The organism is Mesorhizobium sp. B2-7-1 (genome assembly GCF_006440735.1).
Taxonomy (GTDB): domain Bacteria; phylum Pseudomonadota; class Alphaproteobacteria; order Rhizobiales; family Rhizobiaceae; genus Mesorhizobium.
On sequence record NZ_VFUA01000046.1, the window covers coordinates 1 to 46,415 of the forward strand.

43 protein-coding genes and 1 tRNA gene are annotated in these 46,415 nt (G+C 65.1%); 14 read left to right on the forward strand and 30 right to left on the reverse strand.

From position 1 onward, the window contains the following. Nucleotides 1-85: 85 nt before the first annotated feature. The 11 genes from FJ471_RS18065 to FJ471_RS18115 all read right to left on the reverse strand — a co-directional run bounded on the left by FJ471_RS18065 (nucleotide 86) and on the right by FJ471_RS18115 (nucleotide 12,219). Nucleotides 86-898 carry an enoyl-CoA hydratase family protein gene (locus tag FJ471_RS18065; protein WP_140805368.1) on the reverse strand — a complete coding sequence of 271 codons (813 nt, stop codon included), beginning with the start codon at nucleotides 896-898 and terminating at the stop codon, nucleotides 86-88. Continuing rightward, nucleotides 895-1,359, reverse strand: coding sequence for a MarR family transcriptional regulator (locus FJ471_RS18070; RefSeq protein WP_140805370.1), 465 nt, complete (start codon nucleotides 1,357-1,359; stop codon nucleotides 895-897). The genes FJ471_RS18065 and FJ471_RS18070 overlap by 4 nt, the downstream gene beginning before the upstream one ends. After that, nucleotides 1,353-2,126 (reverse strand): SDR family NAD(P)-dependent oxidoreductase, encoded by a 774-nt coding sequence (locus tag FJ471_RS18075; protein WP_140805372.1) that lies wholly within the window; start codon nucleotides 2,124-2,126, stop codon nucleotides 1,353-1,355. Before FJ471_RS18075 ends, FJ471_RS18070 begins: the two co-directional genes overlap by 7 nt. Next, a complete protein-coding gene (locus tag FJ471_RS18080; RefSeq protein ID WP_140805374.1) occupies nucleotides 2,123-4,417 on the reverse strand; it encodes a bifunctional salicylyl-CoA 5-hydroxylase/oxidoreductase in 2,295 nt (764 codons plus the stop codon). Before FJ471_RS18080 ends, FJ471_RS18075 begins: the two co-directional genes overlap by 4 nt. Before the next feature lie 134 nt (nucleotides 4,418-4,551). Further along, on the reverse strand, nucleotides 4,552-5,151 hold the full coding sequence (locus FJ471_RS18085) for a VOC family protein (protein ID WP_140805376.1): 600 nt from the start codon (nucleotides 5,149-5,151) through the stop codon (nucleotides 4,552-4,554). Nucleotides 5,152-5,232: 81 nt separating this feature from the next. Continuing rightward, on the reverse strand, nucleotides 5,233-6,057 hold the full coding sequence (locus FJ471_RS18090; RefSeq protein ID WP_140805378.1) for an ATP-binding cassette domain-containing protein: 825 nt from the start codon (nucleotides 6,055-6,057) through the stop codon (nucleotides 5,233-5,235). After that, nucleotides 6,050-6,940: an ABC transporter ATP-binding protein gene (locus tag FJ471_RS18095; protein ID WP_140805380.1), complete on the reverse strand. Its 891-nt coding sequence runs from the start codon at nucleotides 6,938-6,940 to the stop codon at nucleotides 6,050-6,052. The genes FJ471_RS18090 and FJ471_RS18095 overlap by 8 nt, the downstream gene beginning before the upstream one ends. After that, nucleotides 6,937-7,785 (reverse strand): ABC transporter permease, encoded by an 849-nt coding sequence (locus FJ471_RS18100; protein ID WP_140805382.1) that lies wholly within the window; start codon nucleotides 7,783-7,785, stop codon nucleotides 6,937-6,939. The genes FJ471_RS18095 and FJ471_RS18100 overlap by 4 nt, the downstream gene beginning before the upstream one ends. Continuing rightward, nucleotides 7,778-8,785, reverse strand: a complete 1,008-nt coding sequence (locus tag FJ471_RS18105) for an ABC transporter permease (RefSeq protein WP_140805384.1) — start codon at nucleotides 8,783-8,785, stop codon at nucleotides 7,778-7,780. Before FJ471_RS18105 ends, FJ471_RS18100 begins: the two co-directional genes overlap by 8 nt. 184 nt (nucleotides 8,786-8,969) lie before the next feature. Continuing rightward, nucleotides 8,970-10,496 (reverse strand): ABC transporter substrate-binding protein, encoded by a 1,527-nt coding sequence (locus FJ471_RS18110; protein ID WP_140805386.1) that lies wholly within the window; start codon nucleotides 10,494-10,496, stop codon nucleotides 8,970-8,972. A 148-nt stretch (nucleotides 10,497-10,644) separates the two neighbouring features. After that, nucleotides 10,645-12,219 carry an NAD(P)/FAD-dependent oxidoreductase gene (locus tag FJ471_RS18115; protein ID WP_140805388.1) on the reverse strand — a complete coding sequence of 525 codons (1,575 nt, stop codon included), beginning with the start codon at nucleotides 12,217-12,219 and terminating at the stop codon, nucleotides 10,645-10,647. A 124-nt stretch (nucleotides 12,220-12,343) separates the two neighbouring features. On the opposite strand from FJ471_RS18115, the gene FJ471_RS18120 reads away from it, so the two are divergent. The 5 genes from FJ471_RS18120 to FJ471_RS18140 are packed head-to-tail and all read left to right on the forward strand — an operon-like array spanning nucleotide 12,344 to nucleotide 18,973. Then, nucleotides 12,344-13,135 (forward strand): cyclase family protein, encoded by a 792-nt coding sequence (locus FJ471_RS18120; RefSeq protein WP_140805390.1) that lies wholly within the window; start codon nucleotides 12,344-12,346, stop codon nucleotides 13,133-13,135. 16 nt (nucleotides 13,136-13,151) lie between these two features. After that, entirely contained in the window at nucleotides 13,152-14,723 is a 1,572-nt protein-coding gene (locus FJ471_RS18125; protein ID WP_140805392.1) for an NAD(P)/FAD-dependent oxidoreductase, read from the forward strand. After that, nucleotides 14,723-15,205, forward strand: coding sequence for a MarR family transcriptional regulator (locus FJ471_RS18130; RefSeq protein WP_140805394.1), 483 nt, complete (start codon nucleotides 14,723-14,725; stop codon nucleotides 15,203-15,205). Before FJ471_RS18125 ends, FJ471_RS18130 begins: the two co-directional genes overlap by 1 nt. A 50-nt stretch (nucleotides 15,206-15,255) precedes the next feature. Further along, nucleotides 15,256-17,409 carry an indolepyruvate ferredoxin oxidoreductase subunit alpha gene (locus FJ471_RS18135; protein ID WP_140805396.1) on the forward strand — a complete coding sequence of 718 codons (2,154 nt, stop codon included), beginning with the start codon at nucleotides 15,256-15,258 and terminating at the stop codon, nucleotides 17,407-17,409. Further along, nucleotides 17,402-18,973 carry an indolepyruvate oxidoreductase subunit beta family protein gene (locus FJ471_RS18140; RefSeq protein WP_140805398.1) on the forward strand — a complete coding sequence of 524 codons (1,572 nt, stop codon included), beginning with the start codon at nucleotides 17,402-17,404 and terminating at the stop codon, nucleotides 18,971-18,973. The genes FJ471_RS18135 and FJ471_RS18140 overlap by 8 nt, the downstream gene beginning before the upstream one ends. Before the next feature lie 40 nt (nucleotides 18,974-19,013). On the opposite strand, the gene FJ471_RS18145 is transcribed toward FJ471_RS18140, so the two are convergent. Continuing rightward, nucleotides 19,014-19,460: a pyridoxamine 5'-phosphate oxidase family protein gene (locus FJ471_RS18145; protein ID WP_140805400.1), complete on the reverse strand. Its 447-nt coding sequence runs from the start codon at nucleotides 19,458-19,460 to the stop codon at nucleotides 19,014-19,016. 266 nt (nucleotides 19,461-19,726) lie between these two features. Here FJ471_RS18145 and FJ471_RS18150 point away from each other — a divergent pair, with 266 nt between their 5' ends. Beyond that, on the forward strand, nucleotides 19,727-19,996 hold the full coding sequence (locus FJ471_RS18150) for a hypothetical protein (RefSeq protein ID WP_140805402.1): 270 nt from the start codon (nucleotides 19,727-19,729) through the stop codon (nucleotides 19,994-19,996). Between the two features lie 337 nt (nucleotides 19,997-20,333). On the opposite strand, the gene FJ471_RS18155 is transcribed toward FJ471_RS18150, so the two are convergent. The 10 genes from FJ471_RS18155 to FJ471_RS18200 form a co-directional block, all read right to left on the reverse strand. Further along, nucleotides 20,334-21,572 carry a DUF1501 domain-containing protein gene (locus tag FJ471_RS18155; RefSeq protein ID WP_140805404.1) on the reverse strand — a complete coding sequence of 413 codons (1,239 nt, stop codon included), beginning with the start codon at nucleotides 21,570-21,572 and terminating at the stop codon, nucleotides 20,334-20,336. A gap of 36 nt (nucleotides 21,573-21,608) precedes the next feature. Further along, complete coding sequence (locus tag FJ471_RS18160; protein WP_246684758.1) at nucleotides 21,609-23,066, reverse strand: DUF1800 family protein; 1,458 nt, start codon at nucleotides 23,064-23,066, stop codon at nucleotides 21,609-21,611. A 100-nt stretch (nucleotides 23,067-23,166) separates the two neighbouring features. Then, on the reverse strand, nucleotides 23,167-23,454 hold the full coding sequence (locus tag FJ471_RS18165; protein WP_140805406.1) for a hypothetical protein: 288 nt from the start codon (nucleotides 23,452-23,454) through the stop codon (nucleotides 23,167-23,169). A gap of 105 nt (nucleotides 23,455-23,559) precedes the next feature. Continuing rightward, nucleotides 23,560-24,000 (reverse strand): periplasmic heavy metal sensor, encoded by a 441-nt coding sequence (locus FJ471_RS18170; RefSeq protein ID WP_140805408.1) that lies wholly within the window; start codon nucleotides 23,998-24,000, stop codon nucleotides 23,560-23,562. Further along, on the reverse strand, nucleotides 23,997-24,446 hold the full coding sequence (locus FJ471_RS18175) for a hypothetical protein (RefSeq protein ID WP_140805410.1): 450 nt from the start codon (nucleotides 24,444-24,446) through the stop codon (nucleotides 23,997-23,999). The genes FJ471_RS18170 and FJ471_RS18175 overlap by 4 nt, the downstream gene beginning before the upstream one ends. 74 nt (nucleotides 24,447-24,520) lie before the next feature. Next, the gene (locus FJ471_RS18180; RefSeq protein ID WP_140805446.1) at nucleotides 24,521-25,060 is read right to left on the reverse strand and encodes an RNA polymerase sigma factor; all 540 of its coding nucleotides are present in this window, start codon (nucleotides 25,058-25,060) and stop codon (nucleotides 24,521-24,523) included. A 45-nt stretch (nucleotides 25,061-25,105) separates the two neighbouring features. Beyond that, nucleotides 25,106-25,567: an acid-shock protein gene (locus tag FJ471_RS18185; protein WP_140805412.1), complete on the reverse strand. Its 462-nt coding sequence runs from the start codon at nucleotides 25,565-25,567 to the stop codon at nucleotides 25,106-25,108. A 155-nt stretch (nucleotides 25,568-25,722) separates the two neighbouring features. Continuing rightward, entirely contained in the window at nucleotides 25,723-25,911 is a 189-nt protein-coding gene (locus tag FJ471_RS18190; protein WP_140805413.1) for a YodC family protein, read from the reverse strand. Nucleotides 25,912-26,111: 200 nt separating this feature from the next. After that, complete coding sequence (locus tag FJ471_RS18195) at nucleotides 26,112-26,324, reverse strand: hypothetical protein (RefSeq protein WP_140805415.1); 213 nt, start codon at nucleotides 26,322-26,324, stop codon at nucleotides 26,112-26,114. Between the two features lie 356 nt (nucleotides 26,325-26,680). Next, nucleotides 26,681-26,756 (reverse strand) — tRNA-Thr (locus tag FJ471_RS18200). 336 nt (nucleotides 26,757-27,092) lie between these two features. Between FJ471_RS18200 and FJ471_RS18205 the strand changes: the two genes are divergently transcribed. Next, nucleotides 27,093-28,289, forward strand: coding sequence for a hypothetical protein (locus FJ471_RS18205; RefSeq protein ID WP_140805417.1), 1,197 nt, complete (start codon nucleotides 27,093-27,095; stop codon nucleotides 28,287-28,289). A gap of 26 nt (nucleotides 28,290-28,315) precedes the next feature. Here FJ471_RS18205 and FJ471_RS18210 read toward each other — a convergent pair whose 3' ends face one another. Then, nucleotides 28,316-29,914: a cisplatin damage response ATP-dependent DNA ligase gene (locus FJ471_RS18210; protein ID WP_140805419.1), complete on the reverse strand. Its 1,599-nt coding sequence runs from the start codon at nucleotides 29,912-29,914 to the stop codon at nucleotides 28,316-28,318. A 238-nt stretch (nucleotides 29,915-30,152) separates the two neighbouring features. Continuing rightward, entirely contained in the window at nucleotides 30,153-31,163 is a 1,011-nt protein-coding gene (locus FJ471_RS18220) for a ligase-associated DNA damage response exonuclease (protein ID WP_140805448.1), read from the reverse strand. Between the two features lie 109 nt (nucleotides 31,164-31,272). Here FJ471_RS18220 and FJ471_RS18225 point away from each other — a divergent pair, with 109 nt between their 5' ends. The 7 genes from FJ471_RS18225 (at nucleotide 31,273) to FJ471_RS18255 (ending at nucleotide 37,504) form a co-directional block, all read left to right on the forward strand. After that, nucleotides 31,273-32,217, forward strand: coding sequence for a methyltransferase domain-containing protein (locus FJ471_RS18225; protein ID WP_140805423.1), 945 nt, complete (start codon nucleotides 31,273-31,275; stop codon nucleotides 32,215-32,217). Nucleotides 32,218-32,339: 122 nt separating this feature from the next. Continuing rightward, on the forward strand, nucleotides 32,340-32,714 hold the full coding sequence (locus tag FJ471_RS18230; RefSeq protein ID WP_140805425.1) for a hypothetical protein: 375 nt from the start codon (nucleotides 32,340-32,342) through the stop codon (nucleotides 32,712-32,714). Between the two features lie 75 nt (nucleotides 32,715-32,789). Continuing rightward, the gene (locus tag FJ471_RS18235; protein ID WP_140805427.1) at nucleotides 32,790-33,317 is read left to right on the forward strand and encodes an AAA family ATPase; all 528 of its coding nucleotides are present in this window, start codon (nucleotides 32,790-32,792) and stop codon (nucleotides 33,315-33,317) included. Between the two features lie 268 nt (nucleotides 33,318-33,585). Further along, complete coding sequence (locus FJ471_RS18240; protein ID WP_140805429.1) at nucleotides 33,586-34,593, forward strand: substrate-binding domain-containing protein; 1,008 nt, start codon at nucleotides 33,586-33,588, stop codon at nucleotides 34,591-34,593. 15 nt (nucleotides 34,594-34,608) lie between these two features. Beyond that, nucleotides 34,609-35,586, forward strand: coding sequence for an ABC transporter permease (locus FJ471_RS18245; RefSeq protein ID WP_140805431.1), 978 nt, complete (start codon nucleotides 34,609-34,611; stop codon nucleotides 35,584-35,586). Continuing rightward, the gene (locus FJ471_RS18250; RefSeq protein ID WP_140805432.1) at nucleotides 35,583-36,368 is read left to right on the forward strand and encodes an ATP-binding cassette domain-containing protein; all 786 of its coding nucleotides are present in this window, start codon (nucleotides 35,583-35,585) and stop codon (nucleotides 36,366-36,368) included. The genes FJ471_RS18245 and FJ471_RS18250 overlap by 4 nt, the downstream gene beginning before the upstream one ends. A gap of 83 nt (nucleotides 36,369-36,451) precedes the next feature. Beyond that, on the forward strand, nucleotides 36,452-37,504 hold the full coding sequence (locus tag FJ471_RS18255) for an NAD(P)-dependent oxidoreductase (RefSeq protein ID WP_140805433.1): 1,053 nt from the start codon (nucleotides 36,452-36,454) through the stop codon (nucleotides 37,502-37,504). Between the two features lie 30 nt (nucleotides 37,505-37,534). Here FJ471_RS18255 and FJ471_RS18260 read toward each other — a convergent pair whose 3' ends face one another. From FJ471_RS18260 to FJ471_RS18285, 6 genes are read right to left on the reverse strand one after another with little or no spacing between them, the layout of a single operon-like run. Continuing rightward, nucleotides 37,535-38,476 carry a glyoxylate/hydroxypyruvate reductase A gene (locus FJ471_RS18260; RefSeq protein ID WP_140805434.1) on the reverse strand — a complete coding sequence of 314 codons (942 nt, stop codon included), beginning with the start codon at nucleotides 38,474-38,476 and terminating at the stop codon, nucleotides 37,535-37,537. A 40-nt stretch (nucleotides 38,477-38,516) separates the two neighbouring features. Beyond that, the gene (locus FJ471_RS18265; protein WP_140805435.1) at nucleotides 38,517-40,145 is read right to left on the reverse strand and encodes an ABC transporter ATP-binding protein; all 1,629 of its coding nucleotides are present in this window, start codon (nucleotides 40,143-40,145) and stop codon (nucleotides 38,517-38,519) included. After that, nucleotides 40,142-41,281 carry an ABC transporter permease gene (locus FJ471_RS18270; protein WP_140805436.1) on the reverse strand — a complete coding sequence of 380 codons (1,140 nt, stop codon included), beginning with the start codon at nucleotides 41,279-41,281 and terminating at the stop codon, nucleotides 40,142-40,144. The genes FJ471_RS18265 and FJ471_RS18270 overlap by 4 nt, the downstream gene beginning before the upstream one ends. Continuing rightward, nucleotides 41,281-42,375, reverse strand: a complete 1,095-nt coding sequence (locus tag FJ471_RS18275; protein WP_140805438.1) for a microcin C ABC transporter permease YejB — start codon at nucleotides 42,373-42,375, stop codon at nucleotides 41,281-41,283. The genes FJ471_RS18270 and FJ471_RS18275 overlap by 1 nt, the downstream gene beginning before the upstream one ends. 30 nt (nucleotides 42,376-42,405) lie before the next feature. Next, complete coding sequence (locus tag FJ471_RS18280; RefSeq protein WP_140805440.1) at nucleotides 42,406-44,283, reverse strand: extracellular solute-binding protein; 1,878 nt, start codon at nucleotides 44,281-44,283, stop codon at nucleotides 42,406-42,408. Continuing rightward, nucleotides 44,283-46,163 (reverse strand): extracellular solute-binding protein, encoded by a 1,881-nt coding sequence (locus tag FJ471_RS18285; protein WP_140805442.1) that lies wholly within the window; start codon nucleotides 46,161-46,163, stop codon nucleotides 44,283-44,285. Before FJ471_RS18285 ends, FJ471_RS18280 begins: the two co-directional genes overlap by 1 nt. Between the last annotated feature and the right edge of the window lie 252 nt (nucleotides 46,164-46,415).

A 46,415-nucleotide genomic window follows, 5' to 3' on the forward strand; every position in this document is an offset into this window, starting at 1 on the left:
GGCATGGCGGCAGTCCAATCTCCCCCCTTGCGGGGGAGATGGCCGGCAGGCCGGAGGGGGGTGCCTGGGCGAAAACCGATCATCCCTAGTTCCCCTCGAACACCGGCTTTTCCTTGGCCACGAACGCCTTGTACGCCCGCTCGAAATCGCCGGTCTGCATGCAGATCGCCTGGGCCTGCGCTTCCGCCTCGATCGCCTGGTCGAGGCCCATCGACCATTCCTGGTTGAGCTGCGTCTTGGTGATGCCATGCGCGAAGGTCGGACCGGAGACGATGCGCGCCGCCATGTCGAGCGCATCGGCTTCGAGCGCTGCCGCATCCACCAGCCGATTGTAGAACCCCCAGCGCTCGCCCTCCGCCGCGCTCATGGTGCGGCCGGTGTAGAGCAGCTCGGCCGCGCGGCCCTGGCCGATGATGCGCGGCAGGATCGCGCAGGCTCCCATGTCGCAGCCGGCGAGGCCGACGCGGGTGAACAGGAAAGCCGTCTTCGCCTCTGACGTCGCGATGCGGATGTCGGAACTCATGGCGATGATCGCGCCGGCGCCGACAGCCACGCCGTCGACCGCCGAAATGATCGGCTTGCCGCAATTGAGCATCGCCTTGACGAAGTCGCCGGTCATGCGCGTGAAGGCGAGCAACTGCTTCATGTCCATCTTGACCAGCGGCCCGATGATGTCGTGGACATCCCCGCCCGAGCAGAAATTGCCGCCATTGGGCAGGAACACCACGGCGTCGACATCCTCGGCATAGACGAGGTCGCGAAACGTGTCGCGCAACTCCGCATAGCTGTCGAAGGTCAGCGGGTTCTTGCGCTCCGGCCGGTCGAGCCGGATTTTCGCGACCCTGCGTTCGACCTCCCAGAGGAAATGCTTCGGCTTGAGCTTTGCCATGGCGCTCATTCGCGTCCCTCCCAATTGCTGCGGAACGATTTCAGCATGCCGGTCAGCCGCCTTGCTTCGTCCTCGCTGACAGTGCCGAGCAGCTCGCCGACCCAATTCTCATGCGCGGCGGCGATCGCGGCGAAAGATTTCGAACCTTCCGCGGTCAGCCGCACCATCGAGGTGCGGCGGTCGCCATTGCGGCGCGCGCGGGTGACGAGCCCTTCGGAAACCAGCCGGTCGACGATGCCGGTGACATTGCCGTTCGACACCAGCAGGAAGCGCGACAGGTCGCTCATCAGCATGCCTTCCGGCGAGCGGTAGAGCGCCGCCATCACGTCGAAGCGCGGCAGCGTGGTGTCGAATTCCTTCTTCAGCCGCTCGCGCAGCTCGGCCTCGATGGTGCGCGAGGCGCGCAGCAGGCGTATCCAGAGCCGCAGCCTCTCCTTGCCGGGGCCGGTGGAGGTCGGTCCCGCTACCATGTCTCGCCTCCCGAGACCGAGATCGCCTGTCCGGTGATCGATCGCGCGGCGTCGCTGCACAGCCAAAGCACCGCCGACGCGACCTCTTCGGGTTGGATGAACCGCCCCTGCGGATTCGTTGTTGCAAGACTTGCACGGGCGTCCTCCGCCGAGCGGCCGGTCTTCTCGACGATGCGCGCGATGGACTCTTCAAGCATGTCGGTTTCGACGAAGCCCGGGCAGACGGCGTTGACCGTCACGCCTGACTTGGCGGTTTCGGCGGCCAGCGCCCGCATCAGCCCGACGACGCCATGCTTGGCGGCGACGTAAGGCGCGACATAGGCATAGCCCTTCAGGCCGGCGGTGGAAGCGACGAAAACGATCCGACCTGTCTTCCGCGCCTGCATGCCGGCCAGCGCCGGCTTCACCGTCAGGAAGGCGCCGGTGAGGTTGACGTCGAGCGTGCGTTGCCAGTCGGCCAGCGCGGTCTTGTGCGCCGGCGCGCTGCCCGCCATGCCGGCATTGGCGATGACGATGTCGAACGGTCCGTGCGCGGCTTCCGCCCTCTCGTGGAGGGCCGCCATCTCGGTCTCGTTCGTAACATCCGCCGCAATGGGGAAGATCCGGTCGCTTTCCTTCGCGACCTCGGCCAGCGCCGCTTCGCGCCGTCCGCAGATGGTGACGGCCACGCCTGCTTCCGCGAGCGTCAGCGCGACGGCCTTGCCGACGCCGGAACCGCCGCCGGTGACCAGCGCGTGCTTGCCGGCGATTTCGCGCACGGCGCTCATACTTTGAGCCCGGCGGCGGCTTCGCGCTCGGCCAGCCGGTAGATCTGGTCGCGTCCCGGCAGATAGGGATCGGGCCATTTGACGCCGCGGTCGCCGAGCGTCACCGCCGCGTGCAGCGTCCAGTAGGGATCGGCAAGATGCGGCCTGGCCAGCGCCACCAGGTCGGCGCGGCCGGCCATCAGGATCGAGTTGGCGTGGTCGGGCTCGTAGATGTTGCCGACCGCCATCGTCGCCATGCCGACCTCATTGCGGATGCGGTCGGAGAACGGCGTCTGGAACATTCGGCCATAGACCGGCTTGGCCGCGATCGAGGTCTGTCCGGCGGAGACGTCGCAGAGATCGACGCCGGCCTCGCGCAGCAGCTTTGCGATCTCGACCGCGTCGGCCGGGGTCACACCCTCGATGCCGACCCAGTCATTGGCCGAGATGCGCATCGAGATCGGCTTTTCGGCCGGCCATACCGCGCGCACCGCGTGGAAAATCTCCAGCGGAAAGCGCATGCGGTTTTCCAGCGAGCCGCCATATTGGTCGGTGCGGCGGTTGGTCAGCGGCGTGATGAAGGCCGACAGCAGATAGCCGTGCGCGGCGTGGATCTCCAGCATGTCGAAGCCGCAGCGCTCGGCCATCTGAGCCGACGCGACGAACTGGTCGCGGACCATATCCATGTCGGCGCGGTCCATCGCCTTCGGCACCTGATTCTTCGGCGACCATGGCACGGCCGAAGGCGCCATCACCGGCCAGTTGCCGGAGATGAGCGGCACGTCCGTTCCCTCCCAGCCGACCCTGGTCGAGCCCTTGGCGCCGGAATGGCCGATCTGCGCGCAGATCTTGGCCTCGGTCTCGGCATGGACGAAATCGACCAGCCGCTTCCAGGCGACCTCATGCTCGGGCTTGTAGAAGCCGGGGCATCCGGGCGTGATGCGCCCCTCGGGGCTGACGCAGGTCATCTCGATATAAAGAAGCCCCGCGCCGCCCTTGGCGCGCTCGGCATAGTGGGAAAAATGCCAGTCGGTCGGGCAGCCGTCGACGGCCTTGTACTGCGCCATCGGCGAAACGACGATGCGGTTGGCTAAAGTCATGTCGCGCAGCTTGAACGGCGCGAACATCGGCGCGCGGCGCAACATGTTGCCGCCGGCGCCGGCCTTGCGCTGGAACCATTCCTCGGCCGCCGCCAGCCATTCGGCGTCGCGCAGGCGGAGATTCTCGTGGCTGATGCGCTGCGAACGGGTGAGCAGCGAATAGTTGAACTGAACTGGATCCAAACCCAGATATCGTTCGACTTCCTCGAACCATTCGAGCGAATTGCGCGCCGCCGATTGCAGCTTGAGCACCTCGGTGCGCCGCGCATCCTCATATTTGCGGAAGGCTGCTTCGAGGTCAGGCTCCGACTCGACATAGTCGGCCAGCGCCACCGCGCTCTCCAGCGCGAGCTTGGTGCCGGAGCCGATCGAGAAATGCGCCGAAGCCGCCGCATCGCCCATCAGCGCCAGGTTCTTGTACGACCAACGCTCGCACAGCACGCGCGGGAAATTGATCCAGGCCGAACCTCTGATGTGGTTGGCGTTGGTCATCAGCGCCTGGCCGCCGAGATGCTTGGCGAAGATGCGCTCGCAGACCGCGATCGATTCCTGCTGCGTCATCTGGCCGAAGCCGAAAGCGTTCCAGGTCTCTTCGCTGCACTCGACGATGAAGGTCGCTGTCTCGCTGTCGAACTGGTAGGCATGCGCCCACACCCAGCCATGCTCCGTCTTCTCGAAGATGAAGGTGAAGGCGTCGTCGAACTTCTGCGTGGTGCCCAGCCACACGAACTTGCATTTGCGGGTGTCGATGTCCGGCTTGAAGACATCGGCGAAGGCCGCACGCGACTTCGAGTTCAGCCCGTCGGCCGCGACCACCAGGTCATGCGTTTCCATGAAGGGTTTCGGGTCGGAAATATCGGTCTCGAACATCATCCTGATGCCGAGCTCGCGGGCGCGCCGCTGCAGCAGGACCAGGAGCCGCTTGCGGCCGATGCCGCAGAAGCCGTGGCCGGAAGAGACAGTGCGCACGCCGTCATGGATGACGGCGATGTCGTCCCAGTAGGCGAAATGCTTCTTGATCCAGACCGCGCTGACCGGATCGTTCCTGGTCAGGTTTTCCAGCGTCTCCGCCGACAGCACCACGCCCCAGCCGAACGTGTCGTCCGGTCGGTTGCGCTCATAGACCGTCACCTCATGCGCGGCGTCGCGCAGCTTCAGCGAGATGGCAAAGTAGAGTCCGGCCGGTCCGCCGCCGAGAACCGCAACCTTCATGTCTTGCGATCTCCTCTTCATCCGGAAGCGCCGGATGGGCCGGCGGTTCCGATTGCCAGTATCGCGCCGTCGAGCGATTATTTCAAGCTTGAAGTTTCATGATTGAACGACCGCCGTCGGCACGTTTGGTTTTTTCACTTGGTCGGATCCTTCGGACTCCACAGCACCGTCTCGGCGCCCTTTTCATAGGCCATCCCGTCCGGGTAGCTGATCGCCTCCAGCTGCAGCCCCCAGGGCGCCTGGAAATAGAGGATGGTCTGGCCGGCGGCCGGGCCTTCCTTCACCGGCAGCGGTCCCATCCGGGTCTTCACGCCCTTGGCCTCGAGGTAGGTCTTCGCGGCGGCGACGTCGTCGACGTAGAAGGCGATGTGGAAGCCGCCGATATCGCTGTTCTTCGGCGTCAGGTCCTTCTGGTCGGGCGCGGTGTATTTGAACAATTCGATGTTCGACCCATAGCCGCAGCGGACGATGGTTATCTCCTCGATCACCGCCTTCGGGTCGACGCCGAGCAGGTCCTGCATGAAGGTGCCCTTGTCGTCGGCGAACGGTCCGAACGCCATCGCCTTCTTGCAGCCGACGACATTGGTGAAGAAGTCGACGGCCTGCTTCATGTCGGGCACGGTGATGCCGGTATGGTCGTGCCCGCGCATGCCGGGGATCGAATCCGCCGAAGCAGCTCCCATTGCGCCGCACAAGGAGGCCGCGAAGACCGCTGCCTGGATTGCGTATTTCATGTCACCCTCCGTTGGCGCGCCGACTTGTCCTTGCGCATGCCCGAGGCCCGCTGATCGGCATGCGGATATCAAAAACTCACTTCATGCCGATGCCTTGGGCTGCAGCCAGTCCGGATCGATCTCCGGCAGCGGGATGGCGGTGAGCAGGTCGCGCGTGTAGGTTTCCTTCGGATTGTCGAACAGCGCGTCGGTGGCGCTGGCCTCGACGATCCTGCCTTCGCGCATGACGATGACCTGTTGGCAGAGCCGCCGGATCACCGAAAGGTCGTGGCTGATGAAGGCGACCGTCAGCCCCATCTCGGCCGCGAGCTTTTCGAGCAGCGTCAGGATCTGCGCCTGCGTCGAGACGTCGAGGCCCGAGACGATCTCGTCAGCCAGCACGAATTTCGGCGACAGCGCCAGCGCCCTTGCGATGCCGACGCGCTGGCGCTGGCCGCCCGAAAGCTCGTGGCGGTAACGGCTGGCGAAGCTCTGCGGCAGGCCGACGCGCTGGAGGGCTTCAGCGACGCGCGCCTTCAGCCGGTCGCCAAGCCCGTTCTGCCTCAACGGGGCTGCGATGATGTTGAAGATCGTATGCCTGGGATTGAGCGACGACATCGGGTCCTGGAAGATCATCTGCAGGTCGCGGCGCAGCGGTCTGAGCTCGGCTTCCGAAAGATGGCTGATGTCGCGTCCCTCGAAGCGGATTGCGCCGGCGCTCGGCTCGAGCAGCCTGACCAGCGCGCGCCCGAGCGTCGACTTGCCGGAGCCGGATTCGCCGACAATGCCGGTCACCGATCCCTTGGGCAGGTCGAAGTCGAGCCCTTTGAGGATTTCGGCCAGCGGCGCGCGGCCGATCAGCGGCTTGCGCGTCATGTCGGGCAGCGCCACCTTCAGCCCGCGCACGGAAAACAGCGGCTCAGCCATGGCCGGGCCTCCAGTCCTTGTCGGCGGCGGCGATTTCGGCTGCCAGCCCGGCAAGCACGCTCTCGTCCACCGGTTTCAGCGAGGCGTAGGGATCGGTGTAGCGCGGCGTCGCCGCGATCAGCGCCCGCGTGTAGGGATGCTGCGGCGCCGCGAAGAGCCGTGCGGTCTCTGCCTCCTCGACCACCTTGCCGGCATAGAGCACCGAGACCTTCTGGCTGATCTTGGCGACCACGCCGAGATCGTGGGTCACGAACAGGATCGCCGTGCCGTGGTCGCGCTGCAGTTGCGCGATCAGCCGCAGGATCTGCTTCTGCACTGTGACGTCCAGCGCCGTCGTCGGCTCGTCGGCGACGATAAGCCTCGGCTCCGCCGCGAAGGCCGCCGCGATCAGCACACGTTGGCGCATGCCGCCGCTGAGCTCATGCGGATAGCTTTTCAGCACGCGCTCGGGATCGCGGATCTGCACCTCGTCGAGCAACTGCCGGATGCGCGTGTCGGCCCTTTCGCCACTCCAGCCGAGAATGCGCACAAGCCGGTCGGTCATCTGCGCGCCGATCCGGCGCGACGGGTTGAGAGCGGTGAGCGGGTCCTGCGGGATCAGCGCCGTGCGCGCGCCGATCAATGTCCGCCGCGCCTTGGCATCGAGGTGGCCGAGATCCTCGCCTTCGACCAGCATATCGCCTTCGACGACGCGCACGCTTTTCGGCAGCACGCCGAGCACCGCCTTGCCGATCATCGTCTTGCCGGCGCCGCTTTCGCCGACCAGCGCGCGCACTTCGCCCGGCTGCACGGCAAGCGACACCGAGCGCAGCACGCGCTGGCCGTTGGGCAGCACGGCGCTCAAGCGGCGGATGTCGAGGCACGGCTCCATATTGGCGCTCATCGCAGCACCGGATCGAAGCGCGCCTTCAGCGCCTCGCCGAACTGGCTGAAGGAAAGCACGGTGAGGATCAGCGTGATCAGCGGGAACACCAGCACCCACCAGGCCTGATGGATCGACAGCCGGCCCTCGGCGATGATGCTGCCCCAGGTCGGGTCGTCGGTCGAGATCGACAGGTTGACGAAGGACAGGATCGCCTCGACGATGACGGCGATGCCCATCTCCAGCGACAGAAGCGCCACCACCGACGGCAGCACATTGGGCAGCACTTCGCGCAGCATGATGCCGATGCGGCCATAGCCGGCGATGCGCGCGCTCTCGACATAATCCATGCGCGCCTGGCTCATCGCCTCGGCGCGGATCACCCGGCAGAAGCGCGTCCAGTCGATGATCGCGATGGCGAGGATGACGGAGCTCAGGCCGGTGCCCAGCACCGCGACCAGAAGGATGGCGAACAGCACCGGCGGGAACGCCATCCAGATGTCGACGACGCGCGAGATGATGCGGTCGGCCCAGCCGCCGAAATAGCCGGCGATCAGCCCCAGCGCCGAGCCGAGAAGGCACGCCGACGTTGCCGCGGCAAAGGCGACGATAAAGGCGATGCGTCCGCCGAAGATCAGCCGCGACAGCAGATCGCGTCCGAGGCTGTCGGTGCCCAGCCAATAGCCGGGCTCGGCGCCGTCCAGCCAGAAAGGCGGCAGCCGCTCCAGCATCAGGTCCTGCGCCAGCGGGTCCTGCGGCGCGACCAATGGCGCGAAGATTGCCGCCAGCAGCGCCAGCACAAGCCAGCCGCCGGCCAGCCACAGCCGCGGGCCCAGGCCGCGTCGCGAGATGCGCGCCTCATCCATGGCGCAGCCTCGGATTGAGCAGCGCATACATCATGTCTACGGCAAGGTTGATCAGCACGAAAAGCAGCGCGAACACCAGCACGATGCCCTGGATCAGCGGCAGGTCACGGTTGATGACGGCGTCGATTGCCATGTTGCCGAGGCCCTCGTAGGAGAACAGCCGCTCGACGATGACGGTACCGCCGATGAGGAAGGTGAACTGCACGCCGACCAGCGTCAGCGTCGGCAGCGCCGCGTTCTTCAGCGCCTCGCGCAGGATGACCTGCGTTTCCGAAAAACCTTTCACACGGGCGAGCACCACATAGTCGAGGTCGAGCACTTCCTTCAGCGACTGTTTGAGCAACTGGGCGATGATCGCGGCCAGGGGCAGCGCCAGCGCGACGGCCGGCATCAGCATGTGTTTCAGCAGATCCCAGGTGAGGTCGAAGCGCAGCCTGAGGATGCTCTCGACCAGATAGAATTGGGTGACGAAGGGCAGGTCGAGCTGTGGCGATACCCGGCCGGAAATGTCGAAGACTGGCACCAGCACGCCGAACAGCAGGATCAGCACAAGGCCCCACAGGAAATCGGGGATGGAGAGCGTCGCGCCGCTGGCGATGTCTACGCCGGCTTCCACGGCCGTGCCGCGATTGCGCGCGCCGAGGATCGCCATGGGCACCCCGATCGCGATCGCCATCAGCAGCGCGAATGTCGCGAGCTCCAGCGTCGCCGGCAGCCGGTTGAAGACAAGGCCGAGCACGTCCTGGCGCAGCGAGATCGAGGTGCCGAAATTCCCATGCAGCACGCCGCCGAGCCAGATGAAGAATTGCTGCACGATGCTCTTGTCCAGTCCGTAGAGCGCGCGCAACCGCGCGATGTCGTCGTCGCTGGCGCCGGGCGGCAGCATCATGGCGATCGGGTCGCCGGGCGCCACGCGGATGACGACGAAGACGACGATGGCGACGCCGAAAAGCGTCACCAGCATCGTCAACAGACGAACGAGGAATCTCTGCAGCAGCATGCGCCCTAATCACTTTGAACGGACTCCCCCTCATCCGGCCCTTCGGGCCACCTTCTCCCCTGGGGGAGAAGAGGTCGCAGGCGGCTGAGCTGGTCTCTTCTCCCCACCGGGGAGAAGGTGGCCGCGAAGCGGCCGGATGAGGGGGCCCTGCCGGGCGAAGACCGGCAGGGCACAAGGCCGATGATCAGGCCGGGGTCATCAGCGCCGGCAGCAGCGCGCCGGAGATATGCTGAACGACATTGACCTTCTTCGAGTGCACGATCGGCTGCGCATACTGGATCAGCGGCAGCACATAGGCCTGTTCGGCGATGTACTTGTCGACCGCCTTCCAGCCGGCGATGCGCTTGGCCTCGTCCTTCTCGCCCCACAGCGGGCCGATCTTGGCGTCGAGGTCGTCCGTCTTCCAGGACGAGTGCGGCGAGGGTCCGAACATGGCGAAGCCCGTCGAGGTTGTCGGGTCGCCGATCGAATTGCCCCAGTTGTAGAAGGCGGCCGGCGCCAGCTTGTGCGCGGCCCTGAGCTCGTAGTGCTTGGCGATCTCGTAGACCTCGATCTCGGCCTCGATGCCGACCTTGCGCCACATGCCGACGATCGCCTGCACCATCTCGTAGTCCTTGGGCTTGAAGCCCTTGGTCGTCTGGATGGTGAACTTGGCCGGCTTCTTGGTCGAATAGCCGGAGGCGGCAAGCAGTTCCTTGGCCTTGTCCGGATTGTGCTCGACCTTGACCGACGGATCGAAGGCCGCGTATTCCGGCGTCTCCAGCGTATCGATCGGCTGGCCATAGCCGCGCAGCAGGCGCTTGACCAGCAGCTCTTTGTCCACCGCCATCACCGCCGCCTGGCGGACGTTCTTGTCCAGCATGGCGTCCTTGTTGTTGAAGAAGATCATGCCGATGTCGGAGACGTTCTTGATCGAGCCGGCCAGCCCGTCCTTGGCGATCAGCCGGTCATACTCCTCGTAAGGAATTTCGAGCGTCACCTGCGAGGAGCCGGATTCGATCTCGGCGACGCGGCTTGCCGCGTCGGTGACGAACTTGATCGTCACATTCTCGAAGGCCGGCTTCGTGCCCCAATAATTCGGATTGGCCTTGAGTCGCAGGAAGGCGTTGCGCTCGAACTTGTCGACCATATAAGGCCCGGTGCCGATCGGCGCCTTCTCGAAACCTTCGGCGCCGACCTTCTCGTAATAGGCCTTGGGCAGAATGTAGCCGGTCAGGAACGACATCCATTTGAAATAGACCGGGTCGAACTGCACGACGTCGCCGGTGATCTTGTTGCCGTCGATCTTGAAATCGTTGACGTTCTTCCAGACGAACTGGATCGGGTTGCCGGTCTTCTCGTCGCCGGCGCGGGTCAGCGACCACACGACGTCCTCAGGCGTGAAGGGCGAGCCGTCATGCCATTTCACACCCTCGCGCACCGTCATCGTCACCTTGGTGCGGTCGTCGTTCCAACCCCATTCGGTAAGCAGTCCAGGCGTGAAGGAGAGATCCGGCTTTTGCCCGATGATCTGGTCGAACACCGACTGATAGAGGCCCTGGATGGTCGGGTTGACGGCCGAGGGGCCGGTCGTCGGGTCCCAGGAGGGCAGGTTGACGTTGTAGGCGATGGTGAGCTCGTCCGCCGCCTTTGCCGCCCTCGGCAGGCCAAGCGTGGCAGCACCCAGCGCCGCAGCGCTGTATCCAAGCAAGTCACGTCTGTTGATGGTCATGGTCGTTCCCCTTGTTGATTGTCATTTGTCCGCGCGGCGTTTTTCATTCGGTGGTGGGCAACCGCGCCTTGTCCATCCCGGAATTCCAGCTCTTTGTTGGAGCATGATCTTTCTCCGAAAACCGGTTCCCACCTTTCGGGATCATGCTCTAATTCCCTCCCAGCTGTTGGGCGAGCATGTAGCCGGAGCCGGCGCCCGTGCCAGCGCCGGGCCATGTCGCGGCGCCGGTGAGGTAAAGGTTCGAGACCGGCGTGTTCCAGCGCGCGAAGCCGCGCGCCGGACGGAAGAGGAAATTCTGCGCCAGATGATGACTGCCGCAAATCTGGTCGCCGCCGACGAGGTTCGGGTTCTCGCGTTCGAGGTCGAGCGGCGACAACACCGCGCGGCCGAGGATTTTTTTGCGTAATCCCGGCGCATAGCTCTCGATGATGTCGAGCACCCGCTCGGCATAGGTGTCCTTGACGGCGTCCCAGTGAGCCGGCGCGATCTTGCCCGCGGCATCGCCGAGGATCTCGGCCGGCAGCATGCGCACCTGCACCCACAGCACATGCTTGCCTTGCGGCGCCCGCGACGGATCGACGGTTGTCGGCTGGCCGACGACCAGCACGGGCTGGTCGGGCAGCAGGCCCGCGATCGCCTGCTGGTAGACGCGCGACATGGCGTCGAGCGACGGCGCCAGATGCACATAGGCGAATTGGCGAAGCTCGGCGCCGGCGTTCCAGTCGGGCAGGTCGTCCATCGCCAGATGGATCATCATCGTGCCTGGCGCATGACGGAATTTCTTCATCGCCGTGTCGAAGCCGGCGTCGCCCGAGCCATTGGGCAGCAGCTTGCCCGGCAGCGCTTTCGGTGCGACGCCGGCAATGACGGCCCTGGTCGCGACATGGATTTCGCCGGATGCCAGCCTGACCCCGGTCGCCTTGCCGGCGGAAACCGTGATCTCGGCGATTTCCGCACCGGTCGTGATCTGACCGCCGGCTGCCGTCACCATGCCGGCCAGCGCGCGGATGATGGTGTCGGCGCCGCCTTTGCCCAGCACCATGCCGAAACTCTGGTTGGCCATCGATTCCAGATAGGGGAACACAGCACCCCCGGCGATGTCGGGCGAGAAGTCGAGATGCATGCCCCAGGCCGCGAGCGTCGTGCGCACATGCGGCGTTTCGAAATTTTCCTCGAGCCACGCGCGCGGCGACGACAGCAGCAATCGAGCCGTATCGAGCGCGCCGGCGATGCCCTTCTTGCGCCACAGGTTCCAGCCCGTGCCGGCCAGCGCCCTTGCGCTCATCGACGAACCCAGCAGGCGGAACAGGTGCTCGGCCTCGCCCGGAAAGGCGCCGACCAGCCGCCGCCATGTTGCGGCATCGGCGGCGGAGAAGGCGGCAAGCCGCGACGCAGTCTTTTCGAGGTCGTTGCTGACCCCGAACCATTTGCCGTCCGGGAAGGCGCTGGCGAAACAGTCGGTCACGGGCGCGAATTCCAACCCATGGCCTTTCAATTCATTTGCATATTTCCGGTGGAAGGCGGAGCCGGCGAAGAGGCTCAAATTCATCGCGCCGAAATCGTGCCGGAAGCCGGGGAGCGTGTATTCGGCCGTCCGCACCGCGCCGCCGATTGCCTCGCTGCGTTCGAAAACCGCTATTTTCCAGCCTTTGAGCGCCAAATGCGCGGCGCATGCCAGACTGTTGTGGCCCGCCCCGACAAAGATGGCGTCGAACTCGCTCACGCCCCCACCCCGAAAATGCTTTATGCTTAAAGATAATTGCAGATGCATATGTTTTCGTCTAGTAGGTATATTAAGGGCCGCAACGAGCCTTGATGATCACCGACACAAGAGGGAACGAAAGACCATGGACACGCAGAAACTCCTCGGCGAGGTCGCCGGCCAGCTGCTCTCGGGCGCCATCAAGGTGGTCGATCTGTCGGCGCCGCTCGGCCCCGATACGCCGTTGATCAAGCTGCCGCCGGAACTCGCCGTCGACACGCCGAAGGTCGAGATCCATCAGATTTCCAAATACGACAAGAACGGTCCGTGGTGGGCCTGGAACTGGCTGAAGCTCGGCGAGCATTCGGGCACGCATTTCGACGCGCCGCAGCACTGGATCACCGGCAAGGACTATCCGGACGGCGCCACCGACACCATTCCGGCACAGAATTTCGTCGGCCCGGTCAACGTCATCGACTGCTCAGTGGAGTCTGCCGCCGATCACGATTTCCTGCTCACCGTCGACCATATCAAGGCCTGGGAAGCAAAGCACGGCGCCATCAATCCCGGCGAGTGGGTGGTGATGCGCACCGACTGGTACAAGCGCAACGGCTCGGAAGCCGAATTCCTCAACGCCAACGAAACCGGCCCCCACACGCCCGGCCCGACGGCCGAGGCCATCCAGTTCCTGATCTCCAAGGACATCAAGGGCTGGGGCTCGGAGACGATCGGCACCGATGCCGGCAAGGCCGGCGGCATGGAGCCGCCATTCCCGGCGCATACGCTGATGCACAAGGCCAACCGCTACGGGCTGGCCAGCCTGTGCAATCTCGACCAGCTGCCGCCGAAGGGCGCGATCCTGATCGCCGCCCCGCTCAAGATCGAGCACGGCACCGGCAGCCCGATCCGAGCGCTGGCGCTGGTGCCTCGGGGTTAAAGCCAGGGCCACGACGATGAGCGACGTCGATCACATCATCGTCGGCAGCGGCATCAACGCCCTGGTATGCGCGGCGATGCTTGGCGCCAAGGGCGCCAAGGTGCTCGTGCTCGAGCGCAATGACCGCATCGGTGGCTGCATGCGCACCGAGGAGGCGACAGTGCCGGGCTTCGTCCATGACGTGATGGCCACGACCTTCGTGCTGTTCATCACCTCGCCGGCCTTTGCCGCGCTCGGCAAGGACCTTGCGCGGCATGGGTTGGAGTTCTGCCACACGGCGACGCCGACCGGCGTGCTACGACCGGACGGCAGCCATGCCGTGCTCACCACCGACCGCGCCGCCAACATCGCGGCGCTCAACCGGATCGCGCCCAGTGACGGCGATCACCATGGCGGCGATGTCGGCGGCATCGAGCGCAATGCCGGGCTGCTGTTCGGCCTGCTCGGCGGCGCGCTCTGGTCCTATCCGACGACGAAGCTCATCGCCGGCGAGGCCTGGCGGCGCGGCCCGCGCGAGCTCGCCGCCTTCATGGGCGAGGCGCTGGCGCCCGCGCGCGGCTGGCTGGAAACGACTTACAATTCCGACCTCGTCCGCGCGCTCTGGGCGCCCTGGGTGCTGCATGCCGGGCTCGGCCCGGAAGACGCCTTCTCCGGCCAGATCGCCAAGGTCATCGCCTTCGCGCTGGAGGCCGCCGGCGCGCCGATCGTCAAGGGCGGCGCCAGGAACCTGCTCGCCGCCTTCGAGGGCCTGATCAAGGAGCGCGGCGGCGAGATCCGCGTCAACGCCGATGTCGCCTCGGTCGTCCAGGCCGGCGGTCGCGCCACCGGCGTGCGTCTGGCCTCCTGTGAAACGCTGACGGCGGGGAAGAGCGTCATCTGCTCGGTCACGCCGACGCAGCTCTATGGCCGCCTGCTCGGCAAGAATGCGCCGGAGGTGGCAATAAAAGCCACGCAGTCCTATCGCTACGGCAAGGGCAACTTCCAGATCCACTATGCGCTGGACAAGCCGCCGGCCTGGCGCGGCGAGGGCCTCGACAAGGTGGCGCTGCTGCATCTGACGCCGGGGCTCGACGGCGTCTCGAAAGCCTGCAACGAGGCGGTGCGCGGCCTGCTGCCGGAAGTGCCGACCATCTGCGTCGGCCAGCCGCATGCGCTCGACCCGTCGCGCTGCCCCGATGGCAAGGCGATCCTCTGGCTGCAGCTGCCCGAGGCGCCGCGCTTGATCAAGGGCGATGCCGCCGGCAAGCTCGAGGCACCCGCCGACGGCCGCTGGAACGACGCGCTGCGCGAAGCCTATGCCGACCGCGTCGAGGCGATCCTCGCCAACCACATCGACGGTTTTCGCGAGAGCGTGGTCGCGCGTCGCGCCTATTCGCCGGCCGATCTGGAAGCGATGAACATCAACCTGGTCGGCGGCGATCCCTATGGCGGCTCGTCCGCCATCGACCAGTCTTTCCTGTGGCGGCCGTTCAAGGCGAGCCGCAACCACGAGACCGGCATCAAGGGCCTCTATCATATCGGCGCCTCGACCCATCCGGGCGCCGGCCTCGGCGGCGGCTCCGGCTTCCTGTTGGCGGGGAGGCTGTGATGGAACAGAAGCTCGCGGAAAGGCGCCAGCGCATCTCGACCCTCGGCCAGATCGGCCTGCAGCAATTCGCGCCCTATCTGATGAACCGCATCATGGGCCGCTACAACGCCACGCTGCGCGACGACTTCCGCAAGCAGGGCCTGACTATTCCGCAGGTGCGCACGCTCGCCGTGCTCTCGGTCACCGACGGCGTCACCGTCAACGATCTCTCGGTCTATACGGTGATCGAGCAATCGACCTTGAGCCGCACTCTCGACACGCTGGAAGGCCAGGGCCTGGTTCGGCGCGAGCAGGGCGTCACCGACAGCCGCTTCCGCCATGTGTTCCTGACCGATGACGGCCGCGCGCTGTTCACGCGCGCCTGGCCGGCCATGCACGACGCTTTCGAGGCGATGTTCGACGGTGTCGACGACGCTGAATATGCCGCGCTCATCGCGACGCTGCAGAAAATGCTGAACAACATCCGCAAGCACGAGATCTAAATGTACGCGCCGCCCCGGCGACGGGCGAGCGGCAACGGAAGGAGGCAGAGATGGCCGAACGGTCTTTTGCCAAGGAAGTCGAAAAGCTGAGGCTAGGCGCCGGCGAGGAATTCGCCGGCGAGGGCATCCTCGCCATCACCAAGGCGCTGCTGCAATGCGGTGTCGGCTATGTCGGCGGCTACCAGGGCGCGCCGATCAGCCATCTGATGGACGTTCTGGCCGACGCGCAGGACATCCTGGGCGAGCTCGGCGTGCATTTCGAGGCGAGCGCTTCGGAAGCGACTGCAACCGCGATGCTGGCGGCGTCCGTGCATTATCCGATCCGCGGGGCGGCCACCTTCAAGTCGACGGTCGGCACCAATGTCGCTTCCGACGCGCTCGCCAATCTGGCGTCCGGCGGCGTCACCGGCGGCGCGCTGATCATCGTTGGCGAGGACTATGGCGAGGGCTCCTCCATCATGCAGGAGCGCAGCCATGCCTTTGCCATGAAGAGCCAGGTCTGGCTCCTCGACCCGCGCCCGAACCTGCCTTCCATCGTCAAGGCGGTCGAGGACGGTTTCGAGCTGTCGGAGGTCTCGAACACGCCGGTCATGCTGCAGGTGCGTATCCGCTGCTGCCACGTTCACGGCCACTTCACCGCCAAGGACAACAAGCGCCCGCCTATGTCGGTCGCCGACGCGCTAGCCTCGCCGCGCCGCGACACCGGCCGCATCGTGCTGCCGCCCGCCTCCTTCCTGCATGAGAAGGAGAAGGTCGCCAAGCGCTGGCCGGCGGCGGTCGATTTCATCAAGAGCCGCAAGATCAACGAGATGTTCGGGCCGGACCACGGCTCGGTCGGCATCGTCATGCAGGGCGGCATGTACAATTCCGTCATCCGCGCGCTGCAGCGGCTTGGCCTTGCCGACACCTATGGCGACACCGACGTGCCGCTTTATGTGCTGAACGCCGTCTACCCGCTGGTGGACGATGAGTTCCTGTCCTTCTGCGAGGGCAAGCAGGCGGTGCTGGTCGTCGAGGAAGGCCAGCCCAACTATATCGAGCAGGCCTTTGCCGCGATGCTGCACAAGGCCGGGCGCGGCACCAAACTGGTCGGCAAGGAGCATCTGCCGATGGCCGGCGAATACACCGGGCAGGTGATGCTCGACGGCATCGGCTCGTTCCTGCGGGCGAACGCGCCGCATCTGCTGCCGGGCGAGGTGCGCGCGCCGAACAAAACGGGCGAGGGCGTCGACACCGCCGATCTCATCAATGTCGTGCCTGGACGTCCGCCGGGCTTCTGCATCGGCTGCCCCGAGCGGCCGATCTTCGCCGCGACGAAGCTGGTTGAGCAGGAGCTCGGCAAGCACCACATCGCCTCCGACATCGGCTGCCACCTGTTCTCGATCATGCCGCCCTTCGAGCTCGGCGCCACCACCATGGGCTACGGGCTGGGGCCAGCCTCGGCTTCGGCGTTCAATTCGCCGGAAGCCAAGCGTCGCTCGATCTCCTTCGTCGGCGACGGCGGCTTCTGGCACAACGGCCTGACCTCCTCGATCGGCAACGCCGTCTTCAACCGGAATGACGGCGTCATCGTCATCGTCGACAATTTCTACTCGGCCGCCACCGGCGGCCAGGACATCCTCTCCTCGCGCGCCAACAACCGCACCAAGTCGACCAAGCATCCGATCGACGAGGCGGTGAAGGGCATGGGCGTCAAATGGCTGCGCCACATCGACCGCACTTATGATGTCGGCAAGATGCAGGCCACTTTGCGCGAGGCGCTGACCACCGAGGAGAAGGGCCCGAAGGTCATCGTCGCCTCGTCCGAATGCATGCTCAACCGGCAGCGCCGCGAGAAGCCGCTGGTCGACAAGGCGATCAAGGGCGGCGAGCGCGTTGTGAAGCCGAAATTCGGCGTCGACGAGGACATCTGCACTGGCGACCACGCCTGCATGCGGCTGTCCGGCTGCCCGTCGCTGTCGGTGAAGTCGCTCGACGATCCGCTGCGCGACGATCCGGTCGCCGCGATCGATCAGAACTGCGTCGGCTGCGGCAATTGCGGCGAGGTGGCGGATGCCGCCGTGCTCTGCCCGTCCTTCTACCGCGCCGACGTCGTCCACAATCCCGGCCGCTGGGACCGTTTCCTGGAAAGCGCGCGCCGTGCCGTGATCGGCCTTCTGCAGCGCCGCCGCGAGAGCCGCCGTTTGATGTTCGCCGATGCTTGACCACAACGCAGCGCTGCGCCCGAAGGCGGGCGCTTCTGATGACGAGCGGGTGATAAAACTCGCCGTGCTCGCCGTCGGTGGTCAGGGCGGCGGCGTGCTTGCCGACTGGATCACCAACGTCGCCGAGCGCAACGGCTACATCGCGCAATCGACCTCCGTGGCCGGCGTCGCCCAGCGCACCGGCGCCACGATCTATTACATCGAGATGGCCCGCGACACCGGCCGGCTGCCGGTCTTCGCGCTGTCGCCTTCGCAAGGCGACGTCGACATATTGATCGCCGCCGAGCTGATGGAAGCCGGTCGCGCCATCATCCGCGGCTTCGTCACGCCCGAGCGCACCACGCTGATCACCTCTTCGCACCGCATCGCCGCCGTCTCGGAAAAGATCGAGCCGGGCGACGGCCGCGCCTCGTCGGAAAAGGTGCATGCGACGGCGCAGGCTGCCTCAAAGCGCTTCATCGCCTTCGACATGGAAAAGATCGCCGCCGAGAACGGCACCATGATCTCGGCCAGCCTGCTCGGCGCGCTGGCCGGCTCCGACGCGCTGCCCTTCACCCGCGAAAGCTACGAGCAGGCGATCGGCGCCGGCGGCCGTGGTGTGAAAGCCAGCCTCGCCGCCTTCGGCGCAGCCTGCGATCGCGCGCGCGGGACTGCGGCCGCGCCGGCTGACGATAAGTCAGCGAAGCCTGCCGCTGCCGAACCCAAGTCGACGGCGAAGGTCAGCGGACCGGAAACCCTCCTTAAGGGCTGGCAGGCCCTTGCCGTCCGCGTCGCGGCGCTGCCGGAACCGCTGCGCGACATGGCCGAACGCGGGCTGAAGAAGGTGGTCGATTACCAGGACATCGCCTATGGCGGCGAATATCTCGACCGGCTGGACAGAGCGGTGGCGCTCGACAATGCGGAGCGCGGCTACGCGCTGTCGATCGCCGCCGCAAAGCACCTGGCCAACGCGATGTGCTACGACGACATGATCCGCGTCGCCGATTTGAAGACACGCTCGACGCGAGACAAGCGCGTGCGCAAGGAGGTCGGCGTCAAGCAAGGCTCGGTCCTGCAGGTCACCGAATATTTCCATCCGCGCATCGAGGAATTCTGCGGCACGCTGCCGGCGGGGCTCGGGAGCTACATCGAGAGCCGGCCAAAACTCGCCGCCTTCCTCGACCGCCGTATCAATCGCGGCCGCCACATCCGCACCGACAGTTTCACCGGCTTCGCCATGCTCTGGTTCATCGGCGGCCTGCGCCGCTGGCGCCGCGCTCTGCTGCGCCACAGGATAGAGGCCGAGCATCTGCGGCGCTGGTACGAACTGGCGCTCAGCCACGCGCGCCAGGACTACGCTTTGGCCACCGAGATCCTGAACTGCCGCCGGCTGATCAAGGGCTACAGCGACACCCATGCCCGCGCCCAATCGAAATTCGACCGCGTGCTGTCGGCGCTGTCGATGCTCAAAGGCCGCGACGATGCCGCCGACTGGATCCGCCGCCTGCGCGAGGCGGCGCTGAAGGACGAAAAGGGCGACATGCTGGACGGCGCGCTGAAGACGATAGCGACGCTCGGCGCATAGCCCGGCTCCGCAGATGCTCGAGTTGCTCCCGCGGACTTGGCTATTCCGTTGCTTCCCGTCCCGAGACCTGCTCGACAAGGATCCGGAGAAAGACATGCGGCAGGCTGTCCGCCAGGGGAGGCGTGACGGGCTTGAGCGCGCCGGGCTCCCACCAGTCGGTGTGCTTGCTCAGCACTGCCCATGCACGGTCGCGCTGCACCTTGTGGCCGACACGGTCCGGCAATTCTTCATAGCGGCCCTCGACGATCACGCTCCGCCAGCCGCGCCCTTGGGTATGTTCCTGCACCTGGGCGCACACCAGGGGATTCTCCCGCATCCAGTCGACCTTCTTGCCCAGCAGCGAGAAGGCGTAGAGGTGGCTGTCGGCATAGGCGTAGTTGAAGGGCACGACATAGGGTTGCCCGTCCTTCGCGCAGGCCAGATGTCCGGTCCGGTTGGCCGCCAGCATTTTCGTGCATTCCAGGGTGGAGAGCGTGCGGATCATCATCGTTATGATCTCCTGTTTCAGCCGGCCTTCGGCCTCGCGAATTTCTGTCGATCGGTTCCTGCCGACACTAGTGCGGGGCGCGTCCCGCCTCATTGATATGGATCAATTCGCCATGAGGAATTAAGGGCTTGCCATACCGTGCCAAGCCGCGCCGCTCGAAGCTGTGCGGCGAACCGATTTAACGAAGATGTGATCGGCGCCCCTCCGACGGAATTCGGTCCTGCCCTCCGTTTCACGGAGGTAGGGATGAATTACGGAGACAACGCATGTTCACGAAATACTTTCTGCCTATCGCCCTGGCCGCAGGTACATTGGTGCTGTCCGGCGCCGGCTCTGAGGCCATGCCGCTCGTCAAGCCGGGTGCCGCACCGCTGCCGGTCGAGAGCGTCGGCTGGCGCTGCGGTCCCGGCTGGCACATGAACCGCTGGGGCAGATGCGTGCCGAACGGCCGGGTGATCATCCGCCCGATGCATGTGCGCCATTGGCACCCCGGCTTCTGGTATCACGGCCGCTGGCACCCCGGTTTCTGGAGCTGATGCTCCGTCGAGGGGATCGATGCCCGCGCCGGCAACGGCGCGGGCTTTTCTGCTGAGTTTCCCGCGAGGGTTCATTTCGTTGAGCTTCGCGGAACGTTCGTGATTGGCCGAAGCCCCTCGGCTTCGTCATCCACGGGCGCAGCGGACGCGGAGACCCGAGGATCCATTCCGTTACCTAATCGTAGAGTCCCGCGGAGCAGAATTCTGCACCGCGGCGACGCCTCAACGTCACGGAATGGATTCTAGGGTCTGCGCGCGTCGCTTCGCTCCTTGCTCCGCCCTGGAATGACGAATGACAGCCGACGCCGCACCTGTCCCCGATGGGCAAACTCAGGACTCACGCCACCAGATCCCGCATCGGCTTCACCGCGGCAGACTCCGGAAACACCTTGTCGCCGAGCACCGCCGCCGACAGCCCGAACTGGTCGGCCAACAGCCCCTTCAGCACCGCGCGCACATCGCTGGTCGGCGCGAGATCTCGGCTTTCGTAGAGCTGCGCCGGCTTCAGTCCCGGCCAGTCGGCGATGACGCGGCCGCCCTTGATCGCGCCGCCGGCCAGAAGCACCACCGTGCCGGTGCCGTGGTCGGTGCCGACCGTGCCGTTGATGCGCGCCGTGCGGCCGAACTCGGTGATGGCGACGACCGCAGTGTCCTTCCAGCGCTCGCCCAGCCCCTTCTCGAATTCCTCGAAGGCGCCGTCGAGGCCGCCGAGCAGATTGGCGAGCCGGCCGGTGGCGCCGCCTTCGTTGACATGCGTGTCCCAGCCGTCGAAGGCCAAAGCTGCAATGCGCGGCCCGTCATCGGCCGCCATCAGCCGCGCCGCGCCCTGCGCCGACTGCCGCATGCCGGCGGCGTTGTCGAGGCCGCCCTTGAGCTTCATCGTCTTGCCGTCGAGCGCGTCGCCCGTCGCCATGCGGTCGGCGTCGAGGCCTTTCTGCAGTGCCGCCGCCAGCACCGGATCGCGATGGTTGTAGAGATCGAGCACACGCTCGGCGAGCGCGTCGCCGGGCGTCGGCAAGGCCTGTGGCGCCCAGCCGAGCACGGGCGCTGCGCCGCGGATCACCAGCGGCGTCGAGGGCCCGATCGCCAGCCCGCCGGCCTTCGCGATCCTGTCGCCCGCCGGCAGGCTGGCCAAAGCCCGGTTGAGCCAGCCGGTGGTCGCGTTGCCGGGACCGGGCAGGCCGCTTTCCAGCACGTCCTGGCCGTCGAAATGCGAGCGGTCGCGGTAGCCGGTCGCGGCCGCGTGCACCACGGCTGCCTGCCTCGCCTTGAACAGGCGGGCAAACACCGGCATTGCCGGGTTGACGGCAAAGAAACCGTCGAGCGGCAATGCCGGGTTGGCGCCTGAGAGCGAAAGCGCGATGTCGCCATGCAGGCCGGCATAGTCGGGGTCGCCGACCGGTCCGACCGTCGACAGCCCGTCCAGGGCGCCGCGCAGCACGATGACGATCAGGCGCGGGTCGCGATTGTCGGCCGCGCGGGCAAAGCGCGGCAGATAGGCCCAGGCGAACAGCGCGCCTCCGGTCATCAGCACCGCGCGGCGGGACAGGTTGGGGGTTTCGCAAAGCAGGCTCATGGCCGCATCTCCATTGCTAGATCACCGTCGCCGGAATTACCGGCGCTGGAATTCGGGCGCCATCAGCAGCAGCGCCAGGCCCTGCTGCTTGGACTCCGCCCGCGAAATCGCCTGCCGTGTCTCGGCCGAGACGGACGGGCCGATCAGCGAGGCCAGCGCGTCGTCGGGATCGTCGATGTCGTCCGCTTGCTTCGCGGCCTGCCAGGCGATGTCCAGCCGCGTCTTGAGGCCCTCGGCGGAAGCCCATGCATCCGTCCGGTCGGAAAAGCCGTTCGGCCCCGGCGGCTGCCATAGCGGTTCGCCAAGCACGCTCAGCCAGCGAAGCGACCGTTGCGGTTCGTTGCCGGCGGTAGCGCCGACCGCCCGCCGCAGCGCGAGGACATAGTCCAAGGGCGAGCGCAGCTTCGTGAGCGGCGTCGACCAGGCTTCAGGCATGTCGATCAGCGTCAAGGCGATCGAGCGCAGGTCGCCGTCGGTCTTGGTGAAGACCGTGGCCAGGCGGGCGACAGCCGCCGGCGGCGGATCGTCCGCGATGAAATGGCGCGCAAGCTTGGTGGCGATATGCTGCGCGGTGGCCGGATGGCGGGCAATGTCGTTGAGCGCGGCTTCGGCCTGACCCATGCCGCCGCCGGGATAGGTCTTGCCGAGCAGCACGGCCTGGCCCGGCTGATGCGCATTGGCGTTGAAGACGAAGCTTCCTGGCTCGCCCAGCCGCCCCTCGCGTCCGGCCATCGTCCAGCCGGTCAGCATGCCGGCGAAGCTGGTGACGTCGGCTTGGGCATAGCCGCTGCCGACGCCCAGCGTGTGCAGTTCCAGGATCTCGCGGGCGAGGTTCTCGTTGAGGCCGCGGCCGCGCCGCTTGCCGGCTCTGGAATCGGGGCCGATGGACTGCTGGTTGTCGAGATAGAACAGCATGGCCGGATGGTGCTCGACGGCCAAAAGCATATCGGCGAAGCGGCCGAGCACGAAGGGGCGGATCGCCTCGCGCTCGAAGGCGCCGGCGCAGGCCCGCACGACAGGCGCCTTGGCGACGGAAACGCAGAAATGGTTCGACCAGAAGCCGACCAGCCGTTCCACGAAGCCCGGCGTCGCGGCGAGCGCCTTGTCGAAACGGGCCTGCGCTTCGTCGCGGTAGATATCGGCCTCGACACGCGGCACGGCGGGTTTGGCTTTCGTCCCGGCCGGGCCGGCCGGGTCTTCCGCGGCTGTCGGCTGCATCGCTGCCGCCGCCTTCTCGTCCCGCGCCGCCTTGCGCTCCATGGCCGCCGTCATGCTGGCCTGGATCGCCGCAGTGCTGTCCAGCAATCCGGCATTCTTCGGTTCGTCGGCGGAAATGAGCGCGATGTCCTGCTGCTTGAGCTCGGCCTTGAGGCAGCCGCGCGGATCGGCGGCGATCTTGCCGAGCTCGTCGCCTGGTTTTGCGCCAAGGCCGAAGCGATGGAGCGTCACCAGCGTGGGATCTGGCGACACGAACTTTGAAACCGGTGCGGCCAATGAAGCCTCCGTTCCGAACCGACGCCTCGGCCGGCATGTTGCATGGATCGGGAAGGGCGCTCACGACGCCGGCCGCAGCACCGGCGTCATGAGCGGGCCGTCACCAGCGGCGCCAGTGGTGCCAGCGATGGTAAGGATGCCAGACCGGGCCGACATAGACGCGCGGTCCGCCCCAGTAATAATAGCCGGGATAGACCACGCGGCGATTGGGGACGCAGCGGCCCCAGTAATTGGGATGCCAGCCCGGACCGCAGCCCCAGGCGACGTGCTCTATCATTGCCGGCGCGGGCGCAACCGGTGCGATCGGCATCGCCGAGGCGGCGCTTGCGGCGGCCGTTCCGCCGATGGCGAGCGCGGCCGCGAGCGAATATTTCGTCAGACTATTCATGGGATACTCCCGAAAGTTTCGAGGTTGAAGAGAACCTGCCGGCATCGATGGCAGGCCTGTCCCTCTTTTCCTTGAACGGGGCGTGTCCGCTCGTTCCGTCGCCGCCTATGGCGACTTTTTTGCCGGCGGCTGCTTGCCGGCGCGCCGCAACAGCGCATCCGCGAGCAGTTGACGATCTTCCGGCGAGCTCGACGCGGCGAACTCGATGATGCGTTGCTCGAGCCGGGTGCGCACGGTGACGTCAGCATTGCGCGCGCGCTCGAGCGCGGCGGCAAGCGCGTTGCTGTCGAGGGTGGGCTGCTGCAGCAGGTTCGCCGCCTCGCGCCGCGCGGCCTGTCCGTCGAGGATCACGTCGCGGGACTCGCGGCGCACCTCGCGCAGCGCCTGGCGGAAGATCTTGCGGTCGGCGGCGGGCAGCCGACCACCCGCCGATTCCAGCGAAAAGCCCGGATTGGATTTGCCGATCAGCCAGCCGGCTCCGCCGGCCACCGCGCCGATCAGAAAAACATTCAGCACCAGCGATGCCGCGACGAGACGGGGGTTCATAGGTCCTCCTCGGCCTGGTCGGCGTCGGGACCGGCATCGCCGAACGACGTCGCATTGGCGTCCATCACATAGTGGTCGGAGGGAGCGTTCGGGGCAACGACGGTCACCAGCGCCAGCCCGGCCACGGCGCCGGCCAGGCCGACACCCGCAAGCCCGAAGCCCAGCCACCAGAACCGGCGGCGGCGCTCCTGCCTGACCTCGGTCGCGGCCCGGGCGACGATCGCGCGATGCAGCGCCGGGCTGGGTGTTTCGACGCGATGCCGGTCGAGCATGGCATCGAGCCATTCTGCGCGCCTCAGGATGGCGCGGCCCTCGTCGGTATCGGCAAACAGCATCGCGGTCGCCTGCTCGGCCGCTGGCCAGCGATGCAACGCACCGCCATAGGCATCCGCCAGCGCGGCGAAGCGCCCGGCATCCATCGGCCCTTCCAAAGGTTTCTCAGCCATGTCTGTCCCCCTTCCACCATTTTGACGTGGCCCCCCACGCCGCAGTCCTGGGAATTCGCAATCCGTTCGGGGTCTCAGTCATCGCCATCTCCCGCGAGCATGGCCTGCAACGAACGACGACCCCGCGCGAGCAGGCTTTCCAGCGCATCGACGCTGACCTGCATGGCGCCGGCGGCCTCGATGTTGGACAGCTCCTGATAATACACCAGCACGATCGCCTCGCGCTGGCGCGGCGCGATGCGCAGCAAGGCCTGGCCGACCCTGCGCTCTTCGTCGCCCGGCATTGCATCGGGAAGCGGCGCTTCATCGGCCACCTCCGGCAGCTCGTCCATCGTCCATTCGCGCCGGCGTCGCAGCCGGTCGTAGCAGAGGTTGAGCGCGACGCGGTGGATCCAGGTGTCGAAGCGCGCGTGCCCCTGGCGCCAGCCCGAGGCGTGGCGCCAGATGCGCACGAAAGTCTCCTGGGCGACGTCCTCGGCCTCCGCCGCGTCGCCGAGCATCCTTGCGGCCAGGGCCAGGATGCGCGGCAGCTTGCGCGCCACCATCGCCTGCACGGCGGCGGGGTCGCCGGCGCCGATGCGGCGCACCAGTTCCTCGTCCGGATCGGCGCCCATCAACAGGGGCGCTCGCGACTATCATTATGCGCCATAACCTCTTGGTCATTGCTCCTGATTGGGAGCGGATTTGTGGCCCGGCCTCTCGTCGGCGCCGAGCACGCCGTCGCCGTTCTTGTCGAGCTTGGCGAAGCGCTTGGCGAGGAAGGCGTCGAGCTCGCCCTTGTCGACGAAGCCGTCCTTGTTGGCGTCCATGCGCGCGAAGGATTTGGCCGGATCGCCCTTGGCCTTGCGCGCTGTCTGGAAAGCGGTCCACTCGGCCAGGCTGACCTTGCCGTCATTATCGGTGTCGGCCCGCATGAACGCCTTTTCCCGGCGCGCCTCGAACTTTTCCAGGGTGAGGCCGGACTTTGCGAGGTCAGACTTGGTGAGGTCGGACTTGGCCGCAACAGGAGCCGAGCTGCTCGGCGCCGCCTGGGCTGGCGCGGGGGTCGGCGTCGTCGTCTGGGCGACCGCGGCCGCGGTCTGCAAACCAAGGGCAACGACGAATATCGTGTGGCGGATCATGCTCTCGTCTCCGGTTGGGCGCGGCCATTGGCGGCCGCGCTTCAGCCGTTAAACGCAAGGCAGAGCAAAATCCGTCGGTCCTTTTCCGCCGGGCAAAGTTCCCCGGAATCCGGCCCGGCCGGACCGGATCGTCCCCGAAGGACGGAAAGCGACGGCTATCTCGGCTGGTCGACAGCCACCAGCTGGTCCGGCTTGAAGCCGGCATGCTGCGGGGTCCAGACGTCGCCTTCGCGGTTGAACCAGTGGCACAGATACATGCCGGACGCCGCGCCGTCGCTGATTGTCATTTCCGGGCCTCCGGATTTCAGCCTGACGACGTCTCCGGTCTTGAAACTGTTGGGCATTTCGACCTCCCATGCTGACAAAGGGAGTTTCCCACCAACATCGATTCCCGACAATGGCCGAGATGCGCATGTGAAGTGGTGCAGGGCGGGAAGGCGTGGAAAACGGGTGCCGCTTGCGTGACACGCCGGATAACACTGAAGGCGTGGCCTGATCATGCCGAGGCTTTGGGGCCGAAGCAGCGGCCCGATCGCTCCCGGGTTCAATCGGTGTCGCGCCGGGGAGCAGGCGGCTGCACCGATCGACCGTCGTCTCCGGCCGGGCGGACTGTCATGGACTTTTCATCGGGCCACAACGCCTGTGCCTTCATCACCGCTGCCAAGAGATCATCTGCTTCAACGCTTCCGATTTCAGTCAGACGCGGGCTGTTGACTCCCGCTTCGAAATCGACGTGATAGACCGTCCAGCTCCTCATTGCATTTCCGGCAATTCGCGTCTCTGCACGGGCAGGCGGATGGAAGCCCGGCTCGCTTTTTGTGGTTAGGATTTTGAGGTCCGCAAGCCGGGCATGCACCGACCGATGGGCGGGGGGCTTGGGGTTATCAGCCGGCGCGATCGCGAGACTGTCTGATTGCCCGCTAGCCCACAATCGACCGAGGTCCATCCTGCCGGACGCATTGGTCCGAAAGGATAAAAGATATAGCCCCTTATTCCGTAAGGGAAGATTGGCCCGGCGGTGATCCTTTATCACCTGCCCCATTGCCGATGATTTGCGGGCAAGCCGCCCAAGCGCTCGGCCTTGAGCAATGGTCTGGTTCTCGTGGAGAAATTTGGTGCCGCTTGCGTGACTCGAACACGCGACCCCATCATTACGAATGATGTGCTCTACCAACTGAGCTAAAGCGGCCCGGGAAGCGTCAGGCTTCCAGAATGGGCTGGGTGATAGACTCAACCGCTCGCTAATTCAAGATGGGCAGCGGTGAATTCCGGCCTCGCCGGCGGCAATTCCGATCTACGGTTACCGCGCATCGGGCGCGTGTACGGCCCACGGCGGTATGCGGGCCGGCCGTCCTTTGCACCGGGCTGGCCGGAGCGGCCGCGCCGGCGGTGACGAAAAATGTTGATTCTTCAACAAAAAATGCCGAAATGGCTTTGGCCGGCAAGGCAGCCGCTCGCGTTGATCGATTGGTCGTCCGCGGCTGACGATCAGACAACCGTGAGCGAACGCGCAGAGGGAGCTCGCTTGGACCCCATCGAGAAAGCGATCCGCAATGCCTTCGAGAAAGGCAATGCCGAGGACCGGGCGTTCCGCGAGAAGGTCTATCGATCGGCCTTTGCAGCGCTCGACCGCGTCCTGCAGGCCAATCCGAACGTCACGGTCGAGGCCGCCATCAGCCGCCGCAAGGCGGTCCAGGCCAAGATCGCCGAGATCGAATCGGAGTTCCTGCAGGCCGTCCCCGATGTGACGCTGCCGCCGGAAAACGTCGCGCCGGCCGGCAACGGCGTGCCGGATCCCCGCGTCGAAGCGCCGGCCGTATCGGCCGCGCCATCGGTCGATGCGCCATTGCCGCCGTCGCAAACCGCGCCGTCGCCCTCGATCACCGTCGACGGCCCGGTTCAGCCCGATGCTTCGGACCAGCCGCGTTCGCGCGTGCTGCCGCGCGTGCCCGACATCATGCCGGACGAGACGGCGCTTCCCGATGCGCCGTCGCTCGATGATTCGCCGGGTTCACCGGTCGGCAACGGCGCCCAGGTCGCGCCCGACCGCGACGAGCGCCGGATCAGGGGCCGGCGCCTGCCGCTGACCGCGATCTTCGTCGTCGCGACATTGCTCGCGGCCGCCGGCATCGGCCTCTATTTCGCCAAGCAGACCGGTGTCTTCAAGACGGCGGCCGAGCTCAACACCGGCCCGCCGGAACCGACGCCGACGCTGGATGACGAGGATTCCTCGCAGCCGGCCGAGCCCGGCTCGCCGCAGAAGCCGGGCGAGGCGGACCAGTCGAAGAACTGGATCAACGTCTTCTCGCCCGCCGACCCGACCCATGTCAGCGCGCCGTCCGACGCCGCCGCCTCGGTCATGAAGGACGATACCGGCCAGTTCCTGCGCATACGCTCGGGCGCGTCGGGCTCGGCCATCGCCTTCGATGTGGGCCAGGGCGTGCTGGAGAAGCTTGCCGGCAAACATGCCATGTTCGACATCGTCGCCCGCTCGGAAGAGGGCAAGGAAACGCAGATTTCGGTCGACTGCAATTTCGCCGATCTCGGCGATTGCGGCCGCAAGCGCTACGCGGTCGGCCACGAGCGCAACGAATATCTGTTCGACGTGCAGTTTCCGGACAAGCATCCGGGCGCCGCCGGCACCATCGCCGTCAACTCCGACTTCGACCAGAAGGGCAAGTCCGTCGATATCTACGAGATACGCGTTTCGATCGCGGAGTGATCGCACCGCCGGAGGCGGGTTGTCAGCTAATCAAGCAGCGCCTGCAGCGTCTCGATGCGGTCGGCTTCCGCGGCCGGCTTGTCCCAGCGCAGCCGCGAGATGCGGGGAAAGCGCATCGCCACGCCCGATTTATGGCGGGTCGAGCGGTTGAGGCCTTCGAACGCCACCTCCAGCACCAGGCCGTTCCTGCGATCGGCGCGCACCGAGCGCACCGGCCCGAAACGCTCGATCGTGTTGTCGCGCACATATTTGTCGATCTCTCTCAACTCCTCGTCGGTGAAGCCGAAATAGGCCTTGCCGACGGGGACCAGCTCTTCCGAACCCTCAGGCCCGGACCAGACGCCGAATGTGTAGTCGGAATAGAAGCTGGAGCGCTTGCCGTGGCCGCGCTGCGCATACATCAGCACCGCGTCGATGGTGTGCGGATCGCGCTTCCATTTGAACCATGGGCCTTTCGGCCGGCCGGCGAGATAGGGCGAATTCCAGCGCTTCAGCATCACCCCTTCGATGATCGGATGCGGCGGCGCCTGGCGCAGCCGCTCCAGCGTCTTCCACTCGGAGAACGCGACAAAAGGCGAGAGGTCGAAGCGGCTTGGGTCGAGGGTCTCGACGAAGGTCTGGAGCCGCTTGCGGCGCTCGGCGAAGGGCAGCGCGCGCAGATCCTCGCCGTCGATCTGCAGCGCGTCGTAGCAGCGCATGAAGGCCGGATATTGCTGCTGGATCTTCGGCGAGACGCTCTTGCGGTTGAGCCGCTGCTGCAGGTCCGAAAACGTGCCCGTCGCCTCACGCGGGTCGCCGACCAAAAGCTCGCCGTCGAGCGCCGCCTCGAAATTCATCGCCGCGGCGAGGTCCGGGAAGGCGCCGGACACGTCGTCGCCGGTGCGCGAATAGAGCCTGCGGACGCCACCTTCGCACACCGCTTGCACGCGGATGCCGTCCCACTTCCATTCCGCCGCGTAATCGGCCGGGTCGAGCTTTTCGAGATCGCCGTCGTCGACGGCGTTGGAAAGCATCACCGGCCGGAACAGCGCAAGTGCGGCACTCCTCGGCTTCTCCGCCCGGCCTTCCAGCCAGGCGAACAACTCGGTGTAAGGCGGCGCCAGCCCGTGCCACAGCTCCTCGATCTCGGCGACGTCGACCTGGCCGAGGTAGGCCAGCGCCTGCTTGGCGAGCCGCGCCGACACGCCGATGCGCAAGCCGCCGGTGACCAGCTTGATGATGGCGAAGCGCGCCGAGATGCTGGCGTCATCGAGCAGCCGCGCCAGCACCTTGGGCCCGTCGGAGCGGCTCGCCGCCTGCAGCCTGCCGACCACCTCGCCCAACGTCGGCACGTGATTGGGAATATGTCCTTGGGGCTGCGGCCAGACCAGCGACACGGTTTCGGCGAGGTCGCCGACATAGTCGTAGGAATAGCCGAACAGCACCGGGTCCATGCGCTCGACCACCAGCGCGCGCAGCATCGCCGGCTTCACCGCCGCGATGTTGAGATCGCCGGTGATGGCCGCCAGCGCCAGCCCGCGATCGGGGTCCTCGACGCTGCGGAAATAGTCGGTCAGCAGTGTCAGCTTGCCGTTGCGCGACGGCGTCAGCACGAGGCGGTCCAGGAGTTCGGCGAAACGGTTCATGGCTGGGTGCGCCTGGGCAATAGCGAAGGCCGGCGCGAGGCCCCCCTCTCTGGCCTGCCGGCCATCTCCCCCTCAAGGGGGGAGATTGGCAGCTTCAGTGCCGGCGCATCTCCCGCGACGGTGGAGATTGGCGAAAGCCGGTGCGACATCCGATCTCCCCCCTTGAGGGGGAGATGGCCGGCAGGCCAGAGAGGGGGGCCATAGAACTCGACGGTGGCGATTGGCGAACGGTATTGCATCAATCGCCCTCGTCCTCATACCCCACCAGATGCAGCGGCCGCGCGGCAATCCCCTCCAGCTCGCACCAGCGCACCAGCGCCTCCTCGCGGCCGTGCGTGACCCAGATTTCCTCCGCGCCGGTTTCCTTGATCGTGATGATCAGCTCGTCCCAGTCGGCGTGGTCGGAAATGATCAGCGGCAGCTCGACGCCGCCTTGCTTGGCGCGCTGGCGGATGCGCATCCAGCCCGAGGCGAAGCAGGAGATCGGGTCGGGAAAACGCCGCGCCCAGCGGTCGGCGAAGGCCGAGGGCGGCCCGACCACGATCGCACCGGCGAAATCGGCCTTGGCTCCGCTTTCCACAGTCCCAGGCTCCAGCCGGCCGAGCTCGATGCCCTGGCTCTGATAGTATTCGCTGAGCTTGGTCAGAGCGCCATGGATATAGATCGGCCTGTCGTAGCCGGCATCGCGCAGCAGCCGCATCACGCGCTGCGCCTTGCCGAGCGCATAGGCGCCGATCAGATGCGAGCGTTCGGGAAATTGCGCCGCCGATTTGAGCACGCGGGCGATCTCCTCATGATCCGGCGGATGGCGGAACACCGGCAGGCCGAAAGTCGCCTCGGTGATGAAGACATCGCACCGGACAGGCTCGAACGGCAGACAGGTGGCGTCCTTCTGGCGCTTGTAGTCGCCGGAAGCGACGATGCGCATGCCCCGATGCTCGACACAGATCTGCGCCGAGCCCAGCACATGCCCGGCCGGGTGGAAGGTGACGGCGACACCGTTGATGTCGAGCGTTTCGCCAAGCGCGGCCGCCTGCGTCGTTCCGGCGAAATCCTCGCCATAGCGCAGTCCCATGATATCGAGCGTCTCTTGCGTCGCAAGCACCGACTGGTGGCCGGATCGCGCATGGTCGGAATGGCCGTGCGTGATCAGCGCCCGCTCGACGGGCCGCACCGGATCGATGAAGAAATCGCCGGGCGGGCAATAAAGGCCTTCCGGCCGGGATTTGAGCAGGTCGCTGGCGCGCATGGCTTTGAACATAGTGGCTAAATTTGCCGCGGGAAGCCTGTTGCAAGAGACTGCTGACTCATCCTAAACCCGCCCGCCGGCCCGCCTCGCCGGTGGGATCCTTCAAGAGATGAAACCGCTCCAGGCCTCGTCGGGCGATTTGAACGCCGACCGTCGCGCCGATTTCGCCGAGACGCTGCTCGCCTCGGGTGAGCCCGCGCAGGCGGCGGAGCTTTTGCTCGGCGCGCTGGAGCTGGCGCCGCGATGGGCCGTGGGCTGGTTTCGCCTCGGCGAGATGCAGGAAGCGGCCGGCCTGCTCGACCAGGCCGCCAGAGCCTGGGCCACCGCGCTGAAGCTGGATCCCGCGGACCGCCTCGGCGCCGCGCTCAAGCTTCAACTGATCGGCAGGGCGCCCGCCGCGGCGGCGCCGCCCAGCGCCTTTGTCGAGACCTTGTTCGACCACTACGCCGACAGTTTCGAGGACTCGCTTGTCAAGAAGCTTGGCTACGGGCTGCCGGATTTTCTCGGGCACGCCGTCGGCAAGGCAAGGCCCGGCCGGTTTCGGCTGGCCTTGGATCTTGGCTGCGGCACCGGCCTGATGGGCGAAAGGCTGCGCCCTTTCGTCGACAGGCTGGAGGGCTACGACATCTCGGCGGCCATGCTGAGAAAGGCGAAGGCCAAGGGTATCTACGACCGGTTGGTCAAGGCCGACCTTCAGCATTTCTCCTACATCGGAGACAGAGCCGACCTCGTGGTCGCGGCCGACGTGTTCATCTATCTGGGCGCCCTCGAACATATCGTCGGCGCGGTGGCCGGGATGCTCGCCGAGGACGGCCTATTCACGTTCTCGCTCGAGACGCTTGCCGGCGGCGGCGATTTCGCCCTTTTGCCGTCACGGCGTTACGCTCATTCCGAGGCCTATGCGCGGCGCGTGCTTTGCGCCAATGGGCTTGCGGTCCTGTCGCTGGAAAGCATGGTCATCCGGCACGATCGGCGCGATCCGGTCGAGGGCCTGGCGATCGTGGCCGGCCACCGCGCCGCAGCTGCCGAGGCAAGGATTCCGTCAGCCGCATGAGCCGGACCTTGCTGCGAAAAAGCCTGAATGGCATGGTCGGGGTAGCGCGGGGCGGTGACCCAAGTGTTTTGCGCAATTCCGAACGGAAAGCCCTTTCCCGGAGTTACCCCAAGGAGGGATCCATGCGCTGGACCATGGTTGTGGTGGCGTCCTGCCTGACGGTCGCCGGCTGCGTCGGCGGCACGTCGATGGCCGAGCGCCAGGACGAGGATGTCCAATCCTCATTGCAATATGACGACGTGCCTTGCGACCAATTGCTGGCGCAGCGCAATCAGCTGGCGCAGCAGAACAATCTGCCGGTCACGGCCAAGCCCGGCTTCTCCAATCCGGCGATGGGCTTCGGCCCGTTCATGCCGGACACGCGCTCCAAGGCCTCGCGCGACAGCAACAAGGCGAGCGGCGAGATCGACGCCATGAACCGTTCGATCGACCGTCGCGACTGCGGCAAGCCGAAGAAGAAGGAGACGTTCGGGCTGCCCGGCTCGAAACCTTCCTGAGTATCCGACATTCGGTATTCCGTTTGACGCTCGGCCGGATCGCCGCGCGTTTGATCGCGCTTGAAAGACCAACCGATGAATCTCTCGGATATCGGCGACCGCATCTGTATCCTGGGACCGTCCAACAGCGGCAAGTCCACCCTCGCCAACGCGATCGCGCGCAAGCGCGGCCTTGAAGCCGTTCACCTCGATCAGCTCTTTCACCGGCCCAACACGGATTGGGAGCAGCGTCCAAGGGACGAATTCATTGCCCTGCACGATATAGCCATCGCCGGCGAGCGCTGGGTGATGGACGGAAATTACTCGGTTTGCATGCCGCAGCGTCTCCGGCGGGCGACAGGCCTGATCCTGCTGGATATCTCCACGGCTTCGAGTCTTCTGCGCTATTTCAGGCGAACGCTGTTCGAAAAGGACAGGCTCGGCGCTCTGCAAGGCGGGCGCGACAGCGTCAAATGGGACATGATCCACCACATCGCCGTGGTCCAGCCGCGAAACCGCAAGAAATACCGGGCGATGTTCGAAGAGTTCGATCTGCCGAAGCTGCAGCTGTCTTCGCTGCGGGCGATCAAGCAGTGCTTCCGAGACTGGGACCTGGCGAGATAAGGCCAGCTGACAACCCGCCTCGCGGTCGCCCGGACAGTCGAACTATCCACCGCGCTCGAAGCCAGCCATCCGACAGCGCACGACCGGCGCCAGACAGTTGGTGCCGTTTGATGCGATCTGATGGAGTTGCTGATTGTTGGCGGCGGGGCGGCCTCTATCTTGATCTCCGGAAGGAATATGCGCCGTTCAAGAAGCGCGCGCTTCCACGCTTTTGTGCCGGTCCGGACGGACCCAGCACAGCGGACCGTCACAATGGGAGGAATAGGACATGTCGGTCAAAGTCTCGATGCAAAGCCTGCTTGTAGGGTCAATGCTGTCGCTGACGCTTGTCGGTCAGGCATGGGCGGCCGACCTGCCGGGCAAGAACCTGAAGATCGCCGTTGTGCTCAAGACGCTTGCCAATCCTTATTGGCTGGCCACGCAACAAGGCATCGAGGCAAAGGCAAAGGAGATCGACGCCGCCGTCACGGTTCAGGCTGGCACCGATGAATCGGCCATCGATGAACAGACCAACATGGTCCAGACGATGGTCGGCCAGGATTTCAATTGCTTTATCGTGGCGCCGATCAGCAACAGCAACCTGATCCAACCTCTTGTGACGGCGGCCAAGAAGAACATCCCGATCGTCGCCGGTGACGCGTTCGACGCCGACGCGCTCGCCGCCGCCGGTGTCAAGCTGGCGACCTATGTCACCGTGCGCCATACCGACGCCGGCAAGGCCGTGGCCGAGGAAATGGTCAAGCGCCTCGGCGGCACCGGAAAGGTTGCGCTGATCGGCGGTCTGGCGGGTCATCCGGCCAGCATCCAGAGGCTGGAAGGATTTCGCTCCGGTGCCGGCGGCCTCGAAATCGTCCAGGAGCAGGCGGCCGATTGGGATCGCGAGAAGGCCTTGAACGCCGCCGATGCGATCCTTCGCGCCCACCCCGATCTGAAAGGTTTCTATGCCGCCAACGACGGCATGGCCTTGGGCGTCCAGCAGGCCGTCAACAATGCGGGCCTGGCCGGCAAGGTGCTGGTGTTCGGCACGGACGCCATCGACGACGCGCTCAATTCCATCGAAGCGGGACAGATGACTGGCACCGCGGCGCAGTTCCCCTACCTGATGGGCCAGATCGAGGTCGAAGCCTGCCTTGCGGCCTCGCAGGGCGCTGCAATCGACGCGACCACCGTTGCGCCGCAAGCGTTGATCACGTCCGAGAACATTGCCGCCGCCAAGGCCTCTTCGCCGCAACCATGGTTCGAATACTCCAGCCCGATTGCCAAGCTGATCAAGTAGGCCGGGTACGTGAGCTTGCAAGCACAAACAGAGACGGCCGGCCGGCCGGCGGTGAGCAGCATCGGGCGGGCTCTCAGGTCGAGCGGCGTGCTCGATTGGGCGATCGTCTTGGCGCTGCTGGTGCTCATGGCGGTCGGAGCCTTGGCTTCGCCGCTGTTCCTGACAGCTGGAAACGTCACCTCGATCCTCGTCGCCTGTTCGATTCTGGTCGTGGTGGCGATCGGCCAGACTTTCGTCATCATCACCGCCGGCATCGACCTTTCGGTCGGATCGCTGGTGCAGATATCCTGTGTGATGATCGGCATCTCGGTCACCCAGAAATGGGGCGTGCCGATCGGGATCGTCATGGCTCTCGTCACCAGCATGGTGTTCGGTATCATCAGCGGCGTCGTCATTTCGAAGGGCAAGATCAGCGATTTCATAGCGACGCTGGGGATGCTCAGCATCGCATCGGGCTGTGCGCTGGTGCTTTCGAATGGTCGGCCCGTTGGCGTTATTTCGCCGTTGCTGACCGGGTTGGCCAGCGGCAGCATAGGGCCGGTTCCCAACATAACGCTGCTCGCGGCCGCTGTCGCCGCCATTGCCCACCTGCTTCTGTTTCATACGCAACTGGGCACGCATCTGTTCGCGGTAGGCGGCAACCACGAAGGCAGCCGTAATCTCGGCCTCAAGGTCGCGAGGATCAAGATCACGGCTTTCGCCATCAGCGGCTTGCTCGCCGGCATCGCCGGCGTCATGCTCACCGCGCGCATCGGATCGGCCGAGCCCGCTATCGGCAGTTCGTATCTGCTGAACTCGATAGCGGCATCGGTGCTGGGTGGAACGAGTCTCTTCGGCGGCCGTGGCACGATCATCGGTCCGGTGGTGGGCGCCCTCGTCCTGACCGCGCTCTTGAACCTGATGACCCTGCTTGGCGTCGGCGTTTTCTACCAGCCGATCGTCACAGGCATGGTCGTCATCTTGTTCGCCATCGCTTACCGGTTCCAAAAATGACGATCGAACCTGCTTCGGATCATGGCGCGGCCGTAGCTCCGGTGGAGCGCAAGATGCTGGAAGTGCGGAATGTCCACAAGCATTTCGGCTCGGTCGTCGCGCTCGACGGCGTCAGCATTTCCGTCGAGGAAGGCAAGGTCGCTGCTATCGTAGGCGACAACGGCGCAGGAAAATCGACCCTGGTCAAGATACTGACCGGAGTACATCAACCGACCTCCGGCGAGATATTCTTCGATGGCCAGCCGACGCTGCTGCGTAGTCCGGACGATGCAAGGCGGGCCGGTGTCGAGACGCTGTTCCAGGATTTGGCGCTCGTCGACGACCTGACGATCTGGCAGAATCTCTTCCTCGGCCGCGAACTTACCTGGGGTGGGCCGCTGCGGATCACTCGCAAGCGCGCCATGGCCGCTCAGGCGAGGACCATGCTGGCCGGCCTGCAGATCAACATACCGACCATCAACGCTCGCGTGCGTCAACTGTCCGGCGGCCAGCGTCAGGCTGTCGCGATCAGCCGTGCGGTAGGCTGGAACGCCAAGCTCACCATCATGGACGAGCCGACAGCCGCGCTTGGCGTGCGGGAACGGCTCGAAGTCGAGAGCCTTATCGACCGCCTGCGGCAACAGGGACGGACGTTCCTTCTGATCAGCCACAATTTCGATCAGGTGATGCGGCTGTCGAACGAAATATGGATCATGCGCAACGGCCACGTCGTTGGTCATCGCCGCACGAGCGAGACCTCGGGCGAGGAACTGGTGGCGTTGATCACCGGGGCAAAGTCGTGAGCCGCTGGCGGCAGGGTGCGCGCCAGCGCGGGATGGTGCGCGAAGATCGCGTCAACTGTTGAATTCCAAGGGAGGATATCGACATGAACAAACCCGTTGCGGTGCTTGATCCACAATGGCGGCAGCTTGACGAATTGTTCACGCGGGCCGATCTGGAGCGGCTCGGCGGGCTCTGCGATCTTGTTTGGGCAAAGAACGAGCCCATGCCGGGTCATGTCTTGGATGAAAACCTTGCCGACATGACGTTCTATCTTTCTGCCTTGCCGACGCTCGATGCGGCTCAGATCAAGCGCGCGGCCAAACTCAAGGCAGTGATAGAGCTTTATGGCGCCTTTCCCGACACCATTGATTACGGCGCCTGCTTCGATCGCGGCATCGAAGTACTGGCAACCGGTCCGGGTATGCGTGGCTCAGTCGCCGAGATGGCGGTGGCCATGGCGCTCTCCGGAGCGCGAGGGCTGGTGGAAGAACACGAGCTGTTTCGCACCGGCGGCGAGCACTGGCTCAATGACAATCCGGCAACCGACTTCACCCTGTTCGAACAGACGATCGGGTTCGTCGGCTTCGGCGCCATTGCCAAGGAATGCAGCCGGCTCCTGGCGCCGTTCTCGCCAAAGATCTCCGCCTATGACCCCTGGCTCGACCCCTCGGTCGCCAAGCAATTTGGCGTCAGGCTCGTGTCTCTGGAAGAGGTCGCAAGCAGCAGTCGCGTGCTGTTCGTGACGGCGGCGCCGACCAGGACCAACAAGGGTCTCGTCGACGCGGCGACCATCGCCAGGCTTCAGCGCAACGCATTGCTCGTCCTTGTCAGTCGCGCGCACCTCATCGATTTCGATGCCCTGGTCGAGGCGGTACGGGCAAGGCGTATCCGCGCCGCGATAGATGTGTTCCCGGTTGAGCCGCTGGCGGCGGATCATCCCTTGCGCGGCATGCCCAACGTCATCCTTTCGCCGCATCGCGCCGCGGCTGTGTCTGGCGGCCGGCAACTCATGGGCCGCCTGATCGTTGAAGACATTGCGCGGATGGTCGACGGCAAACCGCCGGCCGACCTTCAGCGCGCCCGCCGGGAGCATGTGATGGACCTGGCGGGTGTGCAGCACTCGAAGAAGCTGGAAAGCATGGCGCTGGACCGCTGACGTCTGGAGCGGTGCACCGTTTGGGGTGGTTCAATAACCCGCTTCGCGGTCGACCAGGTTTTCGAGCTTTTCGCCGCGCTCGAAGGCGGCCATCTGGCGCAGCATGATCGGCACAAGATGGGCGGGATCCGACGTCGCCGCCGCATGCGGCGTGACGAACACTTTCGGATGGCTCCACAACGGGCTGGTCTTCGGCAGCGGCTCGACTTCGAACACGTCGAGGCTCGCTTCCTTCAGCGTGCCGTCGTCCAGCGCGCGCACGATGTCGGCGTCCTTTTGCAGGCGTCCGCGACCGGCATTGATCAGCACGGCGCCACCGAGGCCGTTGCGCCGGCGCAATTCCTTGAGCAGCCCGTAATTGACGATGCCGCGGGTTTGCGGCGTCAGCGGCAAGAGCACGACCAGGATGTCGGTGGCGTTGAGGAACGGGATCAGCCCCGCCTCGCCGCAATAGGTCGAAACGCCCTGCATCGGCCGCTCGCTACGCGACCAGCCGTTGACGGCGAAGCCGAGCGACAACAGCGCCGAAGCCGCGGCGCGGCCAAGACTGCCAAGCCCCATGATGCCGACGGAGATGTCCCCGGCCACCCGTTGCGGCGGCTCGTGCCAGATCTTCTTTTGCTGCTGGCCCCGGTAAAGCGAGGCCTGGCGATGGTGGTCGAGCACGCGCCAGACGACATATTCGACCATGTGCTGGGTGAGATTGTCGGCGACGATCTTGGCGATCGGCACGTCGGGCAGGCCGGGATCGGCAAAGACATGGTCGACGCCGGCGCCGATCGAAAAAATGGCACGCAGATTGGGCAGCGACTTGAGAAGGTTGGGCTTCTGCTTCCACACCACCGCATAGGTGATCGACGGATCGTTGGCGCCGTTCGGCTCCAGCACGACCTCGCGCTCGGCCGAGAGCAATTCATGCCAGCGCTGCGGGTGGATGCCCGTGAGGGCAAGCAGGATTTTGCCTTTTTCCATTCTCGGATTTTTCTTCCCTGTTTTGCCAGTGCGGTTGCTGTTACTCACTGACCACGCCGGTCGGTGCGGTCTCGATCTTGAAGGCCGCCGCCATCAGCGCCCGCGTATAGTCGGTTTGCGGGCTGCTGAAAATCTGCTCGGAAGGTCCCGCCTCGACGATCTGGCCATTGCGCATGACGATGACGTCATTGGCAAGGGCACGGACGACTTTGAGGTCGTGGCTGATGAAGAGGTAGGCGAGATTGTGCTTGGCCTGCAGGCCGCGCAAGAGGTCGACCACCTGCGCCTGCACGCTCATGTCCAGCGCCGAGGTCGGCTCGTCGAGCATGACGAAGCGCGGATTGAGCACCATGGCGCGGGCGATGGCGACGCGCTGGCGCTGGCCTCCGGAAAACTCGTGCGGGTAGCGGTGGCGCGTTTCGGGGTCGAGGCCGACCTCCTTCAGCACGGCGACCACCTTGTCGTCGCGCTCGTCGGCCGAGAGCTTCGGCTCGTGGATCTTCAGCCCTTCCTCGATGATCTCGGAGACCGACAGGCGCGGGCTGAGCGATCCGAACGGATCCTGGAACACGATCTGCAATTCGCGCCGCAGCGGCCGCATGGCGCTGAAGGAGAGCTGGTTGATGTCGCGTCCGTTGAAATTGATCGTGCCGGTCGAGGAGATCATCCGGGCGAGCGCCAGCCCGAGCGTCGTCTTGCCCGAGCCGGATTCGCCGACGACGCCGAGCGTCTGGCCGGCGCGCACGGTGACGTCGATGCCGTCGACCGCCTTCACGTGGTCGACGGTCTTGCGGAAGAAGCCGCGTTTGATCGGGAACCAGACCTTGATGTCCTTGCCGGTCATGACGGATTTGGCGCCCGGGTCGGCGGTGGGCGGCTTGCCCTTCGGTTCGGCTGCCAGCAGATGCTTGGTGTAGTCGTGCCGCGGGTTGGCGAATATCTCTTTGGTCGGGCCGCTCTCGACGATCTTGCCCTTGGTCATGACGCAGACGCGGTCGGCGATCCTGCGCACGATGCCGAGATCATGCGTGATGAACAGCAGCGACATGCCCTTGCGGCTTTTCAGCTTGGCGAGCAGCTCGAGGATCTGCGCCTGCACGGTGACGTCGAGAGCGGTCGTCGGCTCGTCGGCGATCAGAAGCTCCGGCTCGTTGGCCAGCGCCATGGCGATCATGACGCGCTGGCGCTGGCCGCCGGAGAGCTGGTGCGGATAGGCGTCGAGGCGCTTTTGCGGATCGCGGATGCCGACTTCGTTGAGCAGCTCCAGCGTGCGCGCGCGGGCCGGAGCATCGCGCATGCCCTGGTGCAGTTGCAACACCTCGACGATCTGCTGCTCGATCGTGTGCAGCGGGTTGAGCGAGGTCATCGGCTCCTGGAAGATCATGGTGATCTTGTTGCCGCGCACGCCGCGCAAAGCCTTCTCGTTCATGGCGAGCAGGTCGGCGCCGCCGAACAGGATTTTGCCCGAGGGGTGGCTGGCGGCGGGATAGGGCAGGAGCTTCAGCACCGACAGCGCCGATACCGATTTGCCGGAGCCGGATTCGCCAACCAGGGCAACCGTCTCGCCCTTGGCGATGTCGAATGAGACATGGTCGACGGCGATCGATTGCTTGCCGCCCTGCGCGAAGGCGACGCTCAGATCTTGGACGGACAGCAGGGCTTCGCTCATTTGAACGTCTTGCGCGGATCGAAGGCGTCGCGTGTCGCCTCGCCGATGAAGACCAGCAGGGACAGCATCAGCGAAATCACGATGAAGCCGGAAATGCCGAGCCACGGGGCGTTGAGGTTGCGCTGCGCCTGTTTCAGCAGTTCGCCGAGCGAGGCCGAGCCGGGCGGCAGGCCGAAGCCGAGATAGTCGAGTGAGGTCAGCGTCGAGATCGAGCCTGAGAGCAGGAAGGGCAGGAAGGTCAGCGTCGCCACCATGGCGTTCGGCAACAGGTGCCGGAACATGATGGTGAGGTTGGGCACGCCGAGCGCCCGCGCCGCGTTGACATATTCGAAGTTGCGGGCGCGCAGGAACTCGGCCCGCACCACGCCGACCAGCGCCACCCAGGAGAACAGCAGCATCAGGCCGAGCAGGATGAAGAAGCCGGGCGGCAGGATGGCCGAGACGATAAGCAGGAGGTAGAGCACCGGGATCGCCGACCAGATTTCGATGAAGCGCTGGAAGAGCAGGTCGGTCCAACCGCCGAAATAGCCTTGCACCGCGCCGGCCGCGACGCCGATCAGCGATGAGCCGAGCGTCAGGATCAGGCCGAACAGAACCGAGATGCGGAAGCCGTAGAGCACGCGCGCCAGCACATCGCGCGCCTGGTCGTCCGTGCCCAGCCAGTTCCAGTTGCCGATGGCGCAGTTCTCGTCGGCCTCACCCTTCGGATACTGGCTGCAACGCTTGCTCTTGTCGTAAAGCCAGGATGGTTTTGCCGGCGCCGGTTCCGGAATGGCGTTGTTGACCGTCTGGTAGGAATAACGGACCGGCGGCCAGATCATCCAGCCATTGGAGTTGATCTCGTCCTGGATCACGGGATCGCGATAGTCGGTGACGGCATAAAAGCCGCCGAACTTCTCCTCCGGATAGGCGACCAGGACCGGAAACAGGATCTCGCCCTTGTATGAGGCGATGATCGGCTTGTCGTTGGCGATCAGCTCGGAAAACAGCGACAGCACGAACAGCAGCAGGAAGATCCAGAGCGACCAGTAACCGCGCCGGTTGGCCTTGAAATTCTGCAACCGCCTCTGGTTGAGCGGCGACAGAAATGGCCTGCGGGGCCGCGCCGGCGCGCTTTCGATCGCGGCCTCGGCCATCAGATGTCTCTCCGCTCGAAGTCGATGCGCGGATCGACCCAGGTGTAGATGAGGTCGGACAGAAGGCCGACGAACAGCCCAAGCAGCGAGAAGATGTAGAGCGTGGCGAACACCACCGGATAGTCGCGGTCGATCACCGACTTGAAGCCGAGCAGGCCGAGGCCGTCGAGCGAGAAGATGTTCTCGATCAGCAGCGAGCCGGTGAAGAAGGCCGAGATGAAGGCGCCGGGAAAACCGGCGATCACGATCAGCATGGCGTTGCGGAAGACGTGACCGTACAGCACCTTGCGCTCCGACAGGCCCTTGGCGCGCGCCGTCACGACATATTGCTTGCGAATTTCCTCGAGGAACGAGTTCTTGGTCAGCAGGGTGGTCGTCGCGAAAGCCGAGAGCACGAGCGCCGTCAGCGGCAGCGTCATGTGCCAGACATAGTCGGCGATCTTGCCCGGCCAGGACAGTTGGTCCCAATTGTCCGAAACGATGCCGCGCAGCGGAAACCAGTCCCAGAACGAACCGCCCGCGAACAGCACCATGAGCATGATGCCGAACAGGAAGCCGGGAATGGCATAGCCGACGATGACGACGCCGCTGGTCCATACGTCGAAGGTCGAGCCATCCTTCACCGCCTTGCGGATGCCGAGCGGGATCGAGATCAGGTAGGACAGAAGCGTGATCCACAGGCCGATGGAGATGGAAACGGGCATCTTCTCCAGGATCAGGTTCAGCACCGAGATATCGCGGAAATAGCTGTCGCCGAAATCGAAGCGGCTATAGTTCCACAGCATCATGCCGAAGCGTTCGAGCGGCGGCTTGTCGAAGCCGAACTGCTTTTCCAGCTTCTTGATGAACTCGGGATCGAGTCCCTGCGCGCCGCGATATTTCGAGCCGACATCGCCGGCAACGTCGAAATTGCTGCCGCCGGCGTCGCCGCCGCCGCTGCCGAGACGATCGTTGCCGCCCTGGTTGGTCAGCCTGGCGATCACCTGCTCGACCGGACCGCCAGGCGCGAACTGAATGACCGCGAAGGAAATCGCCATGATGCCGAACAGCGTCGGGATCATGAGAAGAATGCGGCGCAGAATATAGGCGCCCATCAGGCAGCCGGTCCCGCGCGAACGTTCATGTCAGGCTTTGCCAATCTTTGCCGCCTTGCCCTTGTCGACCCACCACAGCGCTTCGACCGGAAAGCCGAAATCGGGTTTCTGCTCGGGAAAGCCGAACATGTCCCAATAGGCGCTTCGGTGATTCGCCAGATACCAACTTGGAATCCAATCGCGCCCCGCGCGCAAGGCCCGGTCCAACGCGCGCATGGCGGTGGTCAGGCTTTCGCGGTCCTTGGCGGCGCCGACGGCGTCGATCAGCGCATCGACGGCCGGGCTGGCAATGCCCGACAGGTTGCGAGAGCCCGATATGGCGGCACTGCGCGAGTGGAAGAAAATCTCGAGGTCGTCGCGGGTCGGCGTGGCGCTGAAATTGAAGGCGGCCGAGAGCAGGTCGAAATCGAACGTCGATTGCCTGAGCTGATATTGGGCTGAATCCACCAGGCGGATCGAGGCATCGATGCCGATGGCCTTCATGTTGGCGACCCAGGGCGAATAGACCTGCACGAAGGTCTCGTCGTCGACCAGGAATTCGGCGGTCAGCCGCCCGCCCTTGTCATTGACCACGAAATCGCCGGAGCGTTTCCAGCCGGCCTCACCGAGCAATTTCAGTGCCGCGCTCAGTTGCTTGCGGTCTCGTCCGGACCCGTCCGACGGCGGTTGCGTCACTGCTTCGCCGAAGGTCTCCGGCGGCAGCTTGTCGCGCAGCGGTTCCAGCAGCGCCAGCTCCTGCGGCGTTGGCATGCCCTCAGCCCTGAAGTCGGATTTTTCGAAGCAGGACTGCGAGCGCTCATAGGAACCATAGAAGAAGTTGCGACGCGTCCATTCGAAATCGAAGCAGAGCGCGATCGCTTGCCGCACGCGCGGATCCTTGAATTGCTCACGCCGCTGGTTGACTGCGGTGGCCTGCATGGAAGGCGTGGTTTCGGCCGGGAACTCATGCTTGATCACTTTGCCGGCGGTGAAGGCCGGAAAGTCGTAGGCCGTTGCCCAGACGCGCGAGGTGAATTCCTCGCGGTAGAGGATCTCGCCCTTCTTGAAGGCCTCGAAGCCGGCGGTGCGATCCTGGTAGAATTCGATGCGGATACGCCCGAAATTGTTCTGGCCGCGATTGACCGGCAGGTCGTTGCCCCAGTAGTCGGCCACGCGCTCATATTCGATCCAGGCGCCCGCCGACCAGCGCCCGACCTTGTAGGCGCTCGAGCCGAGCGGCGGATTGAGCTGGGAGGAATCGAACGGGTTGGCCGTAAAGAAGGCCTTCGAAAGGATAGGGAAACCGACCACGTTCAGGACCGTGCGCGCCGATTGCTTGCCCGAGAATTTGAGCTGCAGCGTGTGAGGGTCGACGGGGACCGCGTCATCGAGGTGGGTGAGCGACAGCGCGTAGTCGGGATGCCCCTTGTCCTTCAGCAGCTTGAAGGTGAAGGCGGCGTCTTCGGCTGTTAGCGCAGAACCGTCGTGGAAACGTGCCTGCGGGCGCAGCGAGAAGGTGAAGCTGTTGCGGTCGTCCGAAATCGTCACGTTCTCGGCGATCAGCCCGTAAACCGCGTCCGGCTCGTCGAGCGCTCTCGCCATCAGCGTGTCGAAGCACATCTCCATGCGCTGCGGGGAATCGCCCTTGGGGACGAACGAATTCAGCGTGTTGAAGGTCTGCGGGCTCTGGTTCGCGCCCCAATTGGGCGGCGAGAAGTTGAAGGTGCCGCCTTGCGGCGCATCGACATCGACAAAGTCGAAATGCGTGAAATCGGGCTTGTATTTGAGGTCGCCGAAGGCCGACAGGCCGTGCAGCTTGACGCCGGTCGGGGTGTCGGCAAAGGCCCGGCCGGGCAGCAGCGCCGAGGCTGCGGCTGCGGCACCGAGCGCCAGGAAGTCGCGGCGAGGAAGCAAAGTCCGCAGCCCCATCAATTGAGGCCCTTGTATTTGGCGGCCAGCGCCTTTTCCTTGGCCGTGTCGATCCACCACGAATCGATATCAGCGCCGCGGTAAGTGGGCTGCTTTTCAGGCATGCCGAACTTGTTCCAATAGGCCAGCCACACCACCGCGCGATAATATTGCGGAACGACGTAGTAGTTCCACAGAAGGATACGGTCGAGCGCGTGGGTCGTGGCGACCAGGTCGTCGCGATCGGTGGCGAAGATGATGCGATCCACGAGAGCATCGACGACCGGATTCTTTATCCCGGAATAATTGCGCGATCCGGGCGTATCGGCGGCCTTCGAACTCCAGAAATCGCGTTGCTCGTTGCCGGGCGATTCCGATTGCTGCAACTGGCTGGTGATGACCTCATAGTCGAAATTGTTGACGCGGTTGATGTACTGCGTCTGGTCGATAATGCGCAGATTGGCGTCGACGCCGATCTTGCGCAGATTGGCGATCCAGGGGCTGGAGATCACTTGATCGGTGTCGTTCCAGCCAAGGATCTCGAATTTGAACGGCGCGCCGGTCTTGGCATTCACCATCTTGCCGCCCTTGATCACCCAGCCGGCCTGGGCAAAGAGGTCGACCGCCTGCTTCAGGTATTTCCGCTCCGCCTGCGGCGAATCATAGACCGGCAGCTTGAATTCCTGGGTGAACAATTCAGGCGGCAGCTTGTCGCGATACTTCTCCAGGATTTCGAGTTCCTTGCCTTGCGGCACTCCGCTCGATGCCAGTTCCGTGCCCTGGAAATAGCTATGGGTGCGCGTGTTCGAGTTGTAGAACAGCGTGCGGTTCATCGTTTCGAAATCGAACGGAAGCGTCAGAGCCTCGCGCACGAGGCGGTCCTGGAACAGCGGCCGTCTCTGGTTGAGTATGAAGGCCTGCATGGGTTCCGGCGAGGTTGTCTTGAACACCTGCTTGACCACGTCGCCGGCGCTCACCGCCGGAAAATTGTAGGCCGTATTCCATCGCCGAGAGCTGTTTTCCGGCTTGATGTCGTCCAGCCCGCCCTTTGTGAAGGCCTGCCAGGCGGCGTTGTCGTCCAGTATGTAGGTGAAGCGCTGGGTGTCGAAATTCTCGCGGCCGATCTTCACCGGCAGCTTTGCACCCCAATAGTCGGGCACGCGCTGCCAGACGATCTCCGAACCGGGCTTGAAGCTGGCGATCTTGTAGGCGGCGGAGCCCAGCGGCGGTTCCAGCGTCGATTTGGTGATGTCGCGCTTCTTGCTGTTGGCATCGGTGCCGTCCCACCAGTGCTTCGGCAGCACAACGAGGTCGCCGAGGATCCTAGGCAACTCGCGGTTGCCCTTCTGGTTGAAATGGAATTCGACCTCGCGGTCCGAGACCGCGACGGCGTCGGTGACATTCTCGAAATAACGATTGTACATCGGGCTGTTGGCCTTCAGCACCTGGAACGACCAGATCACGTCGTCGGCAGTGATCGGCTGGCCGTCATGCCATTTCGCGCGCCGGTCGAGCCGGAAGGTGACCGAGGAATAGTCCGCCGGGTATTTGTAGGCCTCGGCGATCAGCGGGTGGTACGTGCTGCCCTCGTCGGTCGCCTGGTCCAACAGCGTGTCGTAGAGCAGCCCGCCACCGAACTGGGCGAAACCGGCAGCCGGCGATCCCTGAACGATATAGGGGTTGAAGCTGTCGAAGGTGCCGACGACGACATTGTTCAACGTGCCGCCCTTGGGCGCATCCGGGTTGACGTAGTCGTAGCGCTGGAAATTGTCGCCGTACTTTGAAGGTCCGATCAGCGACGATGTCGTGCGCCACTCATCGGCGAAACCGGCCTGCAGGCTGACGGCGAAGGCGAGCGCGAATGCCGATGCGAAAAGCGTGCGGAAGCGGCCAACCTTCATGCGTTCTCCTCGTCGCGAGCCCCGGAGCGCTCGTCGTTTCACGGAAACGGCGGCCGCTCTATTGCTTGTTTCGACGCAATTCCGGGCGGAAAACCGGTTCCCGCTTTCCTGGAACTGCGCTGCCCACCCGCAATCTAGATCATTTGACGCCGGTGGAAACCGCAAGCGCGGCGTTTGTCGCCGTCCATGCAGCTTTCCTAACAGAAAAGCCGGGACGAACCCGGCTTTTCCAAGGAAGTCTCTGTGACAAAT

Bases quoted from the DNA above. Each gene is read 5' to 3' on its own strand.
- FJ471_RS18065 (WP_140805368.1), bottom strand. From the start codon at position 898: ATGAGCGCCATGGCAAAGCTCAAGCCGAAGCATTTCCTCTGGGAGGTC.
- FJ471_RS18070 (WP_140805370.1), bottom strand. From the start codon at position 1,359: ATGGTAGCGGGACCGACCTCCACCGGCCCCGGCAAGGAGAGGCTGCGG.
- FJ471_RS18075 (WP_140805372.1), bottom strand. From the start codon at position 2,126: ATGAGCGCCGTGCGCGAAATCGCCGGCAAGCACGCGCTGGTCACCGGC.
- FJ471_RS18080 (WP_140805374.1), bottom strand. From the start codon at position 4,417: ATGAAGGTTGCGGTTCTCGGCGGCGGACCGGCCGGACTCTACTTTGCC.
- FJ471_RS18085 (WP_140805376.1), bottom strand. From the start codon at position 5,151: ATGAAATACGCAATCCAGGCAGCGGTCTTCGCGGCCTCCTTGTGCGGC.
- FJ471_RS18090 (WP_140805378.1), bottom strand. From the start codon at position 6,057: ATGGCTGAGCCGCTGTTTTCCGTGCGCGGGCTGAAGGTGGCGCTGCCC.
- FJ471_RS18095 (WP_140805380.1), bottom strand. From the start codon at position 6,940: ATGAGCGCCAATATGGAGCCGTGCCTCGACATCCGCCGCTTGAGCGCC.
- FJ471_RS18100 (WP_140805382.1), bottom strand. From the start codon at position 7,785: ATGGATGAGGCGCGCATCTCGCGACGCGGCCTGGGCCCGCGGCTGTGG.
- FJ471_RS18105 (WP_140805384.1), bottom strand. From the start codon at position 8,785: ATGCTGCTGCAGAGATTCCTCGTTCGTCTGTTGACGATGCTGGTGACG.
- FJ471_RS18110 (WP_140805386.1), bottom strand. From the start codon at position 10,496: ATGACCATCAACAGACGTGACTTGCTTGGATACAGCGCTGCGGCGCTG.
- FJ471_RS18120 (WP_140805390.1), top strand. From the start codon at position 12,344: ATGGACACGCAGAAACTCCTCGGCGAGGTCGCCGGCCAGCTGCTCTCG.
- FJ471_RS18125 (WP_140805392.1), top strand. From the start codon at position 13,152: ATGAGCGACGTCGATCACATCATCGTCGGCAGCGGCATCAACGCCCTG.
- FJ471_RS18130 (WP_140805394.1), top strand. From the start codon at position 14,723: ATGGAACAGAAGCTCGCGGAAAGGCGCCAGCGCATCTCGACCCTCGGC.
- FJ471_RS18135 (WP_140805396.1), top strand. From the start codon at position 15,256: ATGGCCGAACGGTCTTTTGCCAAGGAAGTCGAAAAGCTGAGGCTAGGC.
- FJ471_RS18140 (WP_140805398.1), top strand. From the start codon at position 17,402: ATGCTTGACCACAACGCAGCGCTGCGCCCGAAGGCGGGCGCTTCTGAT.
- FJ471_RS18145 (WP_140805400.1), bottom strand. From the start codon at position 19,460: ATGATGATCCGCACGCTCTCCACCCTGGAATGCACGAAAATGCTGGCG.
- FJ471_RS18150 (WP_140805402.1), top strand. From the start codon at position 19,727: ATGTTCACGAAATACTTTCTGCCTATCGCCCTGGCCGCAGGTACATTG.
- FJ471_RS18155 (WP_140805404.1), bottom strand. From the start codon at position 21,572: ATGAGCCTGCTTTGCGAAACCCCCAACCTGTCCCGCCGCGCGGTGCTG.
- FJ471_RS18165 (WP_140805406.1), bottom strand. From the start codon at position 23,454: ATGAATAGTCTGACGAAATATTCGCTCGCGGCCGCGCTCGCCATCGGC.
- FJ471_RS18170 (WP_140805408.1), bottom strand. From the start codon at position 24,000: ATGAACCCCCGTCTCGTCGCGGCATCGCTGGTGCTGAATGTTTTTCTG.
- FJ471_RS18175 (WP_140805410.1), bottom strand. From the start codon at position 24,446: ATGGCTGAGAAACCTTTGGAAGGGCCGATGGATGCCGGGCGCTTCGCC.
- FJ471_RS18180 (WP_140805446.1), bottom strand. From the start codon at position 25,060: ATGGGCGCCGATCCGGACGAGGAACTGGTGCGCCGCATCGGCGCCGGC.
- FJ471_RS18185 (WP_140805412.1), bottom strand. From the start codon at position 25,567: ATGATCCGCCACACGATATTCGTCGTTGCCCTTGGTTTGCAGACCGCG.
- FJ471_RS18190 (WP_140805413.1), bottom strand. From the start codon at position 25,911: ATGCCCAACAGTTTCAAGACCGGAGACGTCGTCAGGCTGAAATCCGGA.
- FJ471_RS18195 (WP_140805415.1), bottom strand. From the start codon at position 26,324: ATGAGGAGCTGGACGGTCTATCACGTCGATTTCGAAGCGGGAGTCAAC.
- FJ471_RS18210 (WP_140805419.1), bottom strand. From the start codon at position 29,914: ATGAACCGTTTCGCCGAACTCCTGGACCGCCTCGTGCTGACGCCGTCG.
- FJ471_RS18220 (WP_140805448.1), bottom strand. From the start codon at position 31,163: ATGCGCGCCAGCGACCTGCTCAAATCCCGGCCGGAAGGCCTTTATTGC.
- FJ471_RS18225 (WP_140805423.1), top strand. From the start codon at position 31,273: ATGAAACCGCTCCAGGCCTCGTCGGGCGATTTGAACGCCGACCGTCGC.
- FJ471_RS18230 (WP_140805425.1), top strand. From the start codon at position 32,340: ATGCGCTGGACCATGGTTGTGGTGGCGTCCTGCCTGACGGTCGCCGGC.
- FJ471_RS18235 (WP_140805427.1), top strand. From the start codon at position 32,790: ATGAATCTCTCGGATATCGGCGACCGCATCTGTATCCTGGGACCGTCC.
- FJ471_RS18240 (WP_140805429.1), top strand. From the start codon at position 33,586: ATGTCGGTCAAAGTCTCGATGCAAAGCCTGCTTGTAGGGTCAATGCTG.
- FJ471_RS18250 (WP_140805432.1), top strand. From the start codon at position 35,583: ATGACGATCGAACCTGCTTCGGATCATGGCGCGGCCGTAGCTCCGGTG.
- FJ471_RS18255 (WP_140805433.1), top strand. From the start codon at position 36,452: ATGAACAAACCCGTTGCGGTGCTTGATCCACAATGGCGGCAGCTTGAC.
- FJ471_RS18260 (WP_140805434.1), bottom strand. From the start codon at position 38,476: ATGGAAAAAGGCAAAATCCTGCTTGCCCTCACGGGCATCCACCCGCAG.
- FJ471_RS18265 (WP_140805435.1), bottom strand. From the start codon at position 40,145: ATGAGCGAAGCCCTGCTGTCCGTCCAAGATCTGAGCGTCGCCTTCGCG.
- FJ471_RS18270 (WP_140805436.1), bottom strand. From the start codon at position 41,281: ATGGCCGAGGCCGCGATCGAAAGCGCGCCGGCGCGGCCCCGCAGGCCA.
- FJ471_RS18275 (WP_140805438.1), bottom strand. From the start codon at position 42,375: ATGGGCGCCTATATTCTGCGCCGCATTCTTCTCATGATCCCGACGCTG.
- FJ471_RS18280 (WP_140805440.1), bottom strand. From the start codon at position 44,283: ATGGGGCTGCGGACTTTGCTTCCTCGCCGCGACTTCCTGGCGCTCGGT.
- FJ471_RS18285 (WP_140805442.1), bottom strand. From the start codon at position 46,163: ATGAAGGTTGGCCGCTTCCGCACGCTTTTCGCATCGGCATTCGCGCTC.